This window comes from Aeromonas sp. R4-1, assembly GCF_040908325.1.
GTDB classification, from domain to species: Bacteria; Pseudomonadota; Gammaproteobacteria; order Enterobacterales; family Aeromonadaceae; genus Aeromonas; species Aeromonas veronii.
In genome coordinates this window covers 1-56755 of record NZ_JBFODM010000074.1, presented here as the reverse complement: position 1 = coordinate 56755, position 56755 = coordinate 1, and the positions used below count along the sequence as shown (strand labels likewise).

The window sequence follows — 56755 nt, the reverse complement described above, 5'->3', positions numbered from 1 at the left end:
GAGCTCGTCGCCCGGCATGGTGGTCACCTGATACCAGGGTCGCAGCGCCGCCTGATAACCAGGGGGCGGTAGCCAGTCCGGGTAGCTGTCGATACGATCCGCGTTCAGGTTGTAAAAGTAGATGTAGTGGTTGCCTGGTTTGATCTTGTGCGCAATGGCCCAGATGGGGGAATCGGCCAGCCCGCCGCGAGCGATCTTCTCCTTGTCGAGCGAAGCCTCCAGCACTGCCAGTTGCCGCTCATTGACCTTCACCATCTCGTGGATCAGGGACGCTTCAACGGAGGATGCCATGTGGCCGAAGCCGGATACCGTCATGTCGATATCCCTCAGATAGCTGGCAATAGCCATGATGATCGTCACGATCAGGATCATCAAACCAATCAATGCAGAGAGGGGGACCAGCACATAGTAGCGTTTATTGAGATACGAACGGCTCACATCACATCCGAACCAAGAAAACATACGGGGATTGTGGGAGAGAAAAGAGAGTAAATCATTGATTAATATCACTTTCGCGCCCCTTAAATGACACTTCCAACACTAACGAAACGTCAAGGTTCGCAAACGAATATCAACTGACAGGAAAAACGCTAGTTACCCCGGGTTAACCCCGCTCTGCATCGTGGGTGTTATAGTCTATACCTGATTCGGCAGGCGCTGGACAAACCGTCCATCACCGGCTGCAACGCCAAGCAGAACAAGGAGATGTTATGAGCAGTCCGTTTATCGAACAGATCAAAGCACGTCGTACCATCTATGCCCTGGGCGACCAGGTGTCCCACACACCGGAGCAGCTGACGGCCCTGATCCAGGATGCCATCAGGCACAGCCCCTCCTCCTTCAACTCCCAGAGCTCCCGTGCCGTCATCCTGTTTGGCGCCCAGCACCACAAGCTGTGGGATATCGTCAAAGCCGAGCTGAAAAAGATTGTGCCGCCGGAGGCCTACGCCCAGAGTGAGGCCAAGGTAGATGGCAGCTTCCGCGCAGGCTTCGGTACCGTGCTGTTCTTCGAAGACACCGACGTCATCAAGGATCTGCAGCAAAAATTTGCCCTCTATGCCGACAACTTCCCCATCTGGTCGGAACATGCCACCGGCATCGCCCAGTTTGCGGTCTGGGCAACGCTGGCGCAGGAGAAAGTCGGTGCCTCCCTGCAGCACTACAACCCGCTGATCGACGAGGCGGTACGTAAGGAGTGGAACCTGCCCGCCAGCTGGCTGCTGCGCGCCCAGATGCCCTTTGGCAGCATCAAGCAACCGGCCGGCGACAAGACCTTTATCGACGACGCTACCCGTTTCCGCGTTTTCAAATAACCGTTGAGAAAGCAAAACGCCCCCGCATCTCGGGGGCGTTTTTATTGCGGCATACAGTGTTGATGGCGATGGTTCATACCGCAATCTGCGGTCGTAATACGCTCTATCCACCGCTCAGGCGAGCAGCGTCACCAGCAGAGATGTCTCTCCAGGTTCCACCTTCACCTCGCGCCAGTCGCGGATCACCGCCACCACCGCCGGATTGAGCGGCGCATCGCCCCCTACCTGCACCACGGTGCAACCTGCACGCTGGGCGCTCTCGATACCGGCTGGGGCATCCTCGAACACCAAGCAACGAGCGGGCGAGACGCCAAGCCGTTCAGCCCCCAGCAGATAGGGCTCGGGATCGGGCTTGCCATTGATCACAGCTTCGGCCCCCACCAGCAGGTTGGGCAGCGGCAAACCGGCACAACTCAGGCGATGGCGGGCAACCCGCTCACTGGCGGAGGTCACAATGGCCCAATGCTCTGGCGGCAAGCGGCGCAGCAACTCGCCAGCCCCAAAGATGGCGTCGCCACCGGTATGCAGCATCTCCAGCTCGTCGAGGCGCGCGGCCTCCCGCTCCACATCCAACTGCGGGGCCAACGCCCGGATCACCTCACGTGAGCGCATACCGTGGCACATAGCCAACACCGGCTCTGGGGCAAGCTGATGATGCTGGCACCAGAGCCGCCACACCTTCTCCACATCGCCGGTCGAGCAGACCAGGGTGCCATCCATATCGAGCAGCAGGGCGGATACCGACAGGGTGATCGTGTTCATGCCAGCACTCATACAGGCACCCCGGCCAGCTCGGGCAGAGAGTGCATCGGCAAAGGCCTGCTGCTGGGCGGCACGCTCATAACAGGCCAACGCCTGTTCTGCACTGCCAGCCCACACTTGCAAGGGGCCGACCACAAAACCCTGTTGCAGCAGGCTGGCGAGCAGCTCCCCCGTCTCCGGGGCCGCCAACGGCTGGGCTAGCACCAGCTTGCCCTTGATCAAAAACAGATAACGTTGAGTGGACATGATATGGCTCCTTATTCCGGTTCAGAGGAGGGCGATTCCCCCCTTGCCGAGCCATTAGAACAAGGCGATTAGATAATTTATAATCAATAGATCGCCACTTTGGATAACCAATTGGAATGAAATTTGACTTGAGGCAACTGCAGGCGTTTGTGACGCTGGCCGACACCGCCAACTACCGGGAAGCGGCCAGCCGCCTCTTTATCACCCAACCGGCCCTCACCAAGCAGATCCAGGGGCTGGAGCAGACACTGGGCTGCACCCTGTTCAAGCGGGGTCGCCACGGCGCCGAGCTGACAGCGCTCGGTGCCCAGCTGCTCACTCAGGCGAGTGCGCTGGTCGAGCACGGTCGGGAGTTCGAAAGCCATGCGCTGGCGGTGGCGAGCGGCGTGGCCGGTCGGCTCAAGATTGGCTTCGGCCTGTCGAGTTTCGCACTGGCCCCTGCGCTGGTGGCCCGCTTCAAACAGCAGGTCACGGACGTGATGGTCCATCTGCAGGATATGCCCTCCGCCATCCAGCAGGAGCAGCTGCTCTCCGGCCAGTTACAACTTGGCTTTATGCGCAGACCTCAGGTGCCGCAGTTACAGGAGCACAGATTGCTGATCGACCGACTGGTGCTGGCGGTGCCGACACGAATGACCGAACCAGACCCGGCCGCATTCGACGTCCAGCAGGCACTGACCAGTCAACCCCTGTTGCAGATGGTGGGCCACCGCTGCCCCGGTCTCAGCCAGCAGATCGCCGGTTTTCTCGGCGCCAATCGGCTGACCGGCATGGTTCAGGAGGCCGAAGATATCCAGACGCTGGTGGCGCTGGTCGCGGCGGGCATCGGCAACGCCATCCTGCCACGCAGCGTCAGCTTTATCGCAGGGCCCGATGTCACCCTCTATCCCCTCTCAGGCCCCAGCTCCGAGTGGGAGGTCAGCATGGTATGGAATCCGGACTTTGCCGACCCCATCCGGGATCACTTCGTCAGGCAGGTGATCGCCAGCCATCCCCTGCCGGTGTCGGCCACGCCCGAGCGCTGAAATCAACGCACGCTGTTAGCTAACATCGTGCCACGTCAAAACAGTGCGCCCCCATCAAGGGGGCGCATGCAGAACAAAAGCGGCAATGCGGTTCAACAGCTGGCGCAGTGGCTACGGTTTTTACCCGCCCCCTTGGCGCAATAAAGCGCCGCATCGGCCGCAGCCAGCAACGCCCCTTCCCCCTCCAGCAGTTGCTCTGCCGTGTAGGTAGCAATGCCAATGCTGGCGCTAAGCTGAATATTATTTGCCACCACGATGTCGAGATCGTTGATGGCTTGGCGGATTTCCTCCGCAATCCGCTGGGCCGTATTTTGGTCGGTATTGCCGAGGATCAGGGCAAATTCGTCACCACCAAAACGGCAGGGCAGATCCGCCGGACGCTGGCAGAAGGATTGCAGAAGATGGCCCACCAGCTGGAGCGAGCCATCTCCCATCTGATGACCAAGATGGTCATTGCACGCCTTGAAGTTATCCAGATCCAGCATGATGAGGGAGAGCGGGGTATGTTCCCGCATGCTGCGCCGCCACTCGTTATGCAAAAAACTGTTGAACAGCCGCCGATTAGCCAGTCCGGTCAAAGGATCGTGGAGGGAGAGGCTTTCCACTTCCAGCTCCAGCAGCTTGCGCTCGGTGATATTGATATGGGCGATGGAAAAATATTCGGCATCAAGACCGGGGACCGGCGCGACTCGCATCATAAACCAGCGCTGGGTGTCGGGGCTGTGGCAGGGGTATTCCAGATAGAACTTCTCCTGCTGATGACGGATAACCCGGAGGATCCCCTCCACGGCAGCCAATCCAGAGGGCTCGGCTTCAGCGTCACAAGCCCCCATATAATTGACCCCAATCCAGTTATATCCCTTGGGCATGCCGTTTTGCTCGGCAAACAGATCCCAGGCGAGATTGGTGTAATGGATCACGCCATCCCGATCTATCACCGATATCTGGTCTTCCAGCGAATCCAGCAGCGCAGCCAGATGATGGGCTCGCTCGGCGAAGTGACTCTGCCGCTTCTGTATATCATCCGCCATGGTGGCCATCCTGTGGCAAAAGTGGCATACCGCCATCTATTAACAATTGAGTCAGCAGATAGAGTAAAGCACCCCATTCCCACTTAGCCAACTGAGACCAAATTTCACCATCGAACACCATCCGGCAAGGTTTCAGGCCAGTTTCCCTGTTCCGGATAACAAGAGCACATCATGAGCATATGTATTTGATAAGTCACATTTAATGACCACACCACTGATTTTCGCAAGGGATGCCATCGCCCTCTCCATCCATTTTGGTGTTCGGGCAATGTTGCAAAAACCAGATTGCCTCCTCGCAGGAGGTCATCTGGGAACAATGCTGCCGACCATCACACTGGCGAATAAAGGTCGTTGCCTGTGGCGTGCTGACCTCCTCCTGATTGAAAGAGGAGACCGGCAATGGCGCCATCGACTCGGCCGAGAAACGGGTATAGATGGAAAAAAGGCCGACGAGCACCAGCAGGGGGATCAATTTGCCACTCCAGCTGCTCTTGCGACGTCGATAGGGGTTACTCCGCTCTCTGGTAGAAGTGGGTCGTGGCGGCTGACTTACCGCCCGAAATGATGGCGCCGCCGATGATGCGGCCGAGGGCACGGCATCCGCCAACGTGAGCGGGCGATCGGGGAAAAAGACCTGTAACGCCCTTGGCTTGCCATCCTGGCCACTACCGATCAGATAGGTGACACGCTCCCCCGGCTCTGGCACCCGGCCATCTGATTGCAGCGCCGTAACATGCACAAACAGCCCCGCACTGCGTGATCCATTGGTTGCCTGCTCGGCGCCATTTTGCTCCGGCGTAATAAATCCAAAGCCGCGCGCCTCGTTCCAGCTCGCGATCCGTCCCTGATAACGCATCTGTCCATCCTTGTTGTTATCCATGTGAGCACTATCTTGCCCGACAATCATGTTGCCCAAAAGTGCTGCGGCCCGACAGGGGGCCGCAGAGTCAATCTCAAAACGGTGATCGGGTGCAGCCTGCGTTAAGGATCAAGCCAGCCGGGACACCTTGATGATCTCGGCGATGCGACCCAGCATCCGCAGCGAGGTGTGATGCTCAGTGGCATCTGCGGCGGCGCAGGCATCCTCCAGAATGGTGATGGCGTAGTCGCGATCGTGACCATCCCGCGCTGCCGCCTGAATGGCCCAGCTAGTGCTCACCCCGCACAGATAGAGGTGGTCGATGTGATTGGCCCGCAGCGCAGGCTCCAGCGCCGTGCCATAGAAGGGACTGACCCTGGGCTTGGTCAGCACCAGATCGCCGGGCGGCACATCCAGATCCGGATGAAAGTCGGTGCCGCTGTCAGCCAAAGAGAGCGCCCCCAACTGGTGAGTGCGACCAAACATGGGAGACCCCTTGGGCTGCAGTTGATAGCCGCCGTCAAAGCCCACCTTGATCAGCACAACCAGCCATGAGCGCGGGCATGGGCCAGCGCCTGATTGGCATGCGCAATGGCATCCTGCTCCACCACGTGGGCTGCGGAGGCGGCAATGCGCCCGTCGGGGTGGGCGATGTCGTTGATAAAATCGATCACCAGCAGTGCCTTGTTCATCACCTTTGCTCCTTCGCGCATTCAGCCCGTGCTATCTGGTTTCTACCTGTCAAACCAGCCCCAGTGCATAGCGCAGCGCCATCTCCTTTAAGGGGCCAGCTTTATCCGCCAGATTGAGGGCCAGATTGCGGGCCAGCTTGAGGGGGCCAATCTCGTTGCTGAATACCCCGTAGAAGAGATCCATTCCCGACTGCATCAGCAGGTTGTCGGGGCGACGGCGCCGCTCGTAACGCTCGGCCAACGCCAGTTGATGCCAGTCGGCGCCAGCTCCTTGCAGCAGATCAGCCCAGCAGGCTACATCCTTGAAGCCGAGGTTGACCCCCTGCCCCGCCAACGGGTTGATGGTGTGGGCAGCATCGCCAAGCAACACCACCCGACCGGCGTGATAGTCGTTGGCGTGGCGGCGCACCAGCGGGAAGCTCCCCTTGCCGGTGACGGTAAATCCGCCGAGCCGGCTTGGGAAGTGGCGACGCACCTCGGCGGCAAGCCCTTCGTTGCTCATGGCTGCCAGCGCCCGGATCCGGGCCGGGCTGTCATACCACACCAGAGAGCCGTGCTGGCCTGGTAGTGGCAGGAAGGCGCGCGGGCCGCTTGGGGTGAACTGCTGCCAAGTGATATCTTCCTGCGCAAAGTCGGTGTCGATATTGATCAGCATGCAGTGCTGGCGGTACTCGAAGCGCGATACGCCGATACCCGCCAGCTTGCGGGTGTGGGATTCGGCACCATCGCAAGCCAGCACCCAGCGGGCCGCCAGCTCGGTGTCATCGTCCAGAGTCAGCACAGCTTCATCTGCACTCTGGCGCAGGCTGGTCACCGCCGCCGGGGTGTGGGTCTGGATGGTGGGGAAATCCTCCATCCGTTTGAGCAGGGCGAGCTGCACCAGCCGGTTTTCGATGATGTAGCCGAGCTGGGGCAGACCGAGATCGGCGGAATTGAAGCGGGTGGCAAAACCGTCCAGCTCCCAGGTCTCCAGCCGGCGGTAGGGGCAGAGCCGCATCTGCTGCAGATGGTGCCAGGCACCGGCCTGCTCCAGCAGCGCCACCGAGGCCTGACTGATGGCGGAGACCCGCAGATCCAGCGGCTGCTCCGGCGCGTAATGCTCCGGCAGTTGGGTCTCGATGACCCGCACCGAGAGGCCCTGAGCTGCCAGCAGGCAGGCGGTGGCGGCGCCCACCATACCGGCGCCGACGATGGCGATATCACACTGTTCCATACATTTATTCCTGAAAGGGTGCGTCCGGCGACAGCGCCCGGACGTGAACCGGATGGCTGCATGATAGCGCAAGGGCGACTGATAAACAGTGAGACAAACGGGGAATTGCTGCGTCAAATCAAGGAGAAAGCTTATTGAGCTTGCTGGCAACAGGTATCGGGTGAGCACCATTGCCAGCTGGATATTAGCTAGGCAGTATCCAGATTGCGGAGTAAAATGCGCGGTCCTTTGACCATGCCGATTTCAAAACAAGTCAAGAGAAGCAATGAGCAAGAAACTTCACATTAAAACCTGGGGTTGCCAGATGAACGAGTATGACTCGTCCAAAATGGCCGACCTGTTGGATGCCAGCAATGGCTACACCCTTACCGAAGAGCCCGAAGAGGCAGATGTCTTGCTGCTGAATACCTGCTCCATCCGCGAAAAGGCGCAGGAGAAGGTGTTCCACCAGCTGGGACGCTGGAAAAAGCTCAAGGCCAACAAGCCCGGTCTGGTGATCGGCGTGGGTGGCTGTGTTGCCTCTCAGGAGGGCGATGCCATCCGCCAGCGCGCTCCCTATGTGGATATCGTGTTCGGCCCGCAGACCCTGCATCGCCTGCCCGCCATGATCAAGGAAGTGCAAGAGGGCCGTGGTGCCCAGGTTGATATCGCCTTCCCCGAGATCGAAAAATTCGACAGCCTGCCCGAACCGCGCGCCGAAGGGGCCACCGCGTTCGTCTCCATCATGGAAGGCTGCTCCAAATACTGTACTTACTGCGTGGTGCCCTACACCCGCGGCGAGGAGGTGAGCCGACCGCTGGACGACGTGCTCTACGAAATCGCCCAGCTCGCCCAGCAGGGCGTGCGCGAAGTGAACCTGCTCGGCCAGAACGTCAACGCCTACCGCGGCCCGACCTTTGATGGCGGCATCTGCACCTTCGCCGAGTTGCTGCGTCTGGTGGCCGCCATCGACGGTATCGATCGCATTCGCTACACCACCAGCCACCCGATCGAGTTCACCGACGACATCATCGAAGTCTACAAAGACACCCCGGAAGTAGTCAGCTTCCTGCACCTGCCGGTGCAGAGCGGCTCCGACCGTATTCTGACAATGATGAAGCGCCCGCACACCATCCTGGAGTACAAATCCAAGATCCGTCGCCTGCGTGCCGCCCGTCCCGACATCACCATCAGCTCCGACTTCATCGTTGGCTTCCCGAACGAGACGGACGAAGACTTTGAAGCGACCATGAAGCTGATCGAGGATGTGGGTTTCGACATGAGCTTCAGCTTCATCTTCAGTCCGCGCCCCGGTACGCCGGCCGCCGACATGCCCGACGATGTCGACATGGAAGTGAAGAAAGCCCGTCTGGCCCGCCTGCAGCACGTCATCAACAACCAAGCGATGCAGATTGGCCGCGCCATGCTGGGCACCACCCAGCGCATCCTGGTGGAAGGGCCCTCCAAGCTCGACCCGATGCAGCTGTGTGGCCGCACCGAGAACAACCGGGTAGTCAACTTCGAAGGCCAGCACACCCTGATCGGCGGCTTTGCCGACGTGGAGATCACCGAGGTACGTCCCAACTCCCTGCGCGGCAAGTTCATCCGCGGCGAAAGCGAGATGAACCTGCGGATCGCCACCGCCCCGAGCGAAATCCTGGCCCGTCGCCCGGATAACGTACCGGACGAGCTGGGCGTTGCCGCCTTCACTCCCCATTAATCCCCTCCTCCCCATGCGCCCGGCGGATGGGGAACGCCTTGAGACGAGGATATTTTGAGCCGACACATCTCGACCCTGAATCTGCATCTGGAGCCCGCCGACAACCAGCGCCTTGCCAGCCTGTGCGGCCCCTTCGATGACAATATCAAGCAGCTGGAGCGCCGCCTCGGCGTCGAGATCAGCTACCGTGACAGCCACTTCCAGTTGGTGGGCAAACCGGCCCAGCTGGATGCCGCCGCCGTCATCCTCAAGCACCTCTATGTGGAAACCCAGCCCCTCAAGGGTGGCAAGGTGACCGATATCACCCCCGACATGGTCCATCTGGCCATTCAGGAGTCGCGGGTGCTGGAGCAGGATGACGAACCGGCGCCGAGCATCCCCTATGGCAAGGAGGTGACGGTCAAGACCAAGCGCGGTCTCATCAAGCCACGCAGCCCCAATCAGGCTCAGTACATTGCCAACATCGTGCGCCACGATATCTGCTTCGGCATAGGCCCAGCCGGTACCGGCAAGACCTATCTGGCGGTCGCGGCAGCCGTGGATGCACTGGAGCGTCAGGAAATTCGCCGCATTCTGCTGACCCGCCCAGCGGTGGAAGCAGGCGAGAAGCTGGGCTTCCTGCCCGGCGATCTCTCCCAGAAGGTGGATCCTTACCTGCGCCCCCTCTACGACGCCCTGTTCGAGATGCTGGGCTTTGAGCGGGTCGAGAAGCTGATGGAGCGCAATATCATCGAGGTGGCGCCGCTCGCCTATATGCGCGGAAGAACCCTCAATGACGCCTTTATCATTCTCGATGAGGCCCAGAACACCACCACCGAGCAGATGAAGATGTTCCTCACCCGCATCGGCTTCAACTCTAAGGCCGTGGTCACCGGCGACATCACCCAGGTAGACCTGCCGCGCAACGCCAAATCCGGCCTGCGCCACGCGCTGGAAGTGCTGCCAAAGGTCGATGGTCTGTCGTTCAACTTCTTCGAGTCCAAAGACGTGGTGCGCCACCCGGTGGTGGCCCGTATCGTGCAGGCTTACGAGGCATTCGATGCCAAACAGGCAACCGAGAAGGTGGCCGGCCAAACAAACTCCAGCAAAGAGAGTGAGCAATGAGCGTAACCCTGGATCTGCAACTGGCCAGTGCCAGCACTGACGGCCTGCCCACCGAAGCCCAGCTGCAAGGCTGGCTCGACGGCACCATTCTCGGCTTCCAGCAGGAGGCTGAAGTGACGGTGCGCATCGTCGACGAGGCGGAGAGCAACGAACTCAACCTCACCTATCGCGGCAAGGACAAGCCCACCAACGTGCTCTCCTTCCCGTTCGAGGCGCCACCCGGTCTGGAGCTGCCGCTGCTCGGCGATCTGGTGATCTGCCGTCAGGTGGTAGAGCGCGAGGCCGAGGAGCAGGGCAAGCCCCTCATGGCCCACTGGGCCCACATGGTTGTGCACGGCAGTCTGCATCTGCTAGGTTATGACCATATCGAGGATGAGGAAGCCGAAGAGATGGAAGCGCTTGAGCGCGACATCATGCAGGAGCTCGGTTTTGCCGATCCTTATCTGAACGACGAAGAGTAAAACGCCGGACGGTCATCGACTTGAAACAGCATATGGCCATCCTTATATAACCCGAACTATTTCAAGTGTGTTCATACGAGTAACCAAGAGAGAAAATGACCGACGATCACCCTAGTACCGGCTCGCCGAAGAAAACCTGGCTCGACAAACTCAGCCAACTCTTCCAGGGCGAGCCAAAAGACCGCAATGATTTGGTAGACGTGATAGCCGATGCCGAAGAGCGCGACCTCATCGATCAGGATACCAAGGACATGATCGAGGGGGTGCTGGAGATCGCCGATCTTCGCGTGCGCGATATCATGATCCCCCGCTCCCAGATGGTGACCATCGAGAAGTCCCAACCGGTGGATGCGATCCTGCCAGTGATCATCGAGTCCGGTCACTCCCGCTTCCCGGTGATCAACGAGGACAAGGATCATGTGGAGGGCATACTGCTCGCCAAGGATCTGCTCCCCTTCGGGTTTGGCGGCCATCACGCCAGCGAGCCGCTGCAGCTCGAGAAAATCTTGCGCCCCACGGTGATCGTGCCTGAAAGCAAACGGGTTGACCGTCTCCTCAAGGAGTTCCGTGAAGAGCGCTACCACATGGCCATCGTGGTCGACGAATTTGGTGGCGTCTCCGGTCTGGTGACAATCGAAGACATACTGGAACTGATCGTTGGCGAGATCGACGACGAGTTTGACGACATCGAGGATGAGCCGGACGAAATCCGCCGCCTCAGCAAGCGGGTCTTCTCCATCAGCGCCCTGACCGAGATCGAGGATTTCAACGACTTCTTCGGCACCAAATTCAGCGATGAAGAGGTGGATACTGTGGGTGGTCTGGTAATGCACGCCTTCAGCCACTTGCCAAAGAAGGGCGAGGAGATTGAGCTGGACGGCTACCTGTTCAAGGTGATGCATGCCGACCGGCGCCGTCTGCAGCAACTGCAGGTGAAGATCCCCGAACACCACGCGGCGGCGCAATCCGAGCCGCAATAGGCAGCTCTGCTCGATGTGTGAAACAACGCCCCGACCTCGGGGCGTTGTGCTCTCTGCCACCGGCATCGAGGCTCGCCGTTGCCACGCTTACAGGTTAAGATACCGGCCATTCGACCCCAGTTGCACACCAAGACGAGCACCATCGCCCGTGAGAATATCCCCTGTTACTTCCAAAATTCTGTTAAGCCTTAGCGCGCTGGCCTCTGGCGCCATCGCCGTGCTGGCCTTCTCCCCCTTCGGCTACTGGCCGCTGGTGATCCCCTCCCTGCTTGGCCTCTACGCTCTGCTGGACAAAGCCACGCCGAAACAGGCTGCCTGGCGCGGTTTTGGCTACGCTATGGGACTCTTTTTGCCGGGCCTGTGGTGGATCCACGTCAGCATGACCGAGTTTGGTGGCATCCCGCTGCCGGTCGCCTTTGTGCTGCTGGCCGGGCTCTCCGCCTATCTGGCCCTCTACCCGACGCTCGCCTGCTGGGTCTTTGCCCGCTTTTTTGGCGGCCGTCACTGGAGCCGCTGGCTGCTCGCCTTCCCGGCCCTCTGGTTGGTGGCTGACTGGCTGCGCGGCTGGGTGATGACCGGCTTCCCCTGGCTCTGGTTTGGCTACAGCCAGATCGACGGCCCCCTCAAGGGCTTTGCCCCCATTCTCGGGGTACAGGGCATCACCCTTGCTCTGCTGTTCTCCGCTTCCGCTATCTGGCTGGTGTGGAAGTCCCGCTCCCCTCTCTGGCTGGCGGTGCCTGCCATGCTGGTGGCCGGTGCTCACGGTCTGATGCAGCTCAACTGGGTGACCCGTGGCGAGCCGGTCAAGGTGGCACTGGTGCAGGGCAATATCGCCCAGTCCCTCAAGTGGGATCCGGAGGCGCTGGCCCCCACGGTGCGCACCTATCAGGACTTGAGCCGCGAGAATCAGGATGCCGACATCATCGTCTGGCCGGAATCGGCGATCCCGGCCATCGAGAAGGCGATGGGCCCCTATCTGGAGAATCTGGACAAGGCGATGAAGGTGAACGATACCGGCCTGCTGGCTGGGATCATTCACTACGACGAGCAGCAACAGCGCTTCTACAATACCGTGCTCGGCATGGGGGTGCAGGATGCGGATGGCAAGGAGTCCTACTTCTACAACCACCCCAACCGCTACAACAAGTACCACCTGCTGCCCATCGGCGAGTTCGTGCCATTTGAAGATCTGTTGCGCCCCATCGCCCCCTTCTTCAACCTGCCGATGTCCTCCTTCAGCCGGGGTGACGAAGTGCAGCCCAACCTGATCGCCAAGGGGCTCAAGTTTGCCGCCGCCATCTGCTACGAGATCATCTTCCCGGAGGAGGTACGCCGCAACGTCAATGCCGATACCGACTTCCTGCTGACCGTCTCCAACGATGCCTGGTTCGGCACCAGCATCGGTCCCTGGCAGCATATGGAGATCGCCCGGATGCGCGCGCTGGAGCTGGCTCGTCCGCTGCTGCGGGACACCAACACCGGCATCACTATCGTCACCGAGATCGACGGCAGCATCATCGGCCAGATCCCGCAGTTTGAAGCGGGCGTGCTGCGCAGCGAGGTACGTCCCGCCCACGGCGAGACCCCCTACATGCGCTTTGGCAGCTGGCCCCTCTATGGCCTGACCGTACTGCTGCTGGGTCTGGCGCTGGCGCTGCGCCCCAAGGCCCACCCCTGGGCCCGCGAGCTGTAATGGCCATCCACCATCCCTGATAAACAACGAGGCGCCCGCAGGCGCCTCGTTTTTTTACGACAGCTAATCACGCATCTTTTTGCAGGCAGCAGATCACATAGCCGTAACTGCCCAGATATTGGCGGTGGATGGCCACTTCCCGACTCAAGTCCTGCCAGGCGGGGCTCTCCCCCAGCTCGTCTCGATAGCGCACCAGATTGACCTCGATAGGGTCCAGATAGTTGTTCCAGGCGCTCATCGGCAAGGGAGTGTGTGACAGGCAGCGGTAGCCTGCCGCTTGTACCGTCTCAAGCAGGCCCGCCAGCGTCTGCAAGGCGGGATAATCCTGCTGCCAGAATGCCAATGCCTCCTCGGGCGGGTTATCGGTCAGCCAGACCGCATCACTCAGCACGATGCAAGCCTGTGGGCTCGCAAGCAGCGGACGCCACGCCTTCAGTGCATTGGCAACCCCCATCACGTAAGCGCTCCCCTCTGCCCAGATGAGGTCGGCCGGGGCCAGATCGTCCGGCAGTGCCGCCATGTTGGCGCAGAGGGTGGAGACATGCTCAAAGCCTGCTGCACGGGCGGAGTGCGCCACGGCGGCCAGCGCCTCCTCTTCCAGATCGATGGCCACAATGGCGGCATCGGTCACCTGAGCCAGCGCCATGGTCGAGGCACCGCGCCCGCAGCCCATGTCGAGGATCCGGCGCGGCCGAATGGGCAAGGCGGCAAACTGCTGCTGGGTGAAGGCGCGATCCCCCGGCCCCCAGTAACTCATGCCATCCAGCAGCTGGATAAAGTCTTTGATGTAACGCTCATGTTCATTCATATCTTTGCTCAACCATTGCAAGTGGTAGCGATCTTTCTCGCTAAAACCCTGTTTCATCACCCACGCGAAGTAGGCCTCCGGTGCCTCGCGCTGCAGTTGCAGCTGCCAGGCCTTGAATTCCTCACCGGAGCGCGGGCGCAGCCCTGCCAGATCCGCCAACAGATCCCGGGCGCGCTGCATCCGCGCCAGCTCCTCATCCAGCTCCCTGACCCGGGCCTGCAATGCCGCCTGATCTATCTCGCCAGCCAGACAGGCGAGGCACTGCTTGAGGCTGAGACCACCTGCCTGCAGGGCCTGCACCATCTGCAGTCGCTGCAGATCCCCCTCGTCATAGTGGCGATAGCCGTTGGCGGCCCGGGTGCCGGCAATCACCCCCAGCTTCTCGTAATAGAGCAGGGTGGAGCGGGCGAGGCCGCAGCGGCGGGCCAGTTCGGATATTTTCATGGCAATCACTCACGGTGCGGGCCCTCAGGTGACCCGATAGAGACGAGCTTAAACTGTAAAGCTATAGACAGGTCAACGCCCTTTTCCAGAGATCCGCCAACAAAAACGGCCACCCGAGGGTGGCCGTTGTCAGCGATAGGGCTGCGATGCTCTTGACTCAGAGACCGGCTGCCTCCAGATGCTCCACCAGCAGCTGCACGCTGCGGTTGCCGCGCCACTCGTTGACGTCAAGCCGGTAGACAAGCCGCACCCGTTTGACCGTGGCATCGGGCCAGCGCTTGAGATCGACGCCAAAGGCGATGGCATCCACCGCGTGACCGGAATCGGTGGTCAGCATCATTTTGAGGTGTTTCTCCCCCACCAGCCGCTGCTGCACCAGCACGAACTCGCCGTCAAACAGCGGCTCGGGGAAGGCCTGACCCCAGGGGCCGGAGGCGCGAATCAGCTCCGCCAGCTCGATATTGAGCTCATCCGGCAACAACTCGCCATCGGTGAGCAGCACCCCGGTCAAGAGCTCCGGCGTCACCAGCTCGCTGATGACCGCCTCAAAGGCCCGACCAAACGCCTCAATGTTGGCCTTGGGCAGGGTCAACCCCGCCGCCATGGCATGGCCACCAAACTTGCCCATCAGGCCCGGGTGGCGGGTATCGAGCAGTTCCAGCGCATCGCGCAAGTGCACGCCGGGGATGGAGCGGCCGGAGCCCTTGAGCTCGCTCTCGCTGCTCTCGGCAAAGGCAATGACCGGGCGGTAGTACTTCTCCTTCACCTTGGAAGCCACCAGCCCCACCACCCCCTGATGCCACTCGTTGCGGTGCAGCACTATGCCCGACGGCACCTCGCCATCGCGAAACCGGATCTGCTCCAGAGTGGCGAGGGCCTCCTGCTGCATCCCCTGCTCGATCTCCTTGCGCTCCTGATTGAGGCTGTCCATCTCGGCCGCAAGCTGGCGCGCCAGATTGAGATCATCGCAGAGCAGACAGGCGACCCCGAGGGACATGTCATCGAGACGGCCCACCGCATTGAGGCGTGGCCCCAGTGCAAAACCGAGGTCGGCGGCGGTGAGGCGACGACCATCGCGGCCCGACACATCCACCAGCGCCTGAATGCCGGGGCGACAGCGCCCGGCCCGGATCCGCTGCAAGCCCTGATGGACCAAAATGCGGTTGTTGCCATCGAGCGCCACCACGTCGGCGACCGTGCCGAGGGCCACCAGATCGAGGTAATCCGCCACATTGGGGGCTCGCAACCCTTGCCGTTCGTACCAGCCGAGCTGACGCAGATGGGTGTTGAGGGCCGCCATCAGGTAGAAGGCTACCCCCACCCCGGCCAGCGACTTGGAGGGGAAATCGCAACCATGCTGGTTCGGGTTGACGATGGCATCGGCGTCAGGCAGCTCCTGACCCGGTAAATGGTGATCGGTAACCAGTACCTGCATGCCCGCCGCCTTGGCTGCCGCCACCCCGGCGATGCTGGAGATGCCGTTATCCACCGTGATCAGAAACTCGGCGCCGCGGGCCACCGCCAGCTCAACAATTTCGGGGGTGAGGCCGTAGCCAAACTCGAAGCGGTTGGGCACCAGAAAATCGATGTGGCGACCCCCCATGGCGCGCAGGGCCAGCACACACAGCGCCGAACTGGTGGCACCATCGCAGTCGAAGTCGCCGACAATCAGGATCCGTTTCTGGGCAATCAGGGCATCCGCCAGCAGCGGCACCGCCTGCTCCATCCCATAGAGGCGCTGGGGCGGCAACAGCTGGCTGGCGCTGCGCTCCAGCAGGGCGGGATCCTCTACGCCACGGCTGGCGAAGATTTGGCGAAGCAGAGGATGCAAAGTGGCAGGCAGATGGGAATCATCAACTCGCGGACGACGACGGATTTGCAGGGACATCAATATGATCCAGTATCTTGAGCAGCTGTTCGGGGCTCTGATACCCGCGCACCAGATCCCCGTCGGAGGAGACCCAGGCCGGCAGTACCTTGACCCCCAACCATTGGCTCAGGCCAATATTTTGGATAAGGGTCTCACTACATGCCGTTTGAGGCAAATAGGCTTTTAACGGATCATTTTGCAGCAGGGGATCGCTGCACCAGTCGGCGGCCCGCTCGGCGTGATCAATCACCGGATAGAGTGCCACGCTCACCCCGGATGCCTGCAGGTGTTGCAAGGTGCCGGAGAGCTGACGACGTTTGGCATCCTGCTCGCCGAGAAACAGTGCAACCCGGTGACGCTCATCACGGGCCTTGAGCACGATGGGGGCATGAGCCACCTGCGCCAGCCCAAGTCGGCGCTGCTCGCGCATACCCGAGATGGTCAGGTTCTTCATGTCGCGAGTCATATCCAGCATGACCCCCTGCACCACATAATCCCCTTTGGCATCGCTGTAGAGCACCCCCTGTGAGGTGCCCAGCATATACAACCCCGCAATCGGGGTCGGTTCAACCAGATAGACGGGAACCCCCAGCCGGGCCGTGATGGTCTGTTTCAAGGCTTGGGTATCCATCCCCGCTCTGGCAGCAAATGTGCACAAAAGCATCATTCCCAGTAGTAAATACTTCACTTGTTTACTCACGTGGTATGAATGAATCGACCCAGCAAACTACAGCAGCACAGCTCATCATTCAACCAGCTACTTACCAAAAAATTAATATCACTTTGTACCAAAAAAATGGCTCCCCCCGATTGCCAAGGACTCATAACGCCCGCAAGCTAGTCAGGACGACAGGAATAACGCGGCTTAGCCTCTGTTTTTCCTGACAAGAGTTCGCCCTTTGGTAAGGGTAATCAACGCGCTATCTTGTTTAATTTCGGAGGAAATAATGAGTCTGATTCAAGAGTTCAAAGCCTTTGCCGCCCGCGGCAACGTCATCGATATGGCGGTCGGTATCATCATTGGTGCCGCCTTCGGCAAAATTGTCTCCTCTTTTGTCGGTGACGTAATCATGCCGCCCATCGGCCTGATCCTGGGCGGCGTGGACTTCAGCGACCTGGCGGTCACTCTGAAGGCCGCAGAAGGTGCAACACCCGCCGTAGTTATCGCCTATGGTAAGTTCATCCAGACCATCATCGACTTTCTGATCATCTCTTTTGCCATCTTCATGGGACTGAAAGCCATCAACACCCTCAAGAAAAAGCAGGAAGAGGAAGCCGCCGCCCCGGCAGGCCCAACCAAGGATCAGGAGCTGCTGACCGAGATCCGTGATCTGCTGAAATCCCAGCAAGGGAAATAAGCGCCATCTCCTGTCGTGTAGAGATAAAAAACCGCCTGCTGGCGGTTTTTTGTTTTTGGGAGGCCAGCCACTCAAGCTCTGGGGTGATGCTCCCCGTGCAGCGCCTTGAGTCGCTCGTTGGCCACATGGGTGTAGATTTGGGTAGTGGAGAGATCCGCGTGACCCAGCAGCATCTGCACAACCCGCAGGTCTGCGCCGTGGTTGAGCAGATGGGTTGCAAAGGCGTGGCGCAAGGTATGGGGGGATAGCTCGCCGTTAATCCCGGCCCGCAGGGCATAGAGCTTGATGCGATGCCAGAAGGTCTGGCGAGTCATCATACGGGCCTGCTTGGAGGGAAATACCACATCCGAGCTGGTGCCCCCCAGCAGCAGGGTGCGGGCCTCCCGGTAGTAACGCTCCAGCCAGTGCATCGCCTCCTCGCCCATCGGCACCAGCCGCTCCTTGTTGCCCTTGCCCACTACGCGCACCAAGCCCTGACGCAAACTAACATGCTCGGCAGTGAGCCCCACCAGCTCGGAAACCCGCAGCCCGGTGGCGTAGAGCAGCTCCAGCATCGCCTTGTCCCGCAACTCCAGCGGGTCATCCACCAGCGGCGCACTCAGCAACGCATCCACCTCCGTTTCGCTTAAATCGGAGGGGAGTTTTTTCGGCAGCTTGGGCCCCCCCAGCAGCACGGTCGGATCATCGCTGCGCAGCTTCTCACGGTTGAGATACTGATAGAAACGGCGCAGGGCCGACAGGAAGCGGGCCGTACTGCTGGCCGCAAACTGGTGATCGACCCGCCAGGCGAGGTAGTGCTGGATCTCGTCCATCCCCGCCAGCAGCAGCGAGCTCCCCTGCTCGTCGAGCCAAAGGGAGAACTTCTCCAGATCGCTGCGATAGGAGCTGACCGTGTTGTCAGACAATCCCCGCTCCAGCCAGAGGGCATCGAGGAAGGGTTCAATCAGGGGATGGGGGTCAGGCTTGCTCATGGTGCGCTGCAATCAGGGGAAAGATGGCCCATTGTAACGCGCCAACTCCTTGGAAAGACAAGGCACTTTCATTGGAAAGGTAAGGCTCGTATGCCACGCCCCTTGCCGGGCGGTGAAGGTCGAATGGCAATCTGCTAGACTGGCGCCCTCCCCTTACGTTACCCATCGTGTTGCCAACATGGCGCTGCCCACACGAGCATGCGAGAACGCGCCAAAAGCAAGCGAGAAAGCGCCAACAGAGAGAAGAGCGATGAAGATTGGTCTGTTTTACGGTTCCACCACCTGCTACACCGAGATGGCTGCCGAGAAGATCCGCGCCCTCATCGGCCCCGAGCTGGTGGATATTCACAATATCAAGGATGTCTCCCTGCGCCGGATGGAGGATTACGAGATCCTGATCCTCGGCATCTCCACCTGGGATTTTGGCGAACTGCAGGAGGATTGGGAGTCCCGGTGGGAAGATATCGCCGATCTCCATCTGGAGGGACGCATCGTGGCCCTGTTTGGCCTCGGCGATCAGCTCGGTTATGGCGAATGGTTCCAGGACGCCCTCGGCATGCTGCACGCTCAGCTGGTGCCAAAAGGGGTCAAGCTGGTGGGCTACTGGCCCAACGAAGGGTACGAATTCGATGCCTCCAAGGCACTGATCGACGATGGCCGTCACTTCGTCGGGCTGGCCCTCGATGATGCCAACCAATATGACCAGACCGATCCGCGCATCGAGCAGTGGGTCGAGCAGATCCTGAGCGAAATTCACGCCCTGCTCTGATCTTTCCCACGTTTTGGCAAAACGACCCTGAGCGCCTGGCCCTGGCCGCCGGGCGCAGTTATCGCACCGATTTTCTCAATCGGTATCATCGCATGACGCTATAGCGACTTTTTTGTGCTGGTCTGCAACAATGGACTCGACATCCCATAACAATCAGAGCCGGATGTCGGAAGCAAACGGACAGACCAGAAAAGGATATTCTATGACTCCATTCTCCCTGTTGGCCCCCGCTATCGCCCGCGACGTGCTCGATCACGCACTGGCACTCGGGGCCGATTTCGCCGAGCTGTTTGTCGAGCGCAAGCGCCGCAGCCAGCTCAGCCTGCTCTCCAGCCAGATAGAGAACATCAGCGGTGGCCTCGATTTCGGCATCGGCGTGCGCCTCTGCTATGGCCACAAGGTGCTCTACGGCTACACCAATCTGGCCAGCCGCGACGAGCTGCTGCGTATCGTCACCCTGCTGGCGGCCAAAGACCGCCGCGACCCTGTGGTGACCGCCACCGCCTTCGATTTCACCCGCCTGACCGACCGCAACCCGGTCGCGCTGCCGCTGTCGGCAGACAAGCTGCTGGAGCAGAAGATCGCTTATCTGCACGCCATGGATGCGGTGGCCCGCGCCGAGAGCGACAAGGTGAGCCAGTTCTCCGGCAACGTGCTGGGCTGGGAGCAGGAGGTGGAGATCTTCAACAGCGAAGGGCTGCAAGTGGCAGATCGCCGCCACTACAACCGCATCATGGCCCAGACCATCGCCCGCGAAGGGAGCGAGCAGAGCGTCGGCTATGAGGCGCCGGGCGCCCTGATGGGCTGGGAACATGCCGAGCGCATCGATCCGCGCGAGCTGGCGCTCACCGCCACCCGTCAGGCACTGGTGAAACTGGGGGCTGCCCCCTGCCCGAGCGGCACCCTGCCGGTCATCATGGAGAACGGCTTTGGCGGCGTCATCTTCCACGAGGCGTGCGGCCACCTGCTGGAGACCACCTCGGTGGCCAAGAAGGCCTCGGTATTCCACGACAAGATGGGCCAGCTTATCGCCAATCCGGTGGTCAATGCGGTGGACGAAGGCTTGCAGAGCAACGTCTGGGGCTCCATCAACGTCGATGACGAGGGGATGGCGACCCAGCATACCCAGCTCATCAAGGACGGTGTGCTGACCGGTTTTCTGGTGGACAGAATGGGCGCCCTCAAGACCGGTTATGCCCGCACCGGCTCGGGTCGGCGCGAATCGTACAAGTACGCCCCCACCTCGCGCATGCGCAACACCTATATCGAGCCGGGCAACCACAGCCTCGACGACATGCTGGCCACGGTGGAGCACGGCATCTACGCCAAAAAGATGGGGGGCGGCTCGGTACAGCCCGGCACCGGCGAGTTCAACTTCAACGTGCAGGAGGCCTACCTCATCGAGCACGGCAAAATCACCAGACCGCTCAAGTCGGCCACCCTGATCGGCACCGGCCCGCAGGTGCTGAAAGAGATCTCCATGGTGGGCAGCAATCTGGCGCTGGCCGCCGGCATGTGCGGCTCGGTCTCGGGCTCGGTCCCCACCTCGGTGGGCCAGCCGGCGCTGAAAGTGGACAATATTCTGGTGGGAGGGAACGCCTGATGAGCCAACTCGACATGAACCAACTGCTCACCCGCCTGCTGGACAAGGTGGCCGAACTCAACGCCGAAGCGGACATCATCGCCAATCAGGAGAGAGCCTTCTCCCTCAAGGCCGACAAGGGCGAACTCGGCGAATACAAGGTGACCAGCAGTCAGCAGCTCGGCATTCGTCTGATCAGGGAGGGCCGGGTCGGCATCGCCTACTCGGAATCCCTCGATGAGGCGGCGCTCGATGCCATGCTGCAGGATGCGCTAGATGCCAGCCGCTTTGCCAAGGTAGACCCGGATCAGCGCATCTCGGTGGCCAGTAGCCGGCTCACCACAGATTGCGCCGAGATCAATCAACCCGATACTACGCCGATTGAGGAGAAGATCGCTCTGGCCCTGCGCCTGGAGTCAGACATGCTGGCCATGCCCGATGTGAGCGGCGCCCCCTACAACAGCTTCTTCGAAGGGGAGAGCCAGCTCTGGCTCGCCAACAGTCAGGGCACCCTCTGCCAGCACGGTGAGTTCAGCGTCGGCTGCTACACCTCGGCACTGGTCGAACTGGATGGCCGCCAGTCGATGCACTCGCAAGGGCTGTATGGCCGTTGCTTTGACGAGCTGGATAGCCAGCGGCTCATCGCGCAGATCTACGCCGTCGCCAGCGACCTGCTGCCGGGCGAGGCAGTACCAAGCGGTCGTTACAGCGTCATCTTTAGCACCAACTGCTTCGCCAGCCTGTTTGGCTGCTTTCAGGGTGTGCTGTCGGGCAAGTGGGCCCAACAAGGGATCAACCCCTGGCGCAGCAAGATCGGCCAAAGCGTGGCGTCACGCTGGCTTACTCTGGAAAGCCGGGTCTATATGCCTGGCGGCATGAACATCAAGGCGTTTGATGGCGAGGGAGCTGCCAGCTCGGATCTGCTGCTGATTGGCGAAGGGGAGCTGAAAACCCTGCTCCACAACAGCGCCACCGCCCGCCACTTTGGCGTCGCCAGCAACGGCTCGGCTGCTCGCGGTGCCCGCAGTGCCCTCGATGTGACCGCTCGCCATCTGGTGTTTGGCGCGGGCCCCCACTGCGAAGCGGAAGTGCAGAGCGGCGACTATCTGGAGCTGGTCAAGCTGGATGGCCTGCATTCGGGTGCCGATGCGGTGAGCGGTGACTTCTCCTTTGGCGCATCGGGTTTCCTCTGCCGCGATGGGGTGCGACTGCAGCCGGTGCGCGGCATCACGGTAGCGGGCAACTTCTACCGCCTGCTGGGCGAGCTGGAAGCGGTCGGCGATACCCTGCACCACAACGACGGCAAGGGCTTCTACGCCCCGCAGATCCGTTTTGGCGGCCTCTCCGTCGCGGGCAAGTAAACGCCCCGACGAAACCTGCAAGTAAGAAAAAGGCGCCTGATGGCGCCTTTTTGCTATTTATCTCATTCTACAAACGCTGCAGATTTTTTAGCTGATTGCTTTTGTGCCCTTTCTATTGCGCCCAGAAACTCAGGGATTGCATCGGCATAAGACATTCCACCACTAGGATGTTTAACGCATGCCCATTCAACAGGCAATTCAGGCAACTGCTCCCACATTTGATGCCCCAAAACAAGGATCACATCTGGCTGTAGTTCCTGCACAACCACTTTCAAAGCACAAACAGCCCGCTCCCACATTGCAGTAGTTGGTCGGATACGGCCTACATCCCCAACAAACTCTTGAATGTAGTTATAAAAAGCAACATGCCTCCATGTTTCATGCCGCTCTTCAATACTTACCGCTCCTGCTTCACAGCGTAATAGCTTCGTAAGCTTGGTGAAAAAAGGTGACCCAGCACAAAAAGCATGTTCGTTAACAACGAATTGTGTGTAATCGGGAGAAAGATCTTCCGCATCACCATAATGAGATTCACCAAGAACCATTACTCGCACACCGTAATGGCTTTCGTAATACTTGTCGCCAATATACGGCTTGAAAAAAATCTGCGTCACTGCACTGCATCCTCACATTGTGTTTTCTCAATTCACACCAACGCTGCGGTATCGAACTACGTCGTTCAATAAGCTTTTCAAACTCAGGGTGAAAGCGGCTCGCGGTGATACTCGGCGCAGCCACACTCGGGGCAGGTATCGAGCTGTTGTGGGTGTAGCACGGTATGGCGCCAGCCGCACTGGTCGCACACCATGACCCCGAGCCCTACCCAGTCACCCGCTTCGTAAACCCCCTTGTGCTCGAGCTCGTCGGCCAGCTCGCGCCACTCCACCTGGGCGCGGTCGGTCACATCCGCCAGCCAGGACCAGGCGGTGTCTTTCAGGGCCAGCATAAAGGCGGACTCTTCCACCTGCGCACTATCGTCATGGCGCCCCTCGTCATAGTTGCCCAGATCCCGCTTCACGTACTCGGCGATGAGCGCCAGTTCGTCCTGAGTGAGGTCACTTGCTGCCTCCAGATAGGCCTGCACCTTGGCAATCATCCGGTTGAGGCGCTCCCCCTGGAACTCTTCAGTCTCTTGCCACTGTTTTTGCAGCTCGGCAATGAAGGCTTCGTACCCTTTTTGACGTTTGTCCATGGCTCTAACTCCTCTACTAAACCCTGATCTGGCCCGGCTTAAGGCCCAAGGGACGCTGGCGGTTGTTGCCGCCGCAGGATATGGGTATTCTATTGCGATTTCCCAGCTGATTTATCTATTCATTTCACAGATCCGGATGTCACCAATGCAAGAGCAATACGTTCCCCAATCAATCGAACCAGCAGTGCAAAAGCACTGGGATGCCAAGAAAACCTTCAAGGCCGTGGAGAAGGTAGACAAGGAGAAGTTCTACTGCCTGTCCATGTTCCCCTATCCGTCTGGTCGACTACACATGGGGCACGTTCGTAACTACACCATAGGTGATGTGATCTCCCGTTATCAACGCCTCAATGGCAAGAACGTGCTGCAACCCATCGGTTGGGATGCCTTCGGCCTGCCGGCGGAAAACGCCGCCATCAAGAACAACACGGCGCCGGCCCCCTGGACCTACGAAAACATCGAATACATGAAGAACCAGCTGAAGATGCTGGGTCTGGGTTATGACTGGGATCGTGAAGTCGCCACCTGCAAACCGGATTACTACCGCTGGGAGCAGTGGTTCTTCACCAAGCTCTACGAGAAGGGTTTGGTCTACAAGAAGACCTCCTCCGTCAACTGGTGCCCGAACGACATGACAGTGCTGGCCAACGAGCAGGTGGTCGACAACTGCTGCTGGCGCTGTGATACCCCGGTGGAGCAGAAAGAGATCCCCCAGTGGTTCATCAAGATCACCGACTACGCCGAAGAGCTGCTCAACGACATCGACAATCTGGAAGGCTGGCCGGAGATGGTCAAGACCATGCAGCGCAACTGGATTGGCCGCTCCGAAGGGGTCAACATCAGCTTCGCTATCGAGGGTCAGGCTGAGCAGCTGGAGGTCTATACCACCCGTCCGGACACCTTCATGGGCGTCACCTATGTCGGTATCGCCGCCGGTCACCCGCTGGCGCTGCAAGCAGCCCAGAACAATCCTGAGCTGGCCGCCTTTATCGAAGAGTGCAAGAACACCAAGGTAGCCGAAGCCGAGCTGGCCACCATGGAGAAGAAGGGCATGGCCACCGGCCTCTATGCCATTCACCCGCTGGATGGCCGCAAGGTACCGGTCTGGGTCGCCAACTTCGTGCTGATGAACTACGGCACCGGCGCCGTAATGGCGGTTCCGGCCCACGATCAGCGTGACTTCGAATTCGCCACCAAATATGGCCTCGACATCAAGGCGGTGATCAAGCCGGTTGATGGCGACGTCGACGTGAGCGAAGCCGCTTACACCGAGAAGGGCGTGCTGTTCAACTCCGGCGAGTTCGACGGTCTCGACTTCCAGGGCGCCTTCGATGCCATCGCCAGCAAGCTGGAAGGGCTCGGCAAGGGCAAGCGTACCGTCAACTACCGTCTGCGTGACTGGGGTGTCTCCCGTCAGCGTTACTGGGGCGCCCCCATCCCGATGCTGACCCTGGCTGACGGCACCGTAGTGCCGACGCCGGAAGACCAGCTGCCGGTGCTGCTGCCGGAAGATGTGGTGATGGATGGTATCCAGAGCCCAATCAAAGCCGACGCCGAGTGGGCCAAGACCACTTACAACGGTCAGGAAGCGTTCCGCGAGACCGATACCTTCGACACCTTTATGGAGTCCTCCTGGTACTACGCGCGCTACTGCTCCCCGGACTACGACAAGGGCATGCTGGATCCGGCGGCTGCCAACCACTGGCTGCCGGTGGATCAGTACATCGGCGGTATCGAGCACGCCTGTATGCACCTGCTCTACGCCCGCTTCTTCCACAAGCTGCTGCGTGACGCAGGGCTCGTGAACAGCGACGAACCGTTCAAGCGCCTGCTCTGTCAGGGCATGGTGCTGGCCGACGCCTTCTACTACAAGGACGAGAAGGGCGGCAACGTCTGGGTCAGCCCGACCGACGTCAAGGTAGAGCGTGACGAGAAGGGTCGCATCACCAAGGCCATCGACAACGAAGGTCGTGAGGTAATGCACTCCGGCATGACCAAGATGTCCAAGTCCAAGAACAACGGCATCGACCCGCAGCTGATGGTCGAGCGTTACGGCGCCGATACCGTCCGTCTGTTCATGATGTTCGCCTCTCCGGCAGAGATGACCCTGGAGTGGTCCGACTCAGGCGTAGAGGGTGCCCAGCGCTTCCTGCGTCGCCTGTGGCGCGTCACCTTCGAACACGTTTCCGGTGGCGCCGTTGCCGCACTGGATGTAGCAGCTCTCACCAACGAGCAGAAAGCGGTACGCCGTGAACTCCACAAGACCATCGCCAAGGTGAGTGATGACGTGGGTCGCCGTCAGACCTTCAACACCGCCATCGCCGCCATCATGGAGCTGATGAACAATCTCTCCAAGCTGGGCAACGACGAGCAGGACCGCGCCCTGATGCAGGAAGCGCTGGAAGCCGTGGTGGTCATGCTCTACCCCATCACCCCGCACATCGGCTTCGAGCTGTGGAAGATGCTGGGCAAGGGCGACGACATCGATCACGCAGCCTGGCCGGTGGCCGATGAAGCGGCCATGGTCGAGACCGAGAAGCTGGTGGTGGTACAGATCAACGGTAAGATGCGCGGCAAACTGACCGTGCCGGCCGAGATCAGCCAGGCCGACATCGAGAAGCTGGCGATGGCTGATGCCTCCGTGCAGAAGTTCACCGACGGGCTGACCGTGCGCAAGGTGATCTATGTACCTGGCAAGCTGCTCAATATTGTCGCTAACTAATTGGCTGCCAACTGATCATTGCCAATCTGTGACAGCAAACGGATGATAACGGCGGGCCCTGCACCCGCCGCTTTCCCTTAATGCAAAGAGGATTTTCTATGGGCACCATCTTCACCCGCTGGATGGCCATCGTGCTGGCTGGTCTGCTGCTGCAAGGCTGCGGCTTTCACATGCGCGGTAACGGCATTCCGAGCGAGCTGATGACCATGAAGGTCGTGGGCGACAACAAGAGCGACTTCTACCGGATGGTTACCACCCGCCTGAAGGCCTCTGGCGTGACCCTGGCCGACAAGGAGGGCATTCCGGTGCTCACTCTGGGCGGCGTAGGCAGCACCAGCCAGGTTGCCTCGGTCAACGCGCTGGGGACGGACACCGAATATGTGCTGGGCTTTGGTACCCAGTTCACCATCTCGGTACCGGGCAAGCCGACTCAGGTCTTCCCCATCAACTTCAACCGCAGCTTCCTCAACAAGCCGGATGCAGCGCTCGCCTCCTCCCGTGAGCAGGAGCAGCTTAACCGCGAAATGCAGGAGCAGGCGGCCAATCAGGTGATCCGGCAGTTGAGTCAGGTCAGCTTCTGATGCGGATCTACCCGGAACAATTTGGTGACCACCTCAAAGCAGGGCTTCGGCCCTGCTATCTCGTTTTTGGCGACGAGCCCCTGTTGCGACTGGAGGCCATCGATGCCATCCGTCAGGTCGCCCGCAAGCAGGGTTTCGATGAGCGCCACACCTTCGTGGTGGAACAGGGGCTGGACTGGAATCAGGTCTACGATGCCTGTCAGGCCATGAGCCTCTTCTCCGCCCGCCAGATCATCGAGCTGGAGCTGCCCGCCAAGGTGGACAAGGATCTTGCCGCCCGCATCAGCGAAATCGGCAAGCAGCTTCATCCAGATTTGCTGCTGGTGCTGAGTGGCGGTCGCCTCAACCAGACCCAGATGAAGGCAGCCTGGTTCGACAAGCTCTACCAGATTGGCACCTATGTGCCGGTCAACCATCCGGAGCCCAAGTTCTTCCCCCGCTGGATGAGTGCCCGCTTTGCGCGTTTCGGCCTCAAGGCGCTGCCGGATGCCATCAACTTCATGTGCCACTCCTACGAGGGCAACCTGCTGGCCGCCAGCCAGGAGATCGATAAGCTGACCCTGCTCTCGCCGCCCCAACCCATCAGCGTCACCTATCTGCAAGAGACCATTATCCGCCACGCCCACTTCACCCCGTTCCAGCTGGTCGATACCCTGCTGGAGGGCAAGGTGAACCGGGCCCAGCGCATTCTGGCCGCCCTGCGGGCCGAAGGCACCGAGCCGGGCATGCTGGCCTGGACCCTCTGCCGCGAGCTGGAGCAGCTGACCGAGCTGTCGCTGGCGATGCGCAACGGCCAGCCGCTGGGTGAGCACTTCAGCCGCCTGCGCATCTGGCAGAGCCGCCAGCAGCTCATTCAGCAAGCACTGACCCGCCTGCCATTTGCCAAGTTGCAGCAACTGTGGCAACTGATGGCCCAATTGGACGATGCCCAGCGCCGCTTCGATACCGAACAGGCGTGGCTGATGCTGCAGACCATTGCCCTCGGCTTTCGTGATGGCACCCCGCTGCCGCTGGTGATGGAGAGCAGCCCGTGCTGAAGGCGCCCATTGGCCTGCTGGGGGGCACGTTCGATCCTATCCATATCGGCCATCTGCGCCCGGCCATCGAGGCGCGCGATGCCCTCGGGCTGGCCGAGATGCGGCTGATCCCGAACCATATCCCGCCCCACCGTGCCAATCCGTTCTGCTCCAGCGAACAGCGTCTTGCCATGGTCAAACTGGCGGCGGCAGAGAACCACCACTTTGTGGTGGATGAGCGGGAGCTGAGACGGGACAAGCCCTCTTACACCATCGATACCCTCATCGAGCTGCGTCATGAACTGCCCGATACGCCGCTCTGTTTTCTGATGGGGATGGATTCCCTGCTGAGCCTGCCAAGCTGGCACCGCTGGCAGGAGCTGCTCGACTATGCCCATCTGGTGGTGAGCGTGCGGCCGGGCTGGCAGCCGGATTATCCGGCCGAGGTGGCGCAGCTGCTGGCGCGCCATCACACCACAGATGCCAACGCGCTGCATCTGCGTCTGGCCGGTCATATCTGGCTGGCGGACAACCAGCCCATCGAACTGTCAGCCACCCGACTGCGAGCCTTGCTGGATGAGGGGCAAGACACCCGCTACCTCTTGCCCGAGTCGGTTGCGCACTATATTGATCAACAGGGGCTCTACCGCGCCAACCGCCGCTAGCCCCTGTCGTAATCCTGCCCCACCCGATGGGAAACGGGAGTGACCATGATATAATCCGCCGCCCTGACGCAAACGCTGCGCGCCGGAATACAGGAGAGACTCATTGCAAGGCCAAGAATTGCATGCCTTTATCATCGACAAGATCGATGACATGAAAGGCCGCGACATTATCACCCTCGATGTACGCGGCAAATCCAGCATTACTGACACCATGATCATCTGTTCCGGCAACTCAAGTCGTCACGTCAGCGCCATTGCCCACCATCTGGCCAGCGAGGCCCGCCACGCGGGTCTGGATCTGCTGAGCGTGGAAGGGCAACTGAGCGGTGAATGGGTGCTGGTAGATATGGGCTCGGTGATCGTGCATGTGATGCAGGATGAACATCGTGACTTCTACCAACTGGAAAAGCTGTGGAGCGGTGCCGCTCAAATGAATACGCAATAAGAGCACAAGTGTAACGACCATGAAGATCCAGTTGATTGCGGTGGGCACCAAGATGCCCGCCTGGGTAGAGCATGGCTTCGAAGAGTATCGTCGCCGCTTCCCCAAAGACATGCCGTTTGAACTCGTCGAGATCGGCGCAGGCAAACGGGGCAAAAATGCCGACATTCCCCGCATCCTGCAGAAGGAAGGGGAAGCCATGCTGGCGGCTGCGGGGCGCTCGCGCATCGTCACCCTCGACATTCCGGGCAAGCCCTGGACCACGGAGCAGCTGGCGACCCAGCTGGAGGCGTGGAAACTCGATGGCCGCGATGTAGCCCTGCTGGTAGGCGGGCCGGAAGGCTTGTCCCCCGAGTGCAAAGCTGCCGCCGAACAGAGCTGGTCACTGTCACCGCTCACCCTGCCCCATCCGCTGGTGCGGGTGCTGGTGGCTGAGAGCCTCTATCGGGCCTGGAGCATCACCACCAATCATCCGTATCACAGAGAGTGAGCCATGCGTCTCTGGAGTCTCACCTCTCATATTCACCCCTATCACAGAGAGTGAACAATGCAGTTCCTGCTCTTATTGCCCCCAAGGGTCTTGAGGTAAAGGCATGCTGAAACAACGCATCGAAATGCGCGATCACAGTGCCGAGGGCAATCTGTTCTTCCGGCGCACCCTGGTAGCCTACATCGGCATCGTCGTGCTGATGCTGGTGCTGCTGGGCAATCTCTATTATCTGCAGGTCGAGTCCTACGACACCTACCAGACTCGCTCCAACTCCAACCGCATCCGCGTGGTGCCGGTGGCGCCGCCACGGGGCCTCATCTATGACGCCAACGGCGTGCTGCTGGCGGAAAACCGCCCGGTCTACAGTCTGGAAATCGTGCCGGAAGAGACCAAGGATCTCGAAAAAACCGCCGACCAGCTGATCACCCTGCTGGGTCTGCCAGAGGGCACCAAGGAGAAGTTCCTCGCCGAAGTGAAGCGCCAGCGCCGCTTCAAGCCGGTCCCCCTCTACGAGAAACTGACCGAATATCAGGTAGCCCTCTTCTCAGTCAATCAGCATAACTACCCGGGCGCCAGCATCGAGGCCTACCTCAAGCGCTACTACCCGTTTGGTGACACCCTCACCCACGCTTTGGGCTATGTGGCCAAGATCAATACCCGTGACGTGGAGCGCCTCGAGAAGGAAGAAAAACTCGCCAACTATGCAGCCACCAAGGATATCGGCAAGCAGGGGGTGGAGAAGTATTACGAGGATGAGCTGCACGGTGTGGCGGGCTATCAGGAGGTCGAGGTGAACAACCGCGGCCGGATTGTCCGTACCCTCAAGTTCCAGCCGCCTATTCCCGGCAAGGATATCTACCTCAATATCGACGTCCGGATGCAGCTCAAGGCCCAGCAACTGCTGGCCGGCCAGCGCGGCGCCATCGTGATGATGGACCCGAGAACCGGCGCCATCATCGCCATGGAGTCGAGCCCGAGCTATGACCCCAACCTGTTCGTGACCGGCATCTCCAGCGCCAACTACTCGGCGCTGCTCAACGATCCGGCGCGGCCGCTGGTGAACCGCACCACTCAGGGCATCTATGCCCCCGCCTCCACCGTCAAACCCATGATGTCGGTAATGGGGCTCAACGAGGGGGCCATTACCCCGGGCTACCGCTATTTCGGCGGCCCGAGCTTCTCTATTCCCGGTACCACCAAGAAGTTTCGCGACTGGCGCCGCTGGGGACACGGCTGGCTCGATGTCTATCGCGCCATCGAGGTCTCGGCAGATACCTATTTCTACGATCTCGCCTATCGGGTCGGCATCGACAAGATCCACAGCTACATGACCAAGTTCGGCTTCGGTCAGTACAGTGGCGTCGACCTCTATGAAGAGACCAAGGGAGTCATGCCATCCCGTGACTGGAAAATGGCCCGCTGGCGTCAGCCCTGGTATCAGGGGGACACCATCTCCATCGGTATCGGTCAGGGTTACTGGAGCGCCACGCCAATCCAGCTGGCCAAGGCGATCAGCATCCTGACCCAGAATGGCCACGATGTGACCCCGCACCTGCTCAAGAGCACCGCCTCCCAAGCGGGAGTGGTCGATGCTCCGATCAACCCGAACATGGCGCTCAAAACCAAGAGCGACAGCTACTGGCAGGTGGCGCGGGAGGGGATGTGGCGAGTGATCAACGGCCACGAAGGTACCGGCCGTCGCGCTTTTGCCAACACCCCCTATGTGGCGGCAGGCAAGTCCGGCACCGCCCAGGTGGTCAACATGAAAGAGAATCAGGTCTACAACGCCAAAACCATGAAAGTGGAGCATCGCGACAATGCCCTGTTTGTCGCCTTTGCCCCCTATGAAACACCCAAGGCAGTCGTGGCGCTGGTGCTGGAGAACGCCGGTGGTGGCAGTACCAATGCGGCCCCCGTTGCTCGCCAGATGCTGGATGCCTATCTGCTGCCCCCTGATCCGCAACTGCCACCGGCACCGGAAAAGCCGTCCCAACCGAGTGAGGTCGCTCCCAATGAGTAATTCTGCCCGCCAGCAGAGCATCTGGTACAAGCTGCATATCGACTTGCCCCTGCTGCTCGGTCTGCTGGCCGTGATGACCCTCTCCATGGTGGTGCTCTACTCCGCCTCCGGTCAGGATATGGACTCTATCGTGCGCCAGCTGGTGCGCGGCGGCCTCGCCTTTGCCCTGATGATCGGCCTGGCCCAGCTGCCCCCCTCCCTCTACGCCCGCTGGTCGGTGCCGCTGTTCGCCGTAGTGGTGCTGATGCTGATTGCGGTGGACGTGTTCGGCCACATCGGCAAGGGGGCCCAGCGCTGGCTCGATCTGGGCTTTATGAAGTTCCAGCCCTCCGAGGTAATGAAGCTCTCCATGCCGATCATGGTGGCCGCCTGGCTCAGTCGCCACTCGCTGCCCCCCAAGTTCAGCCATGTGGTGATCGCCCTCATCATGGTGCTGCTGCCCACCCTGCTGATCGCCGCCCAGCCTGACCTTGGCACCTCCATTCTGGTTGCAGCCTCCGGCTTCTTCGTCATCTTCCTGGCGGGGCTCAGCTGGTGGCTGATCGGTTTGGCGGTCCTGCTGATGCTGGCCTTTATGCCGGTGCTCTGGTTCTTCCTGATGCACGACTACCAGCGCCAGCGGGTGCTGATGCTGCTCGACCCGGAGAAAGACCCGCTCGGCCGCGGCTATCACATCATCCAGTCCAAAATTGCCATCGGCTCCGGCGGCGTCTTTGGCAAGGGGTGGCTGCAAGGGACCCAGTCCCAGCTGGAGTTTTTACCAGAACGGCATACCGACTTTATCTTCGCGGTATTCAGCGAGGAGTTCGGTCTGGTGGGGGTTGCCCTGCTGCTGGTGCTCTACCTCTACGTCATCAGCCGCTGCCTGTTTATCTCGATGCAGGCCCAGAACAGCTTCGAGCGACTGCTGGGTGGTGCCATCACCCTCACCTTCTTCGTCTATGTGTTCGTCAACATGGGCATGGTGAGCGGCATCTTGCCGGTGGTAGGGGTGCCCCTGCCGCTGGTGAGCTATGGCGGCACCTCCATGGTGACCCTGATGGCCGGATTCGGTATCCTGATGTCCATTCAGACTCATAGAAGACTGCTCGCCTGATGAGACGGGTTGGATTGCTGCTCTCCCTCGCCACCACGATGGCGACCGCCGCCGTGGCGCCGGATCGGTTGGCCCTGCTCGCCGAACAGCAACAGGTGCCGCTGGCGGAGTTGCAGGCCGCGGTCGCCCGCGCCCAGTTGCGCCAAGAGGTGCTCGACACCATCAGCAAGCCGTGGGAAGCCAAACCCTGGCATCGCTACCGGCCGCTGTTCGTTACCCCGGATCGCATCCGTGACGGCCAGCTGTTCTGGCAACAGCATGCCGCCACGCTGACGCGAGCCGAGCAGACCTATCGGGTGCCCGCCTCGCTCATCGTGGCCATCATAGGGGTAGAAACCTTCTATGGTCGTCAGATGGGCCGTCATCCGGTGCTCGATAGCCTCTACACCCTGGGGTTTCACTACCCCGAGCGGGCCGACTTCTTTGCCAAGGAGTTTGCCCAGCTGGTGGTGCTGGCCAAAGAGGAAGGGTGGCAACTCGATACCCTCAAGGGCTCCTATGCCGGCGCTATGGGGATGGGGCAGTTCATGCCCTCCAGCTATCGCCACTACGCCGTCGATTTTGACGGGGATGGCAAGCGGGATCTGTTTGCCAACCCGGTCGATGCCATCGGCAGCGTGGCCAACTATTTTGCCAGCCACCAGTGGCGCTGGGGCGAATCCGTGGTGGAACCGGCCCAGATCGGGTTGATGGCAGTCGAACCTCTACTCAGGCCTGAGCCCGAGCTAACACAACAGTGGTCAGAACTGGCGGCGGCAGGGATTGAGCTCGCCACGCCGCTGGCCCCACAGACGCCGGTCAAGTTGCTGGCGTTTGCCCAAGCCGATGGACCGGAATACTGGGTCGCACGGCATAACTTTTATGTGATCACCCGTTACAATCGCAGCCCACTCTATGCGATGGCGGTGTATCAACTTAGCCAAGCCATTCAGGAAGCGTATGCATCTTCGTCACAAACTCCTCCCGCTCAGCCTGAGCTTGTTGCTGGCCGCCTGTAGCAGCCAGCCGGAACAGAGCGCCCCCGTCGAGCCGCAAGCACCGGTCAGCAAGCCACCCGTTATCGAGATCCCGCAAGCCACCGGCGCAATTCCGCGCCCCGAGCCCCTGAGTGCCAGCGGCAACCGGGACTACTGGATCGGCAAGCAGAAGCACGAGGTGTGGCGCGACATCAAACACTACAGCGAAGAGGGCACCGCCAGCTGGTTGTCGCCGGATCTGGACGGCCAGAAGACCGCGAACGGCGATGTGCTGGACAGCAAGCTGTTCAGTGCCGCCCACCGCAACCTGCCCATCCCAAGCTATGTGCGGGTCACCAATCTGGACAACGGGCTGGAGACCATAGTGCGGGTCAACGATCGCGGCCCGTTCAACAGCCCGCGCCTGATCGACCTCTCCTACGCAGCGGCCAAGCAGCTGGAGATGGTCGATAGCGGTGAGGCCCGAGTACGGCTGGAGCTGATCAGCGACACTCCGGACCAGATGGTGATCATGGAGCCGATGAAGCCCATCGAAATGACTCCGACCACTCCGGCTGCGGCCTCCAACACGCTGTCGCAAGATGGCTTCCTGGGTGAACCAACCGCACTGGCGATGGCCACTCCCGCCGCCGAACCCGCTCCCGTCAAAGCGCCCGCGGCCACGCCCGCCAAAGCGGCACCTGTCAAGCCAGCGCCTGCCAAGGCTGCAGCGCCTGCCAGCAGTGGTGATGGCAAGATGATCCAGGTACTGGCCAGCGGCTCCCGGGATCGGGCCGAGGCAATGGGCAAGGTGATGACCCAGCGTTACGGCGTGCCCTACCGAATCGATGCTCATGGCGCCATTTTCCGGGTGCTGATTGGCCCGGTCGCCGCCGACCAGCAGGCAAGTGTGCTGGAAAAAGTACGTCAGGGCGGACTGGAACAGGCCTTTATCGTGCCCTGATCGCCCCCCTTTGCTGCGGATGTGACTAACCGCTTACTTACTGTCATCACGTCGTTTTATGGCGTGATGACAGGGAGTGATGGATAAAAAACCAGTTCTGATCGCCATCTCGGGCTATAACCTGCGGGCGCATCTGGTATAGTTAGGCCCGCATTTTATCCCCATCTGGCTCGCAGGAATTTCAAGATGTCCAAATTTGCCCGTTCAGTTCTTCTGGCCTCACTGATCAGCGTAACCGCCCAGGCCAATACGCCGGTGCCGACACCGACCCCGAATGCCATGCCCATGGTGGTTCCCGCCGCGCCGGAGATCTCCGCCAAGGCCCATATTCTGATCGACTACTACTCCGGTCAGGTACTGGCCGAGCAGAACGCCGAAGAGCGTCTGCCGCCCGCCAGTCTGACCAAGATGATGACCTCCTACATCATCGGCCAGGAGCTGCTGAAGGGGAACATCAAGCGCACCGACATGGTGACCATTAGCCAGAACGCCTGGTCCAAGAACTACTCCGACTCCTCCAAGATGTTTATCGAGGTGGGCAAGCAGGTCTCCGTCGATGACCTGAACAAGGGCATCATCATCCAGTCCGGCAACGACGCCTGTGTCGCCATGGCTGAGTTCCTGGCAGGCAGCACCGACTCCTTCGCCAGCCTGATGAACAGCTGGGCCGCCAAGCTCGGCATGAATGACAGCCACTTCATGAACCCGCACGGTCTGGATGCGGAAGGTCACTACAGTACCGCTCACGACATGGCCCGTCTGGGTCAGGCGCTGATCCGCGACCTGCCGGAGGAGTACAAGATCTACTCCCAGAAATCCTTCGTCTTCAACGGCATCACCCAGCACAACCGCAACCGTCTGCTGTGGGATCAATCCCTGCAGGTGGATGGCATCAAGACTGGCCACGTCAGCCAGGTCGGCTATAACCTGGTCTCCTCTGCCACCAACAACGAAGGCATGCGCCTGATCGCCGTGGTACTGGGCGCCAGCAGCGAAGCCTCCCGCGCCGCCGAGAGCAAAAAACTGCTCACCTATGGCTTCCGCTTCTTCCAGAGCCTGACCCCGTACAAGGCAGGCACCGAGCTGGTCACCCAGAAGATCTGGATGGGCGACAAACCGGAAGTGAAACTGGGCGTCGACAAAGATGTCTCCGTGCTGGTCACCCGCGGTCAGGGCAACAACCTGAAGGCTGACTTCCAGCTCGACAGCGAACTCAAAGCGCCGCTGGCCAAGGGTCAGCGCGTCGGGACCGTGTTCCTGAAGCAGGGCGACAAAGAGATCAAGCAAGTGCCGCTGGTCGCCCTGGAAGAGGTGCAGGAAGGTGGCTTGATGAGCCGTCTGTGGGACTACCTGGTACTGCTGGTCACCAGCTGGTTCAAGTAATCCAACGTACAATCCTCACCAAACAGCGGCGCCAACAGGCGCCGCTGCTGTCTGTGACGGACAAAGGCAGTGAATAACCCTGTAAACTGCAGGTTCCGCCTTACCCTGATTTGTGGTAAAAAGCAGCACTTCCATCCTTGTCTGACCGATCCTGGCCTTGATCCCGGTCCGGGCAGCGCCCATATAGTTATGAGCCGTGCCCATATAGACTTGAAATGGCGGCCTCCACGGGCCATCGGCCACTAGCCATCCAAGATGAAGTCATCCCGGTGATGACGCAAAAGGTGAGTAAATGAATACCAAGTTTGATGAACTGCTGGAGTTTCCCTGCAAATTCCCGTTCAAGGTACTCGGCGTTGCCGACCCGGCACTGCCGGAAATGGTGGTTGAAGTGCTGCAGCAGCACGCCCCCGGCACCTACAGCCCGACAGTCCAGCCCAGCTCCAAGGGCAACTACCACTCGGTCCGCGTGACCGTGACTGCCCAGAGCAAAGAGCACATCGAAGCGATGTACCACGCCCTTGGCAAGATCGAGCTGGTGAAATACGTACTGTAATTTCTCTCTCGCCCCGTTCTGCGGGGCGACTGTTTTTGGCCGCAGCACGCCGCGAGGACGCCATGTCATCCCAGATCCCCGCCCAGTCCAGCCTGATTGTCAGGCAGCTGGGTCGCCGCCCCTACCAGCCGGTATGGGACGCCATGAAAGCCTTCACCGACAACCGCACCAGCGACACCCCGGACGAGTTCTGGGTGGTCGAGCACGATCCCGTCTACACCCAGGGCCAGGCCGGCAAGGCCGAACACCTGCTCAATCCGGGCAATATCCCGGTGGTGCAGAGCGATCGCGGCGGTCAGGTGACCTATCACGGCCCGGGCCAGCTGGTGCTCTACGTACTGGTTGATGTCCGCCGCTGCAAATTCTCGGTTCGCGAGCTGGTGACCGCGCTGGAGACAGCCATCATCAATACCCTCGCCAAAAGCGATATCCAGGCTTATGCCAAGGCCGATGCCCCCGGGGTCTATGTGAAAAATGACCTTGGCATGGAGGCAAAACTGGCCTCGCTGGGGCTGCGCATCCGCAAGGGGTGCTCGTTCCACGGGCTGGCCCTCAACATCAACATGGACATGACCCCCTTCCTGCACATCAATCCGTGCGGCTATGCGGGCATGGCCATGACCCAGACCAGCGCCCTGGGCGGCCCGCAAAGCGTGGCCGAGGCGCAATCCATTCTGGTGGCCGAGCTGGCCCGCCTGATTGGCTATCAAACAATAACAAACACCGAGAGTGAATCATGAGCAAACCCGTTCGTATGGAGCCGGGCGTCAAGCTGCGCGATGGCGACAAGATGGCCCTGATCCCGGTGAAATTCATGCCGGATCCCAACGAAGAACTCCTTCGCAAGCCGGACTGGATGCGGATCAAGCTGCCCCCCTCCAGCCAGAAGATCGAACACATCAAGAGCACCTTGCGCAAGAACAAGCTGCACTCGGTGTGTGAAGAGGCCTCCTGCCCCAATCTGGCGGAGTGCTTCAACCACGGCACCGCCACCTTCATGATCATGGGCGCCATCTGCACTCGTCGCTGCCCCTTCTGCGACGTGGCCCACGGCCGCCCGCTGGCACTCGATCCGGAAGAGCCGAAGAAGCTGGCGCTGACCATCAAGGAGATGAACCTCAAGTATGTGGTGATCACCTCGGTGGACCGCGACGATCTGCGCGACGGCGGTGCCCAGCACTTCGCCGACTGCATTCGCGAGATCCGCGAGCACAGCCCGCAGACCCGCATCGAGATCCTGAGCCCGGACTTCCGTGGCCGGATGGAGCAGGCGCTGGAGGTGTTCCGCGAGACCCCGCCGGACGTCTTCAACCACAACCTGGAAACCGCGCCGCGCATGTATCGCGTCGCCCGCCCGGGCGCCGACTACAAGTGGTCGCTGGAGCTGCTGCGCCGCATCAAGGAGATGCACCCTCACGTGCCGACCAAGTCCGGTCTGATGATGGGCCTTGGCGAGACCAACGAAGAGATCGTCGAGGTGCTCAAGGATCTGCGCGCCCACGGCGTCAACATGCTGACCTTGGGTCAGTATCTGCAGCCGAGCCGCCACCACCTGCCGGTCAAGCGCTACGTGCCGCCAGCAGAGTTTGACGAGCTGAAAGATGTCGCCATGGAGCTGGGCTTTACCCACGCCGCCTGTGGTCCTTTCGTTCGCTCTTCCTACCATGCTGATCTGCAAGCCAAGGGCGAAGAGGTCAAATGATCTCGCACGACAGAGAGGCCAAATAACCGCCTCCATCTCAATTAAAAAGAGCGCCTATTGGCGCTCTTTTTGTTGGTATCACTGACCGTCGCGGCTTGATCTACTTCAGTAGCCGTGGTCGAAGATCCCCTGTTGATGCCAGCGTTGCAGCTGGGCCAGCACCCGGGTCTCTCGCGCCGTCCACTGGGGACAGGGTCCCGCCAGCTGGGTCTTGTTGGTTTGCAGCGCTTCGTCGAGGGCAAACCAGCCGGGCACGAAGCCAAGGCGGATCTCGTAGGGCTGCGGCTGCGGGGCCACCAGCTGATCGCCAATCCGGCACAAGTAGTAGAGCGAGCGGATGCAGTAGACATCGAACCCCGGCTCGCGGGCGGCGCGATATTCACGGGTCTCGCCAAGCAGGCCCCCCACTTCCCGCAGCTCGGCACCGCACTCCTCCAGCAGCTCGCGAGCGAGCGCCACATGGTGGCTCTCCCCCGCTTCAATGCCGCCCCCGGGGAACATCAGATCGCCGTTGACCCGGGAATGCACCAGCAGCAGCTCGCCGCCACGGGGCACCACGGCACGTACCGTGAGGCGCTCAAGAGTACGGCCATCGGTACGCACCTCGCCATGAACGAAAGAGAGATCGAACGGATTGGGCCAGCAGCTGGCCGGAGAGAACGTCATCATCACTGCCTCAGGGCCGGTAGTTGCCATGCTTGAGCTGCTCGACAATCTCGGCAGCCTGAACATCGTAGCCATCCTGCTCTGTCTTGCTCAGGGTGTGGTAGATGCCAAAACGCTTGGCTGAGACCTCGGGGCTATCCTGAAACGACTCGCTCACCTTGCCCCACAGATAGGCCAGCCCGTACTGTTTCTGGCCCATATAGAGGGTGCTGAGGGAGGTGAACATGCGGCTATTCACCTTATCCCCCTCCTGATAGAGGGAGAGCCCGTGCTGCAGGGTGGCAATGGCCTTTTCGGGGTCGCTCTTGGCGTAGATACCGCCGAGCGCCAGTTGCAACTCGGGTTCATCCAGCGCCTTGGTACCTTCCAGCGCCATAAACTGCTGACGAGCCAGCTCGTTGGTGTTGTTGGTCCAGTGCCAGAGCAGCAGGTAGGGATCTTGTGAATTGCGAGTCGTCGCATCGAGCTGAGCCAACTGATCCCCTGCCGCCAGCATGCCCTCGACCCGTGGACTCTTCTGCTCGCGGGCATTCTTGTATTCAATGCTGGTGGAACGCTCGGCACATTTGAGATAGCGCTCAAGGTTACGCATCAGCTCATACTTGCGCCGATCCGTCCCCTCCTCCTTGAGATAGAAGCGACTGCGGATCACATCGGTACGCTCGTAGCGACACCAGCCATCGTCAACCAGATCCTGGCAGAGCTCGGGATGATTGCCACAGATGTTGTGGATCCGATCGTCATTACAGCCAGCCACGGCAAGGCCGACTGAAAGCATGATGAAGGTCTGTCGCAGGGGGAAATTGGCCATGGTTCACATCTTGTTGGTAACGCGGGTTGGTAACAACTGGCGCCTTTACGGGCCACCTCCGGCTAGCAAACCGGTTACATATCCATTACAATGCGCGCGCCATATAAGGCCGCGATTGCAGAATAATATAACGAAATATACACCCCTACACTGATCTGCATTCGACGAATTTTCTATTTACACCAACAACGTGAAATAAAGGATCTGGTCAATGACCCACGAGCACTACTTGCAAGCGTGGCAGGAGAGCCAGGAGCTCGCCGAAGCCATGCAGCCCTTGATTGGTCGCCTCTACCGACAACAAGGGGTCGAGATCACCCTCTACGGCCGCCCGCTGCAAAACGCCTCCACCATCGATATCCTCAAGGCCCACCGGGTCGTCCGCCGCCACCAGGGCGCTCCCCTCCCCATCCAGCAAAGCTTCCCCCTGCTTCAGGCCATCGTTGCCCTCAAACCCACCGCCGCCGAGGTTGACCTTGGCAAGCTGGCGGTGGGTTACTGGCAGGATCATCAGGATGAAGCGGGGATCGAGGACTATCTGCAAGCGCGACTGGCACCGGCCCTTGGCCGCAGCCAGATGCCGCAGCCGACCGACGTGGTACTCTACGGCTTTGGCCGCATCGGCCGCCTGCTGGCCCGCCTGCTGATCGAGCGTACCGGCGCCGCCAATTCGCTGCGCCTGCGCGCCATCGTGGTACGCGGTGGTCGCGACGGGGATCTGGAAAAACGCGCCAGCCTGCTGCGCCGCGACTCGGTGCACGGCCCCTTCAACGGCTCCATCGAGGTGGATGTGGAACGCAGCGCCATCATCGCCAACGGCACCTTCATTCAGGTGATCTACGCCAATAGCCCGGCCGACATCGACTACACAGCCTACGGCATTCACGATGCGCTGATCGTCGACAACACCGGCGTCTGGCGTGACGAGGCAGGCCTCTCCGAGCACCTGAAAGCGCGCGGTGCTGGCAAGGTGCTACTGACCGCCCCCGGCAAAGGGGAGATGAAGAACGTGGTGTTCGGGGTCAACCATGAGGTGATAGGCCCGGATGACAGGATCATCTCCGCCGCCTCCTGTACCACCAACGCCATCACCCCGGTGCTCAAGGTAATGCAGGAGCGGTTCGGCATCCGCCACGGCCACGTGGAGACGGTCCACTCCTACACCAACGATCAGAACCTCATCGACAACTATCACAAAGGCGAGCGCCGCGGTCGCAGCGCCGCTCTCAATATGGTGATGACCAGCACCGGCGCCGCCAAGGCGGTGGCCAAGGCGCTGCCCGAGCTCAAGGGCAAGCTGACCGGCAACGCCATCCGGGTGCCGACCCCCAACGTCTCGCTGGCGATTATCAATCTGTCGCTGGAGCAGGCCACCGATCGGGAGAGCCTCAACGCCTATCTGCAGCAGATGGCGCTAAGCTCGGCCCTCCATCGCCAGATCGACTTCAGCGCTAGTACCGAGCTGGTCTCCTCCGACATGGTAGGTTCCCGTTATGCGGGCATCGTCGACTCCCAGGCGACCATCGCCGAAGGGGATCACTGTGTGCTCTACGTATGGTATGACAACGAGTTCGGGTACAGTTGTCAGGTAGTGCGGGTGATGGAACAGATGGCTGGCGTAGTCCGCCAGGATCTGCCGGCATAGGCCGATAGGGTCTACCTGCATGGCCCATCAGATCCCGCTGTTTATGGCTCAATAGTTCAAGGAGAGGCCGGATGTCGTTTCAACAGGGTGAGTTTTTACAAGCTATCAGGCAGATGCCACAAGAGGTGTACGAGCGGCTCAAGACCGCAGTCGAGCTGGGCAAGTGGCCCGATGGCAAGCCCCTCACCGACGAGCAGAAGGCCACCTCGCTGCAGGCGGTGATGGCTTGGCAGGCGATGCACATCGACAATCCCGAGCACATGAACATCGGCCGCGACGGCGAGATCGTGATGAAGAGCAAGAGCGAGCTCAAGCGTCAGTATCGCGACGAGGAAGAGATAGTACGGGTCGACCTCAACCACTGAACCTGACCCGGCAGGCCGCTCGTGGCGGCCACAGCAAAGAGGGGAGCCATAATGGCTCCCCTCTTTTTTCCTAACTTATCACCCCTCGTCACCGGTGCAATGCGCTGCGCTTATTGCACCCTACCGCGAGGGTTATCAGGGCGTCAGCTCCCCGCGCAGCGACTGCTGCATCAGCTCGCGAATGCGGTGGGAGGGTAAGTCCTGGCTCAACAGGAAGTGGAGCTTGGTGAGTGCCGCTTCGGCGGTCATGTCAAAGCCCGAGATCACCCCGGCCCGCGACAGGGCGTTGCCGGTAGCATAACCCCCCATATTGACCTTGCCGTGCAGGCACTGGCTCAGGTTGACGATGATGACGCCGCGGGCTGAGGCCTCGGAGAGCAGCGCCAGCATGGCCGGGTTCTGCGGCGCATTGCCGACCCCGAACGACAGCAGGATCAGCGCCTTCACCGGCTGTTGCAGGATGTTGGCGATCACCTCGCTGGAGATCCCCGGATAGAGGGTCACCACGCCGATGGGCTGGGGGGTGATGTCATGCAGCACCAGCGGCCGCTCGGACGGCACGCCCAGCTCACCCGCTTCCAGCGAGATTGCGATCCCGGCATTGAGCAGCGGCGGATAGTTGGGGGAGTCGAAGGCGTGGAAGCCGTCGGCGTGCACCTTCTTGCTGCGGTTGCCGCGATAGAGCTGGTTGTTGAAGAACAGCGTCACCTCGTGGATCGGGTAGTTGGCCGCGATGTAGAGGGCGTTGAGCAGATTCTGCTGGCCGTCGGAGCGCAGCTCGGCCAGCGGGATCTGGGAACCGGTGATGATGACCGGCTTGTGCAGATCTTCCAGCATGAAAGAGAGCGCCGAGGCGGTGAACGACATGGTGTCGGTGCCATGCAGGATCACGAAGCCATCGTATTTCTCGTAGTTGTCGCGAATATCCTCGGCGATGCGCTGCCAATCCGCCGGGGTCATGTCGGAGGAGTCGATGAGGGGCGCATATTCGTGGATATGGTAATCCGGCATCTCGGGGCGGTGGAACTCGGGCATCCGCGCCAGACAGTCTTCCATAAAGCCCGCCATCGGCACGTAGCCGTGATCGGAACGCTGCATCCCAATGGTGCCGCCTGTGTAGGCAATGTAGATAGACTTCTTCACACCCTCTCCTCTTGATGAAGTGAACACCGCCAAAACATGAACCATGTCGGGGTGAACCACAATGTCAACGCCCGCCAGCGCCTCTGCGTGCAGCGGAAACCGGCGAATTATAGAGACTGGCGCCCCAAATGACAGCCGTTCCATGCACCCTTTTCGGCTTTTCTGCCCTCTACCTACATAGTGTTAAATGTCACAATAAACCACTAAAACGAGCATTAATACGACAAAGATGGAATTAAACGATGCTTTTTGCTACAATCCGCCGGATTTTACTAAAATCTCATCTGGATGCCTGAGCATTTCAGGCCCGCACAAGCCCCATCTTTCCTGGGGCGGGGAGATGTTTCCCCTTCTTTGCTGGCACATAAGCCACACTGTTTTCATCCCGGCTGAATCTGTAAGTCTTTTGCTATGAAAGACACAGCCAATCAACATGGGAGTACTGAATGTTACAACTTGATTCCTACGCAACGCTGGTCGCTGCCACTCTGGTATTGCTGCTTGGCCGGGTGTTGGTTACCCGAGTCGGGCTGCTGCGTACCTTCAACATCCCCAAACCGGTAGCCGGCGGCCTGGTGGTCGCGCTGGTACTGCTGCTGCTGCGCTCCACCCTGCAGATGGAGCTGCAATTTGATACCAGCCTGCAAACCCCGCTGATGCTGGCCTTCTTCGCCTCCATCGGTCTCTCCGCCGATCTCGCCAGCCTGAAGCGCGGCGGCAAGGCGGTGGTTACCTTCCTGATGGTGGTCACCGGCCTGCTGCTGGTACAAAATAGTCTGGGCGTCGGTCTGGCGACCCTGCTCGGTCTGGATCCCCACATGGGGCTGCTGGCTGGCTCCATCACTCTCTCCGGCGGCCACGGCACCGGGGCTGCCTGGAGTGCCACCTTCTCCGAGAAGTACGGCGTGCAATCCGCCGCCGAACTCGCCATCGCCTGTGCCACCTTCGGTCTGGTGCTGGGCGGCCTGATCGGCGGCCCGGTGGCTCGCTACCTGGTGAAGAAAGTGCAGGTGCCCGGTGAGGAGCACAATCAGGATGAGGCCCCCCAGGGCTTCGAAATGCCCGACATGGAGCGCCCCCTCACCACTTTCAGCGTCATCGAGACGCTGGCACTGATCGCCATCAGCCTCAAGGGCGGCGAGCTGCTCTCCGCCTCGCTCAAAGGGGGCGCCTTCGAGCTGCCGATCTTTGTCTGCGTGCTGTTTGTCGGCGTGCTGCTGCGCAACGTCCTGACCCTGCTGAACTGGCATGAGGTGAGCGATCGCGAGGTCTCCCTGCTGGGCAACGTCAGCCTGTCGCTGTTCCTTGCCATGGCACTGATGAGCCTGAAACTGTGGGATCTGGCCAGCCTGGCGCTGCCCATCTTCATCCTGCTGGCCGCCCAGACCGTGGCGATGGCGCTCTACGCCATCTTCGTCACCTTCCGGGTCATGGGCAAAAATTACGATGCGGCCGTGCTGGCGGCAGGTCACTGCGGCTTTGGCCTGGGGGCCACCCCGACAGCCATCGCCAACATGCAGGCCATTACCCAGCGCTTCGGTCCCTCCCACCTGGCGTTTCTGGTGGTGCCCATGGTGGGCGCCTTCTTTATCGACATCATCAACGCCATGGTGATCAAGCTGTTTATGGCGATGCCATTCCTGTAATTCCCTTTCCGTCAGACGTATATGATCAGAGCCCACCTTTCGGTGGGCTCTTTGTTTGTTCTCTACTCGCCAGCTGACGCAGGCAGAGCCGGGGCTCGTATCCGCCACCTGGGTGACCCGCAAGCAACCCGGAACCCCCACATCCCGCACACCCCCGAACAACAAAAAGCCCCGCACTCGACAGAGTGCGGGGCTTGTTTATCTCAGCCGGAACGGGCCGGGACGTGCACTTTACAGGATAAAGGTCGACACCTGCTGGTTAAGGTCAGCGGCACGCCCTTTAAGGCTGTGGGCCTGATCCAGATCGCGCATGGCAGATGCGGTGATCTCGTCACTCACATCCTTGATGGCGGTGGTGTTCTGGGTGATCTCGCCGGTCACCTGGGTCTGCTCCTCGGCGGCGGTGGCGATCTGACCCGCCATGTCGGAGATGAGGGAGATGGCGCTGGTGATCTCTTCCAGTGCGCGCACCGCCTGATCGGCATCCTGGACGCTGTTGTCTGCCAGCCCCTGACTGGTCTGCATCAGGCTCACCGCACGGGCAGTGGTCTGTTGCAGGGTCTCGATGGTGGACTGGATCTGCTGGGTGGAGTCCTGAGTACGGCGCGACAGCACCCGCACCTCGTCAGCGACCACCGCAAAACCACGACCCTGCTCACCGGCACGGGCAGCTTCGATGGCTGCGTTCAACGCCAGCAGGTTGGTCTGCTCAGCAATCCCCTGAATGGTGGAGAGGATGCTGGTGATGGCCTGCGCGTGACGGCTCAGCTCGCCGATCACCTCGGTCGCCTGCCCCACCTCTTCAGCCAGACCATTGATAGACTGGCGGGTCTTGTTGACCAGCATCTTGCCCTGCTCACTGCTCTGGGCAGATTGCTGGGCAGCGGCGGCGGTGTTCTCGGCGTTGCCGGCGATCTCCATGGTGGCGCTCGCCATCTCGGTAACCGCCGTGGCGACCATGGTCACCTCCTGCTGCTGACGCTGCAGCTCGTCCACCGCGGCCTGGTTAGTCACCAGACTGCGCTCGGCATCGGCGTTCAACTCGTTGGCCAGCTGGCGGATATTGCCGATCAGCTGATGCTGGCTGCCGACGAAACGGTTGAAGCTGTTGGCCAGTTGGCCCACTTCGTCGTTGGCGTCGATCTTGATGCGCTGGGTCAGATCGCCGTTACCATCGGCAATGCGAGCCAGTGCCTGGGATACCTTGGTGAGCGGGCCAAGCAGCATGCTGACCAGCCAGGAGATAGCGAGGATGCTACCCACCAGCACCAGTAGCGCCATCCCCAGCTGGGTCATCAGCAGGGAGGAGAGCGGCGCTTCCAGCGCGGCCTTGTCCAGCACCAGTACCAGTTCCCAGTCTGTGTCGGGGATATCAACCGCCCACAGCAGCTTGTCGCGACCTTCGTTGTCGAAATAGGCCGGCACCAGATCCTTGCTCGACTTGCTCTGCTCGATCAGCGCATTGGTCAGATCGTTGTCGATCTCGCTGGCCGGTTTCATCGCCTTGGCGGCATCCTTGTAGGCGATGATGGTGCCATCCTTGTGCATCATGATGGCGAAACCGTCGGCAGGCAGCTGCATCTTGGTCACGTCTTCCACCAGCGAGGCGATGGAGAGGTCACCACCGACTACCCCGCCAGAAACCGGCTGGGCCAGGGTCACCACCATGATGTTGTAAGCCACATCGAGATAGGGTTTGGTGACAATCAGGCCACCTTTGCTCATCGCCTCCTGATACCAGCCGCGGGAGCGCGGGTCGTAGCCATCGCGGTTGATGGAAGGATCGGAGTCATTCATCTTGCCACTGCTCTCACCGAAATAGGTGAGCTGGAAACGGCCGGAAACTTGTGCCTGTTGCAAGGCATTGAGGGGTTCGGCACCGGCTTTGTTGCCGAGCGCCTGGATCACGTCGCGACGGGCGGCGAGCCAGTCGCTGACACGCTCGGCCTGCTGGGTACCCAGCCGTTGCAACTGCTCCTGGCTGCCTTGCAGCAACAGGGACTTCTGGCTGCTATAGCTCTGCCAGGAGAGCAACAAAATCACCAACGAAAGGGCGATCACCACTGACAACAGTATCTTCTGCTTGAGTGACAGGTTTTTCATCATGTGTTCTTCTTATTGAGGTGAGGAGCGGGTTTTTCCCTAAATTGCACAACACTACACGTAGTCATTAGCGACCCGAATGGCCAAAACTGAACCTGAAAATGGGTCTGCGGGCGATATTTTCTACCGAGGTGGAGAAAAGTGCACCAGAAATTGACGGCATGAGCCGCACAAGCCAAGGCAACCCTGTTTATTCCTTCCACAATTGGCTAGAATATCCCGTTTTTAAATCACATCGACCCTGAGAGTTTTCACGATGTTCGAAGTTAATCCCGTATTAAATAAACTTAAGGAGCTGTCTGAGCGGACCGAGCTTCTTAGGGGGTACCTTTGACTATGACGCCAAGAAAGAGCGTCTAGAAGAGGTCAACGCCGAGCTGGAACAGCCGGACGTATGGAATGAACCCGAGCGCGCACAGGCGCTGGGCAAAGAGCGCGTCGCGCTGGAAAACGTGGTCGGCACCATCGACACCCTGACCCAGGGCGTGGATGACGTCGAGATGCTGGTGAGCCTGGCCGTGGAAGGGGAAGACGAAGAGACCTTCAACGAAGCTATAGCCGAATCCGAGCAACTGGAAGCCAAGCTGGTGGACCTCGAGTTCCGCCGCATGTTCTCCGGCCAGCACGACGGCTCCGACTGCTATATCGATATTCAATCCGGCTCCGGTGGTACCGAAGCGCAGGATTGGGCCAACATGGTGCTGCGCATGTACCTGCGCTGGGGCGATGCCCACGGCTACAAGCCCGAGCTGATTGAATGCTCCGAAGGCGACGTGGCTGGTATCAAATCCGCCACCATCAAGTTCACCGGCGAATATGCATTCGGCTGGCTGCGTACCGAAACCGGCGTACACCGTCTGGTTCGCAAGTCTCCGTTCGATTCCGGTGGCCGCCGTCACACCTCCTTCTGTTCTGTGTTCGTCTACCCCGAGATCGACGACGATATCGATATCGAGATCAACCCGGCGGATCTGCGGATCGACGTCTACCGTGCCTCCGGTGCCGGTGGTCAGCACGTTAACCGAACCGAATCCGCGGTACGTATTACCCACGTTCCGACCGGTGTCGTGGTACAGTGCCAGAACGACCGTTCCCAGCACAAAAACAAAGACCAGTGTATGAAGCAGCTGAAAGCCAAGCTCTACGAGCTGGAAATTCAGAAGCAGAACGCTGAGAAACAAGCCCTGGAAGAGACCAAGTCTGATATCGGTTGGGGCAGCCAGATCCGTTCCTATGTGCTGGATGACTCCCGTATCAAGGATCTGCGCACCGGCGTCGAAACCCGTAATACCCAATCGGTGCTCGACGGTGACTTGGACAAGTTTATCGAAGCCAGCCTGAAATCAGGTCTGTAAACAAGCAGGAATCACCATGTCTGAACAAACCATCACTCCGGAAGTCGACCAAACTCTCGAACTTAACAACGAGATGACCGAGCGTCGTTCCAAGCTGGCCGCCCTGCGCGCCCAGGGTAATCCTTTCCCCAACGACTTCCGTCGCGACAGCCTCTCTGGCGATCTGCACGCAGAGTTCGACGACAAAAGCGCCGAGGAGCTGACGAGCCTGGGTAAACGGGTGAAGATTGCCGGTCGCATCATGACCCGCCGGATCATGGGCAAGGCTTCTTTCGCCACCCTGCAGGACATGGCCGGCAAGATCCAGGTCTACGTCACCCGTGACGACCTGCCGGAAGGTTTCTACAACGAGCAGTTCAAGAAGTGGGATCTGGGCGACATCGTGGGTGTCGAAGGTACCCTGTTCAAGACCCAGACCGGTGAGCTCTCCGTTCACGTTTCCGATATCCGCCTGCTGACCAAGGCACTGCGTCCGCTGCCCGAGAAGCACAAAGGCCTGACCGACCAGGAAGCTCGCTGCCGCCAGCGCTACCTGGATCTGATCGCCAACGAAGAGTCTCGCAAGACCTTCATGATCCGCACCCAGGTGGTTGCCGGTATCCGCAAGTTCTTCAACGAAAAGCGCTTCATGGAAGTGGAAACCCCGATGATGCAAGTCATCCCGGGTGGTGCCTCTGCACGTCCGTTCGTCACTCACCACAATGCGCTGGACATCGACATGTACCTGCGTATCGCTCCGGAGCTCTATCTGAAGCGTCTGGTGGTCGGTGGTTTCGAGCGTGTCTACGAGATCAACCGCAACTTCCGTAACGAAGGTATCTCGGTTCGTCACAACCCCGAGTTCACCATGATCGAGTTCTACATGGCCTACGCCGACTACATCGATCTGATGGACCTGACCGAAGAGCTGCTGCGCACCCTGGCGCAGGACATCCTGGGCGACACCAAGATCCGTTACGCCAAAGAGGGCGAAGAGGGCCTGACCATCGATTTCGGTCAGCCGTTCCAGCGCCTCACCATGGTCGAGTCCATCCTGAAGTTCAACCCGGATGTGACCCTGGACGATCTGGCTACCCTCGAGAGCGCCAAGGCCGTTGCCAAGCGTCTGCACATCGAGCTGATGAAGGGCTGGGAGCTGGGCCACGTGATCACCGCGATCTTCGAAGAGACCGTGGAGCACATGCTGCTGCAACCGACCTTCATCACCGAGTACCCGGCTGCCGTATCTCCGCTGGCCCGTCGCAACGACGTGAACCCGGATGTAACCGACCGCTTCGAATTTTTCATCGGTGGCCGCGAGCTGGCCAACGGCTTCTCCGAGCTGAACGATGCAGAAGATCAGGCCAAGCGCTTCCAGGATCAGGTTGATCAGAAAGAAGCAGGCGACGACGAAGCCATGTTCTACGACGCCGACTTCGTTACCGCGCTGGAGCACGGTCTGCCGCCGACTGCCGGTCAGGGTATCGGTATCGACCGTCTGGTGATGCTGTTCACCAACAGCCACACCATCCGCGACGTAATCCTGTTCCCGGCCCTGCGTCCACAAAAGTAAGATCCGCAGAAATAAGGCCACAGCAGCACAGCTGCCGTCCATGACAATCAAAACGCCCCGCAACCGCGGGGCGTTTTTTTAAAATGCTCACAACAATTGACGAATGCCTACCCCTCATGAGGCTGGCGGTAGCAGCCAATCCCCTTGCCACAAGGTGACGGCCTGACCGGCCATCAGTACCCTCTCCTCCTGCAGTTCAAGCCGCAACTCACCACCACGGGCCGAAATCTGACGGGCCCGCAGTTGCCGTTTACCAAGCCGTTCGGCCCAGAAGGGCACCAGAGCGCAGTGGTTGGAACCAGTAACCGGATCCTCATCGACGCCCACCCAAGGGGCAAAATAGCGGGAGACGAAATCATCATCTGCCCGGCTCGACGGAGCAGTGACTATCAGCCCCCGTCCCGGCAGGGCGCGCAGGGCATGGAAATCAGGCGAAATAGCGCGGATCTCCTCTTCACTTGCCAGTTCCAGCAAGAACTTTGCCCCGACCGCCAAGGTCTGTCGTGGCTGGCAACCAAGCGCGGCAGCATAGGCGGGATCCAGCGTCAGTGGCGTCAACGCGATACGCGGAAAATCGAGCCAAATCCACTCCCCTTCGCGCCAGGCCAGCAGCTCACCACTACGAGTCTCGAAGCGGATAGTCTCGTGTGCAGCTACCGCCCCTGTCTGCCACAACACATGAGCAGCAGCCAAGGTGCCATGACCGCAGAGATCAACCTCGACTTTCGGCGTGAACCAGCGTAACTGGTAATGGGCCCTGCCAAGTTGCACCAGAAAGGCCGTCTCGGAGAGATTGAACTCGGCCGCCATCGCCAACTGGCTGGCATCAGGCAGGGCTGCTCCCAATACGACCACCGCGGGATTGCCCCCAAGGGGCTGCTGACTGAACGCATTGACATGAAACAATCTGATATTGGACATGGCACTTCCTGTGTTATCAAGTGGCTCTCATTTAACGCTCTTTATACCACGCCCCTCTTTTGCTGCGGGAACAGGCGTACCTCTGCCCCTTTAATGCATTAATAGAATAAAGAAGACATTTTTATTCTTTGTTGTTATCCAACACGCCCTTTAATCTGGCCAAAAATCAGACCATGGAAGACGCGTGTGATGCAATTGAAGGATTCCCCATTCAACCTCTCCCCCCTCTCTGACGAGCAGCAACGTCAGCTGGGCCAGGTACTCTCGACCCTCAATACCCAGCAACTGGCCTGGGTGAGCGGATATCTCTACGGACTCTCCCAGACCGGTCAGCAGAGCGTTGCAGCCAGCGCCGCCGTGGCTGCGCCCAGCTGCAGCCTGACCATTCTCTACGGCTCCCAGACTGGCAACGCCAAAGGTGTCGCCACTGCCATCAAGGCGCAGGCCGAAGCCCGTGGCCTACCAGTCACCCTAGCGTCGATGGCCGACTACAAACCCAAGCAGCTCAAGAAAGAGAGCCATCTGCTGGTGGTAGTGAGCACTTACGGGGAGGGTGAACCGCCGGAGAGCGCCGTCGATCTGTTCGAGCAGCTTAAAAAAGGCAAGATTGGCAAGCTGGACGGCCTCAAGTTCGCGGTGCTGGGGCTGGGTGACAGCTCCTACGAATTTTTCTGCCAGACCGGCAAAGATTTCGACGACTTCCTCGCCAAAGCCGGGGCCGAGCGCATTTATGAGCTCGCGAGCCTCGATGTGGATTATCAGGATGCGGCCAAGAGTTGGGGCGAGCAGGCACTCAACGCCATTGCCACGACCCTCTCTACCGGTGTGGCCAGCAGCAGCGTAGCCAGCGCGGTGCAGCAGGCGGTTGGCCACAGCCAATACAGCAAGGAGAATCCCTTCCCTGCCCGCCTGTCGGTCAATCAGAAGATCACCGGCCGGGATTCCACCAAGGATATCCGCCATATCGAGATCAATCTGACCGACTCCGGCCTCACCTATCAGCCGGGAGATGCCCTCGGTGTCTGGTTCGACAATGACGCCGAACTGGTGGGCGAAGTGCTGGCCCTGACCGGCCTCTCCGGTGATGAAGCCACGGCCCACGGCACCTTGCGCGCCGCCCTGACCACTCACTTCGAACTGACCCGGCTGCACGGCGACTTTATCACAGGACTCGCTGACATATCGGAGAACGCGGCGCTGAAAGACTTGGCCGGTGACAAGGCCCAGGTCAATGCACTGGTGGCCTCCGCTCAGGTGGTGGATGTGCTGAAACGCTTCCCGACCGCGCTCACTGCCGAGCAGCTGGTTGGCCTGCTGCGCCCCCTCACCCCGCGCCTCTACTCCATCGCCTCCGCCCAGAGCGAAGTGGAAGAGGAGGTGCACCTGACCGTCGGTGTGGTGCGTTACCCGCAGGAAGATGGCACTGTGCGCTCTGGCGCCGCCTCCTCCTATCTGGCGGATCGGCTGATTGAGGATGGCGAGGTGCGGGTATTCGTGGAGCACAACGACAACTTCCGCCTGCCCGCCAATCCCGACACACCCGTCATCATGGTGGGCCCAGGCACCGGCATCGCCCCGTTCCGCGCCTTTATGCAGGAGCGGGAAGCTCAGGGCGCGGAAGGCAAGAACTGGCTCTTCTTCGGCAACCCCCACTTTACCCAGGATTTCCTCTATCAGGTGGAGTGGCAGCGTTATGTGAAATCGGGGCTGCTGTCGAAGATCTCCCTGGCCTTCAGCCGGGATCAGGCCAACAAGATTTATGTGCAGGACCGCCTGCGCGAGGCCGGGCTTGAGCTCTACCAGTGGCTGGAAGCAGGCGCTCACTTCTATGTGTGTGGCGACGCCAACAAGATGGCCAAGGATGTGCAGGAAGCCCTGCTGGATGTAATTGCCGAACACGGTCACAAGAGCCGTGAGGAAGCAGAAGAGTATTTGAGCGAATTGCGTCGTGCCAAACGTTATCAAAGGGATGTCTATTGATGAGCAAACAACCTCTTTCTCACCCAAAAGCGGGACCGGTCGAAGGGCCGCTGGCCGACAACGAGCGCCTCAAGCGCGAGAGCAACTTCCTGCGCGGCACCATTGAGCAAGATCTGCAGGATCCACTCACCGGCGGCTTCAACGGCGACAACTTCCAGCTGATCCGCTTTCACGGCATGTACCAGCAGGATGACCGCGACATCCGCCCGGAGCGCGCCGCCCAGAAGCTGGAGCCGCTGCACAACGTCATGCTGCGTGCCCGCCTGCCGGGTGGGATCATCACCCCGGCCCAGTGGCAGATCATCGACAAGTTCGCCGAAGAGCACAGCCTCTACGGCAGCATCCGCCTGACCACCCGTCAGACCTTCCAGTTCCACGGGGTATTGAAGCGCGACATCAAGCTGATGCACCAGACCCTCAACAGCACCGGCATCGATTCCATCGCCACCGCCGGCGATGTGAACCGCAACGTGCTCTGCACCAGCAACCCGGTGGAGTCCGAACTGCATCAGGAGGCCTACGAGTGGGCCAAGAAGATATCCGAACACCTGCTGCCCAAGACCCGCGCCTACGTGGAGATCTGGCTGGACGGTGAAAAACTGGGGCAGGATGAGGAGCCGATCCTGGGCTCCAACTACCTGCCACGCAAATTCAAGACCACTGTGGTGATCCCGCCTCACAACGACGTGGATATCCACGCCAACGATCTTAACTTCGTGGCCATTGCCGAGCACGGCAAGCTGGTAGGCTTCAACGTGCTGGTGGGCGGTGGTCTCGCCATGACCCACGGCGACACCAGCACCTACCCGCGCAAGGCGAGCGACTTTGGCTTTATTCCGCTCTCCCACGTGCTGGAGGTGGCGGCCGCCGTGGTCAGCACCCAGCGCGACTGGGGCAACCGGGTCAACCGCAAGAACGCCAAGACCAAGTACACCCTTGAACGGGTTGGCGTCGAAGCCTTCAAGGCCGAGGTGGAGAGCCGCGCTGGCATCCAGTTCGGGCCGGTTCGCCCCTATGAGTTCACCAGCCGTGGCGATCGCTTCGGTTGGGTCGAGGGGATCGACGGCAAGCACCACCTCACCCTGTTTATCGAGAATGGCCGCCTGCTGGACTTCCCGGGCAAGCCGCTCAAAACCGGCATGCTGGAGATCGCCAGGGTGCATCAGGGGGATTTTCGCCTGACCGCCAACCAAAACCTGATCATCGCCGGGGTGCCTGCCAGCGAGAAGGCCCGCATCGAAGGGCTGGCACGCCAATACGGCCTGCTGGATGACGGCGTAAGCGAGCAACGCAAGCAGTCCATGGCTTGTGTGGCCCTGCCCACCTGCCCGCTGGCAATGGCCGAGGCGGAGCGCATGCTGCCAGCGTTTGTCACCGACATCGAGGGCTTGCTCACCAAACATGGGCTGGCGGATGACGCCATCATCTTCCGTGTCACCGGTTGCCCCAACGGCTGCGGCCGCGCCATGCTGGCGGAAGTGGGTCTGGTGGGCAAGGCGCCCGGCCGCTACAACCTCCATCTGGGGGGCAATCTGGAGGGCACCCGCATTCCGCGCCTCTATAAGGAGAACATCACCGAGCCGCAGATCCTGGCCGAACTGGACGCGTTGATCGGCCGCTGGGCCACCGAGCGAAATCAGGGTGAGTGCTTCGGCGACTTCGTGATCCGGGTTGGGGTGATTGCCCCCGTTATCGACTCTGCGAGGGACTTCTATGCCGCTTAATCTGCCGCTTAATGTCACTGAAGATGGCCGCCTTGACCTGCAGGCGCTGCTAGCCCTCGGCCGTGAGGAGCAAGTCGAGGCACTGGCGCCCCTCAACCGGGAGCTGGATACCATGAGCGCCCCCGAGCGGGTGCGCTGGGCCCTGGCCAATCTGCCGGGGGAGCATGTGCTCTCCTCCAGTTTCGGTATTCAGGCGGCGCTGATGCTCCATCTGGTAAGTCGCGAACGGGCCGACGTGCCCGTGGTGCTGACCGATACCGGTTATCTGTTCCCGGAGACCTACCGTTTCATCGACGAGCTGACCGAACGCCTCGCGCTCAACCTGAAGATCTATCGGGCCGAGCTCAGCCCTGCCTGGCAGGAGGCGCGCTTCGGTCTCTTGTGGGAGCAGGGGGTGGAGGGGATCACCCGCTACAACCAGCTCAACAAGGTGGAGCCGATGGACCGCGCCCTGCGTGAGCTGGGGGCCCAGACCTGGTTCTCCGGCCTGCGCCGGGAGCAGTCCGGCAGCCGTGGCAAGCTGCCGGTGCTGGGCATCCAGCGCGGCCGTTTCAAGTTCCTGCCGGTGATCGACTGGAGCAACAAGGATGTCTTCTACTACTTCAAGGAGTTCGACCTCCCCTACCACCCGCTGTGGGAGCAGGGTTATCTCTCGGTGGGCGATGTCCACACCACCGCCAAGTGGGAGCCGGGCATGAGCGAGGAGCAGACCCGCTTCTTCGGCCTCAAGCGCGAGTGCGGTTTGCACGAGGAAAATGGCGAGAACGACGGCTCAGGCATCTAATCCCGTCTTGAAAACCCAACAGAACAACAAGGGCATCCGAAGATGCCCTTGTTGTTATTTGCCCATTGGCATTCGTCCGTCAGCGGCGCTGCCAGGTCTCGAAGCTATAGGGGTGCGGGTTCTTCTCATCGGCAGGGTGGCTCTCGCAATCAACGCGTTGCCACTGGCCATCGTCAAAAGCAGGGAAACGGGTATCTCCCTCCACCGCCAGATCGATTTGCGTCAGATAGAGGCAATCCGCACTCGGCAACATCTCGGCATAGAGATGACCGCCACCGATCACCATCAACTCCTCCACCAAGCTGCCTGCCAACAGAGCCAGCGCCGCCTCGACGGAGCCCACCACCTCAATGCCCTCGACCTGATAGTCGGGATTGCGGCTGATCACCAGATTGCGCCGTCCGGGCAGCGGTCGACCAATAGATTCGAAGGTCTTGCGCCCCATCAATACCGGTTTACCGAGGGTGACACGCTTGAAGTGAGCCAGATCGGCAGGCAGATGCCAGGGCATCTGGTTGTCCTTGCCGATCACCCTGTCGTGGGCCATGGCGGCAATCATGGAAATCTTCATGGGGCCTCTCACCGTCTGTCAGATTATGGGGCGGTTACGGTACACGACCAGAGAGGGGATCGCCAAACCGAAACTGAGGGCACCGACGATAAAGAGCGCCTTGAGGCCGTTCTCCACCGCACTCTGGATCAACTCCATGGTCACGCCGTTGATGTTGAGCTCCACCACCGCAATCATGGTCTTGAAGGCATAACTGCCCGGGATCATCGGAATGATGGAGGCAACGCTGAACACCGGACGCGGCGCCAGCAGACGGCGCGACCAGTAGACGCAGACAAAGCCGACCGTGGTCGCCGCAGCCAGCGTCGCCCACTCGATAGGCATGCCGTAGTGGATAAGCAGGGTACGCAGGCTGTGGGCCAGCGCGCCGCCCATGGCGCAATACTTCAGCATCCGTGGCGGCACGTTGAACAGCATGGCAAACCCCACCGCCGGAATGGAGGACCAGAAGGCATCCTTGGCCAGTAGCCAGAGCAAATCCATCATACTTTCCACCCCCAGATCCCGGTCACCGACATGGCGAGAATGATGCCTATGGCGGCGCTGATGGTCAGCAGGGTCGCGGTCCCCCAGCGGGCCAGCCCCATATTGAAGTAGCCCTTCACCATGTCGGAGACCGCATTGATCAGCGGAAAGCCCGGCACCAGCAGCAGCACGCTGGCCGCCATGGCGAGATAGGGCTGGTCACCCCAGTTAAAGAAGGTGGCGCTGGAGGAGAGCAGGGTGGCAATAAAGCCGGTGGCGGCAAAGTTGATGAGCGGGCTATGGTGATGGCGGGCCATCAGCTGGCGCACCCGCATTGCCACGGCAGACGAGAAACAGGTCACCAGGAAGATGGGCCAGTCACCACCAAACAACAGGCTGAAGGCGCCGCAAGAGAGCCCCACCATGGGGACCACCAGCCAGGGGTGATAGTGAAAGGGGACGATGGCCTCGAGCCGCTGGCGCACTTCACGGGCACCGATCAGCTCTTTCTCCGCCATGATGCAGATCCGCTGGATCTCGCACACCACCTGCATGTTGATGCCATGTTCACGCACCCGCCGGGTAGTAGTAACACAGCCCCCCTGATAGAGGCTGGTGAGCACGATGGCACTGGAAGAGATGGCCATCTCGACACTCTCCAGCCCCAGCGCCATCCCCAGCCGCACCGTGGTCTGCTCGATGATCCGGCTCTCCGCCCCGAACTGGGCCAACATCTGACCCACCTTGACGATAATGCGGGTGATCTCTGTCTGTTGCTCCCGCGACAACACCCGTCTTGGTGTGATACTTCTCATAATCCCTTCGAGTCGTAGCAATAAAAATTTCGGCCATATTAGCCTAACTTTTACTGTTATTCATCCACCCCTATCACAACCTGACTAATTAGGGAAGGTGCGAATAAGCGGGGAAATTCTTCTCGGCTGACGCAGTCATTTCATTTCTTCATGTTTGAGCCGATTTTTTCTCCCGTAAATGCC

The 56755-nt window shown here is 60.3% G+C and carries 52 protein-coding genes and 2 pseudogenes (1 of these 54 cut by a window edge); 33 read left to right on the top strand and 21 right to left on the bottom strand.

The window, feature by feature from the left end:
- Nucleotides 1-462, bottom strand: the start of a protein-coding gene (locus AB5Y90_RS13050; RefSeq protein ID WP_307896343.1) for a sensor domain-containing diguanylate cyclase. 1089 nt of this gene lie to the left of the window's left edge; 462 of the gene's 1551 nt are visible here — the first part of the coding sequence; its start codon is at nucleotides 460-462; its stop codon lies beyond the left edge, outside the window.
- Nucleotides 463-710: 248 nt separating this feature from the next.
- Here AB5Y90_RS13050 and AB5Y90_RS13045 point away from each other — a divergent pair, with 248 nt between their 5' ends.
- A complete protein-coding gene (locus AB5Y90_RS13045; protein ID WP_307896342.1) occupies nucleotides 711-1313 on the top strand; it encodes a nitroreductase family protein in 603 nt (200 codons plus the stop codon).
- Between the two features lie 114 nt (nucleotides 1314-1427).
- On the opposite strand, the gene AB5Y90_RS13040 is transcribed toward AB5Y90_RS13045, so the two are convergent.
- Both AB5Y90_RS13040 and AB5Y90_RS13035 read right to left on the bottom strand, forming a co-directional pair.
- A complete protein-coding gene (locus AB5Y90_RS13040; RefSeq protein WP_307896822.1) occupies nucleotides 1428-2075 on the bottom strand; it encodes an HAD-IA family hydrolase in 648 nt (215 codons plus the stop codon).
- A 39-nt stretch (nucleotides 2076-2114) separates the two neighbouring features.
- Nucleotides 2115-2321: pseudogene (locus tag AB5Y90_RS13035) on the bottom strand (hypothetical protein); the annotation flags it as partial.
- A 116-nt stretch (nucleotides 2322-2437) separates the two neighbouring features.
- Here AB5Y90_RS13035 and AB5Y90_RS13030 point away from each other — a divergent pair.
- Nucleotides 2438-3346: a LysR family transcriptional regulator gene (locus tag AB5Y90_RS13030; protein ID WP_042054720.1), complete on the top strand. Its 909-nt coding sequence runs from the start codon at nucleotides 2438-2440 to the stop codon at nucleotides 3344-3346.
- A 92-nt stretch (nucleotides 3347-3438) separates the two neighbouring features.
- On the opposite strand, the gene AB5Y90_RS13025 is transcribed toward AB5Y90_RS13030, so the two are convergent.
- From AB5Y90_RS13025 to AB5Y90_RS13010, 4 genes and pseudogenes are all read right to left on the bottom strand, one after another.
- Nucleotides 3439-4377, bottom strand: a complete 939-nt coding sequence (locus AB5Y90_RS13025) for a sensor domain-containing diguanylate cyclase (protein ID WP_307896341.1) — start codon at nucleotides 4375-4377, stop codon at nucleotides 3439-3441.
- A gap of 199 nt (nucleotides 4378-4576) precedes the next feature.
- Entirely contained in the window at nucleotides 4577-5233 is a 657-nt protein-coding gene (locus tag AB5Y90_RS13020; RefSeq protein ID WP_307896821.1) for a cold shock domain-containing protein, read from the bottom strand.
- Between the two features lie 132 nt (nucleotides 5234-5365).
- A pseudogene (locus AB5Y90_RS13015) lies at nucleotides 5366-5928 on the bottom strand (cysteine hydrolase family protein).
- A 49-nt stretch (nucleotides 5929-5977) separates the two neighbouring features.
- Nucleotides 5978-7141 (bottom strand): FAD-dependent oxidoreductase, encoded by a 1164-nt coding sequence (locus tag AB5Y90_RS13010; RefSeq protein WP_307896340.1) that lies wholly within the window; start codon nucleotides 7139-7141, stop codon nucleotides 5978-5980.
- A 265-nt stretch (nucleotides 7142-7406) separates the two neighbouring features.
- On the opposite strand from AB5Y90_RS13010, the gene miaB reads away from it, so the two are divergent.
- The 5 genes from miaB (at nucleotide 7407) to lnt (ending at nucleotide 13078) form a co-directional block, all read left to right on the top strand.
- A complete protein-coding gene (gene miaB, locus AB5Y90_RS13005; RefSeq protein ID WP_005335132.1) occupies nucleotides 7407-8840 on the top strand; it encodes a tRNA (N6-isopentenyl adenosine(37)-C2)-methylthiotransferase MiaB in 1434 nt (477 codons plus the stop codon).
- 54 nt (nucleotides 8841-8894) lie between these two features.
- Nucleotides 8895-9944, top strand: coding sequence for a PhoH family protein (locus AB5Y90_RS13000; RefSeq protein WP_157162094.1), 1050 nt, complete (start codon nucleotides 8895-8897; stop codon nucleotides 9942-9944).
- Nucleotides 9941-10405, top strand: coding sequence for an rRNA maturation RNase YbeY (gene ybeY / locus AB5Y90_RS12995; protein ID WP_005354089.1), 465 nt, complete (start codon nucleotides 9941-9943; stop codon nucleotides 10403-10405). Before AB5Y90_RS13000 ends, ybeY begins: the two co-directional genes overlap by 4 nt.
- Before the next feature lie 95 nt (nucleotides 10406-10500).
- Nucleotides 10501-11385: a CNNM family magnesium/cobalt transport protein CorC gene (corC, locus tag AB5Y90_RS12990; protein WP_005354092.1), complete on the top strand. Its 885-nt coding sequence runs from the start codon at nucleotides 10501-10503 to the stop codon at nucleotides 11383-11385.
- Between the two features lie 148 nt (nucleotides 11386-11533).
- Nucleotides 11534-13078, top strand: a complete 1545-nt coding sequence (gene lnt / locus AB5Y90_RS12985) for an apolipoprotein N-acyltransferase (protein WP_307896339.1) — start codon at nucleotides 11534-11536, stop codon at nucleotides 13076-13078.
- Nucleotides 13079-13145: 67 nt separating this feature from the next.
- On the opposite strand, the gene AB5Y90_RS12980 is transcribed toward lnt, so the two are convergent.
- From AB5Y90_RS12980 to AB5Y90_RS12970, 3 genes are all read right to left on the bottom strand, one after another.
- Complete coding sequence (locus tag AB5Y90_RS12980; protein WP_307896338.1) at nucleotides 13146-14330, bottom strand: MerR family transcriptional regulator; 1185 nt, start codon at nucleotides 14328-14330, stop codon at nucleotides 13146-13148.
- Nucleotides 14331-14487: 157 nt separating this feature from the next.
- Nucleotides 14488-16218 (bottom strand): single-stranded-DNA-specific exonuclease RecJ, encoded by a 1731-nt coding sequence (gene recJ / locus AB5Y90_RS12975; RefSeq protein WP_307896337.1) that lies wholly within the window; start codon nucleotides 16216-16218, stop codon nucleotides 14488-14490.
- Nucleotides 16184-16831, bottom strand: a complete 648-nt coding sequence (locus AB5Y90_RS12970; protein WP_005335146.1) for a disulfide isomerase DsbC N-terminal domain-containing protein — start codon at nucleotides 16829-16831, stop codon at nucleotides 16184-16186. The genes recJ and AB5Y90_RS12970 overlap by 35 nt, the downstream gene beginning before the upstream one ends.
- Nucleotides 16832-17147: 316 nt before the next feature.
- On the opposite strand from AB5Y90_RS12970, the gene mscL reads away from it, so the two are divergent.
- Nucleotides 17148-17558 (top strand): large-conductance mechanosensitive channel protein MscL, encoded by a 411-nt coding sequence (gene mscL, locus AB5Y90_RS12965; RefSeq protein WP_047438040.1) that lies wholly within the window; start codon nucleotides 17148-17150, stop codon nucleotides 17556-17558.
- A 71-nt stretch (nucleotides 17559-17629) separates the two neighbouring features.
- On the opposite strand, the gene xerD is transcribed toward mscL, so the two are convergent.
- Nucleotides 17630-18529: a site-specific tyrosine recombinase XerD gene (gene xerD, locus AB5Y90_RS12960; protein WP_307896336.1), complete on the bottom strand. Its 900-nt coding sequence runs from the start codon at nucleotides 18527-18529 to the stop codon at nucleotides 17630-17632.
- A 250-nt stretch (nucleotides 18530-18779) separates the two neighbouring features.
- Here xerD and fldB point away from each other — a divergent pair, with 250 nt between their 5' ends.
- The 3 genes from fldB (at nucleotide 18780) to AB5Y90_RS12945 (ending at nucleotide 22241) form a co-directional block, all read left to right on the top strand.
- Nucleotides 18780-19298, top strand: a complete 519-nt coding sequence (gene fldB, locus AB5Y90_RS12955; protein WP_307896335.1) for a flavodoxin FldB — start codon at nucleotides 18780-18782, stop codon at nucleotides 19296-19298.
- A gap of 202 nt (nucleotides 19299-19500) precedes the next feature.
- Entirely contained in the window at nucleotides 19501-20901 is a 1401-nt protein-coding gene (locus AB5Y90_RS12950) for a TldD/PmbA family protein (RefSeq protein ID WP_307896334.1), read from the top strand.
- Nucleotides 20901-22241: a TldD/PmbA family protein gene (locus AB5Y90_RS12945; protein WP_368166937.1), complete on the top strand. Its 1341-nt coding sequence runs from the start codon at nucleotides 20901-20903 to the stop codon at nucleotides 22239-22241. The genes AB5Y90_RS12950 and AB5Y90_RS12945 overlap by 1 nt, the downstream gene beginning before the upstream one ends.
- A 62-nt stretch (nucleotides 22242-22303) precedes the next feature.
- Here the strand turns inward: AB5Y90_RS12945 and AB5Y90_RS12940 are convergent, their stop codons facing one another.
- A complete protein-coding gene (locus tag AB5Y90_RS12940) occupies nucleotides 22304-22855 on the bottom strand; it encodes a hypothetical protein (RefSeq protein WP_101529549.1) in 552 nt (183 codons plus the stop codon).
- Between the two features lie 83 nt (nucleotides 22856-22938).
- Entirely contained in the window at nucleotides 22939-23433 is a 495-nt protein-coding gene (locus tag AB5Y90_RS12935; RefSeq protein WP_005335155.1) for a zinc ribbon-containing protein, read from the bottom strand.
- Nucleotides 23434-23578: 145 nt separating this feature from the next.
- Here AB5Y90_RS12935 and leuS point away from each other — a divergent pair, with 145 nt between their 5' ends.
- The 14 genes from leuS to lipA all read left to right on the top strand — a co-directional run bounded on the left by leuS (nucleotide 23579) and on the right by lipA (nucleotide 38026).
- The gene (gene leuS, locus AB5Y90_RS12930) at nucleotides 23579-26155 is read left to right on the top strand and encodes a leucine--tRNA ligase (protein ID WP_307896332.1); all 2577 of its coding nucleotides are present in this window, start codon (nucleotides 23579-23581) and stop codon (nucleotides 26153-26155) included.
- Between the two features lie 98 nt (nucleotides 26156-26253).
- Nucleotides 26254-26736 (top strand): LPS assembly lipoprotein LptE, encoded by a 483-nt coding sequence (lptE, locus tag AB5Y90_RS12925; protein WP_005335160.1) that lies wholly within the window; start codon nucleotides 26254-26256, stop codon nucleotides 26734-26736.
- Nucleotides 26736-27773, top strand: a complete 1038-nt coding sequence (gene holA / locus AB5Y90_RS12920; RefSeq protein WP_257124462.1) for a DNA polymerase III subunit delta — start codon at nucleotides 26736-26738, stop codon at nucleotides 27771-27773. The genes lptE and holA overlap by 1 nt, the downstream gene beginning before the upstream one ends.
- Nucleotides 27767-28417 (top strand): nicotinate-nucleotide adenylyltransferase, encoded by a 651-nt coding sequence (gene nadD, locus AB5Y90_RS12915; RefSeq protein WP_257124461.1) that lies wholly within the window; start codon nucleotides 27767-27769, stop codon nucleotides 28415-28417. Before holA ends, nadD begins: the two co-directional genes overlap by 7 nt.
- Before the next feature lie 103 nt (nucleotides 28418-28520).
- Nucleotides 28521-28862, top strand: coding sequence for a ribosome silencing factor (gene rsfS / locus AB5Y90_RS12910; RefSeq protein ID WP_005335165.1), 342 nt, complete (start codon nucleotides 28521-28523; stop codon nucleotides 28860-28862).
- Between the two features lie 19 nt (nucleotides 28863-28881).
- Nucleotides 28882-29349, top strand: coding sequence for a 23S rRNA (pseudouridine(1915)-N(3))-methyltransferase RlmH (gene rlmH / locus AB5Y90_RS12905; RefSeq protein ID WP_005335166.1), 468 nt, complete (start codon nucleotides 28882-28884; stop codon nucleotides 29347-29349).
- A 103-nt stretch (nucleotides 29350-29452) separates the two neighbouring features.
- Nucleotides 29453-31369, top strand: a complete 1917-nt coding sequence (gene mrdA, locus AB5Y90_RS12900) for a penicillin-binding protein 2 (protein ID WP_040066816.1) — start codon at nucleotides 29453-29455, stop codon at nucleotides 31367-31369.
- The gene (gene rodA, locus AB5Y90_RS12895) at nucleotides 31362-32465 is read left to right on the top strand and encodes a rod shape-determining protein RodA (RefSeq protein WP_005335170.1); all 1104 of its coding nucleotides are present in this window, start codon (nucleotides 31362-31364) and stop codon (nucleotides 32463-32465) included. Before mrdA ends, rodA begins: the two co-directional genes overlap by 8 nt.
- Nucleotides 32465-33463, top strand: a complete 999-nt coding sequence (mltB, locus tag AB5Y90_RS12890) for a lytic murein transglycosylase B (RefSeq protein WP_307896331.1) — start codon at nucleotides 32465-32467, stop codon at nucleotides 33461-33463. The genes rodA and mltB overlap by 1 nt, the downstream gene beginning before the upstream one ends.
- Nucleotides 33405-34385 (top strand): septal ring lytic transglycosylase RlpA family protein, encoded by a 981-nt coding sequence (locus AB5Y90_RS12885; protein ID WP_139436793.1) that lies wholly within the window; start codon nucleotides 33405-33407, stop codon nucleotides 34383-34385. Before mltB ends, AB5Y90_RS12885 begins: the two co-directional genes overlap by 59 nt.
- 186 nt (nucleotides 34386-34571) lie before the next feature.
- On the top strand, nucleotides 34572-35768 hold the full coding sequence (locus AB5Y90_RS12880; RefSeq protein WP_005335176.1) for a D-alanyl-D-alanine carboxypeptidase family protein: 1197 nt from the start codon (nucleotides 34572-34574) through the stop codon (nucleotides 35766-35768).
- A 292-nt stretch (nucleotides 35769-36060) separates the two neighbouring features.
- Nucleotides 36061-36324, top strand: a complete 264-nt coding sequence (ybeD, locus tag AB5Y90_RS12875; RefSeq protein WP_005335178.1) for a DUF493 family protein YbeD — start codon at nucleotides 36061-36063, stop codon at nucleotides 36322-36324.
- A gap of 62 nt (nucleotides 36325-36386) precedes the next feature.
- Nucleotides 36387-37064, top strand: coding sequence for a lipoyl(octanoyl) transferase LipB (lipB, locus tag AB5Y90_RS12870; protein WP_040066806.1), 678 nt, complete (start codon nucleotides 36387-36389; stop codon nucleotides 37062-37064).
- Nucleotides 37061-38026, top strand: a complete 966-nt coding sequence (gene lipA / locus AB5Y90_RS12865) for a lipoyl synthase (RefSeq protein ID WP_307896330.1) — start codon at nucleotides 37061-37063, stop codon at nucleotides 38024-38026. The genes lipB and lipA overlap by 4 nt, the downstream gene beginning before the upstream one ends.
- A 105-nt stretch (nucleotides 38027-38131) precedes the next feature.
- On the opposite strand, the gene AB5Y90_RS12860 is transcribed toward lipA, so the two are convergent.
- Both AB5Y90_RS12860 and AB5Y90_RS12855 read right to left on the bottom strand, forming a co-directional pair.
- Nucleotides 38132-38695, bottom strand: a complete 564-nt coding sequence (locus tag AB5Y90_RS12860; RefSeq protein WP_307896329.1) for an NUDIX domain-containing protein — start codon at nucleotides 38693-38695, stop codon at nucleotides 38132-38134.
- 7 nt (nucleotides 38696-38702) lie between these two features.
- Nucleotides 38703-39503, bottom strand: coding sequence for a DUF2989 domain-containing protein (locus AB5Y90_RS12855; protein WP_307896328.1), 801 nt, complete (start codon nucleotides 39501-39503; stop codon nucleotides 38703-38705).
- 211 nt (nucleotides 39504-39714) lie between these two features.
- Between AB5Y90_RS12855 and AB5Y90_RS12850 the strand changes: the two genes are divergently transcribed.
- Both AB5Y90_RS12850 and AB5Y90_RS12845 read left to right on the top strand, forming a co-directional pair.
- Nucleotides 39715-41148 (top strand): glyceraldehyde-3-phosphate dehydrogenase, encoded by a 1434-nt coding sequence (locus AB5Y90_RS12850; RefSeq protein ID WP_307896327.1) that lies wholly within the window; start codon nucleotides 39715-39717, stop codon nucleotides 41146-41148.
- 71 nt (nucleotides 41149-41219) lie between these two features.
- Nucleotides 41220-41513 (top strand): YeaC family protein, encoded by a 294-nt coding sequence (locus AB5Y90_RS12845; protein WP_151286082.1) that lies wholly within the window; start codon nucleotides 41220-41222, stop codon nucleotides 41511-41513.
- Nucleotides 41514-41648: 135 nt separating this feature from the next.
- On the opposite strand, the gene ansA is transcribed toward AB5Y90_RS12845, so the two are convergent.
- Nucleotides 41649-42656, bottom strand: a complete 1008-nt coding sequence (gene ansA, locus AB5Y90_RS12840) for an asparaginase (RefSeq protein WP_005335195.1) — start codon at nucleotides 42654-42656, stop codon at nucleotides 41649-41651.
- A gap of 446 nt (nucleotides 42657-43102) precedes the next feature.
- Here ansA and gltS point away from each other — a divergent pair, with 446 nt between their 5' ends.
- A complete protein-coding gene (gltS, locus tag AB5Y90_RS12835; RefSeq protein WP_005348115.1) occupies nucleotides 43103-44302 on the top strand; it encodes a sodium/glutamate symporter in 1200 nt (399 codons plus the stop codon).
- Between the two features lie 231 nt (nucleotides 44303-44533).
- Here gltS and AB5Y90_RS12830 read toward each other — a convergent pair whose 3' ends face one another.
- Entirely contained in the window at nucleotides 44534-46405 is a 1872-nt protein-coding gene (locus AB5Y90_RS12830; protein WP_219595462.1) for a methyl-accepting chemotaxis protein, read from the bottom strand.
- A 256-nt stretch (nucleotides 46406-46661) separates the two neighbouring features.
- Between AB5Y90_RS12830 and prfB the strand changes: the two genes are divergently transcribed.
- Nucleotides 46662-47760, top strand: a protein-coding gene (gene prfB / locus AB5Y90_RS12825; protein WP_100645262.1) for a peptide chain release factor 2 whose coding sequence is annotated in 2 segments (ribosomal slippage) — nucleotides 46662-46736 and nucleotides 46738-47760 — 1098 coding nt in all. Because the reading frame shifts where the segments join, the coding sequence is not laid out codon by codon here.
- A 16-nt stretch (nucleotides 47761-47776) separates the two neighbouring features.
- Nucleotides 47777-49312 (top strand): lysine--tRNA ligase, encoded by a 1536-nt coding sequence (gene lysS, locus AB5Y90_RS12820; RefSeq protein WP_005335201.1) that lies wholly within the window; start codon nucleotides 47777-47779, stop codon nucleotides 49310-49312.
- Between the two features lie 114 nt (nucleotides 49313-49426).
- Here the strand turns inward: lysS and AB5Y90_RS12815 are convergent, their stop codons facing one another.
- Entirely contained in the window at nucleotides 49427-50233 is an 807-nt protein-coding gene (locus AB5Y90_RS12815) for a PhzF family phenazine biosynthesis protein (protein WP_307896326.1), read from the bottom strand.
- A gap of 189 nt (nucleotides 50234-50422) precedes the next feature.
- Between AB5Y90_RS12815 and AB5Y90_RS12810 the strand changes: the two genes are divergently transcribed.
- From AB5Y90_RS12810 to AB5Y90_RS12800, 3 genes are read left to right on the top strand one after another with little or no spacing between them, the layout of a single operon-like run.
- A complete protein-coding gene (locus tag AB5Y90_RS12810; protein ID WP_368166933.1) occupies nucleotides 50423-52213 on the top strand; it encodes an assimilatory sulfite reductase (NADPH) flavoprotein subunit in 1791 nt (596 codons plus the stop codon).
- Nucleotides 52213-53937, top strand: coding sequence for an assimilatory sulfite reductase (NADPH) hemoprotein subunit (cysI, locus tag AB5Y90_RS12805; protein WP_307896325.1), 1725 nt, complete (start codon nucleotides 52213-52215; stop codon nucleotides 53935-53937). The genes AB5Y90_RS12810 and cysI overlap by 1 nt, the downstream gene beginning before the upstream one ends.
- Nucleotides 53927-54721, top strand: coding sequence for a phosphoadenylyl-sulfate reductase (locus AB5Y90_RS12800; protein WP_005335204.1), 795 nt, complete (start codon nucleotides 53927-53929; stop codon nucleotides 54719-54721). Before cysI ends, AB5Y90_RS12800 begins: the two co-directional genes overlap by 11 nt.
- A 79-nt stretch (nucleotides 54722-54800) precedes the next feature.
- On the opposite strand, the gene folA is transcribed toward AB5Y90_RS12800, so the two are convergent.
- Genes folA through AB5Y90_RS12785 form a run of 3 tightly spaced genes read right to left on the bottom strand, consistent with a single transcriptional unit; the run spans nucleotide 54801 to nucleotide 56572 of the window.
- A complete protein-coding gene (gene folA / locus AB5Y90_RS12795; protein ID WP_307896324.1) occupies nucleotides 54801-55292 on the bottom strand; it encodes a type 3 dihydrofolate reductase in 492 nt (163 codons plus the stop codon).
- Nucleotides 55293-55310: 18 nt separating this feature from the next.
- Nucleotides 55311-55778, bottom strand: coding sequence for a threonine/serine exporter family protein (locus AB5Y90_RS12790; protein ID WP_026035076.1), 468 nt, complete (start codon nucleotides 55776-55778; stop codon nucleotides 55311-55313).
- Nucleotides 55775-56572: a threonine/serine exporter family protein gene (locus AB5Y90_RS12785; protein ID WP_005348133.1), complete on the bottom strand. Its 798-nt coding sequence runs from the start codon at nucleotides 56570-56572 to the stop codon at nucleotides 55775-55777. The genes AB5Y90_RS12790 and AB5Y90_RS12785 overlap by 4 nt, the downstream gene beginning before the upstream one ends.
- Between the last annotated feature and the right edge of the window lie 183 nt (nucleotides 56573-56755).

What these genes read in the sequence shown, in the direction of transcription:
- ybeD (WP_005335178.1), top strand. Translation starts at nt 36,061, where the DNA reads ATGAATACCAAGTTTGATGAACTGCTGGAGTTTCCCTGCAAATTCCCG.
- AB5Y90_RS12810 (WP_368166933.1), top strand. Translation starts at nt 50,423, where the DNA reads ATGCAATTGAAGGATTCCCCATTCAACCTCTCCCCCCTCTCTGACGAG.
- xerD (WP_307896336.1), bottom strand. Translation starts at nt 18,529, where the DNA reads ATGAGCAAGCCTGACCCCCATCCCCTGATTGAACCCTTCCTCGATGCC.
- cysI (WP_307896325.1), top strand. Translation starts at nt 52,213, where the DNA reads ATGAGCAAACAACCTCTTTCTCACCCAAAAGCGGGACCGGTCGAAGGG.
- AB5Y90_RS12855 (WP_307896328.1), bottom strand. Translation starts at nt 39,503, where the DNA reads ATGGCCAATTTCCCCCTGCGACAGACCTTCATCATGCTTTCAGTCGGC.
- AB5Y90_RS12935 (WP_005335155.1), bottom strand. Translation starts at nt 23,433, where the DNA reads ATGGACAAACGTCAAAAAGGGTACGAAGCCTTCATTGCCGAGCTGCAA.
- AB5Y90_RS13020 (WP_307896821.1), bottom strand. Translation starts at nt 5,233, where the DNA reads ATGCGTTATCAGGGACGGATCGCGAGCTGGAACGAGGCGCGCGGCTTT.
- AB5Y90_RS12945 (WP_368166937.1), top strand. Translation starts at nt 20,901, where the DNA reads ATGAGCCAACTCGACATGAACCAACTGCTCACCCGCCTGCTGGACAAG.
- gltS (WP_005348115.1), top strand. Translation starts at nt 43,103, where the DNA reads ATGTTACAACTTGATTCCTACGCAACGCTGGTCGCTGCCACTCTGGTA.
- AB5Y90_RS13045 (WP_307896342.1), top strand. Translation starts at nt 711, where the DNA reads ATGAGCAGTCCGTTTATCGAACAGATCAAAGCACGTCGTACCATCTAT.
- holA (WP_257124462.1), top strand. Translation starts at nt 26,736, where the DNA reads ATGCGGATCTACCCGGAACAATTTGGTGACCACCTCAAAGCAGGGCTT.
- lipA (WP_307896330.1), top strand. Translation starts at nt 37,061, where the DNA reads ATGAGCAAACCCGTTCGTATGGAGCCGGGCGTCAAGCTGCGCGATGGC.
- AB5Y90_RS12885 (WP_139436793.1), top strand. Translation starts at nt 33,405, where the DNA reads ATGCATCTTCGTCACAAACTCCTCCCGCTCAGCCTGAGCTTGTTGCTG.
- mscL (WP_047438040.1), top strand. Translation starts at nt 17,148, where the DNA reads ATGAGTCTGATTCAAGAGTTCAAAGCCTTTGCCGCCCGCGGCAACGTC.
- AB5Y90_RS12800 (WP_005335204.1), top strand. Translation starts at nt 53,927, where the DNA reads ATGCCGCTTAATCTGCCGCTTAATGTCACTGAAGATGGCCGCCTTGAC.
- lysS (WP_005335201.1), top strand. Translation starts at nt 47,777, where the DNA reads ATGTCTGAACAAACCATCACTCCGGAAGTCGACCAAACTCTCGAACTT.
- leuS (WP_307896332.1), top strand. Translation starts at nt 23,579, where the DNA reads ATGCAAGAGCAATACGTTCCCCAATCAATCGAACCAGCAGTGCAAAAG.
- miaB (WP_005335132.1), top strand. Translation starts at nt 7,407, where the DNA reads ATGAGCAAGAAACTTCACATTAAAACCTGGGGTTGCCAGATGAACGAG.
- AB5Y90_RS12970 (WP_005335146.1), bottom strand. Translation starts at nt 16,831, where the DNA reads ATGGATACCCAAGCCTTGAAACAGACCATCACGGCCCGGCTGGGGGTT.
- AB5Y90_RS12815 (WP_307896326.1), bottom strand. Translation starts at nt 50,233, where the DNA reads ATGTCCAATATCAGATTGTTTCATGTCAATGCGTTCAGTCAGCAGCCC.
- lipB (WP_040066806.1), top strand. Translation starts at nt 36,387, where the DNA reads ATGTCATCCCAGATCCCCGCCCAGTCCAGCCTGATTGTCAGGCAGCTG.
- AB5Y90_RS12790 (WP_026035076.1), bottom strand. Translation starts at nt 55,778, where the DNA reads ATGATGGATTTGCTCTGGCTACTGGCCAAGGATGCCTTCTGGTCCTCC.
- AB5Y90_RS12850 (WP_307896327.1), top strand. Translation starts at nt 39,715, where the DNA reads ATGACCCACGAGCACTACTTGCAAGCGTGGCAGGAGAGCCAGGAGCTC.
- AB5Y90_RS12845 (WP_151286082.1), top strand. Translation starts at nt 41,220, where the DNA reads ATGTCGTTTCAACAGGGTGAGTTTTTACAAGCTATCAGGCAGATGCCA.
- AB5Y90_RS12830 (WP_219595462.1), bottom strand. Translation starts at nt 46,405, where the DNA reads ATGAAAAACCTGTCACTCAAGCAGAAGATACTGTTGTCAGTGGTGATC.
- AB5Y90_RS13030 (WP_042054720.1), top strand. Translation starts at nt 2,438, where the DNA reads ATGAAATTTGACTTGAGGCAACTGCAGGCGTTTGTGACGCTGGCCGAC.
- recJ (WP_307896337.1), bottom strand. Translation starts at nt 16,218, where the DNA reads ATGTCCCTGCAAATCCGTCGTCGTCCGCGAGTTGATGATTCCCATCTG.
- rodA (WP_005335170.1), top strand. Translation starts at nt 31,362, where the DNA reads ATGAGTAATTCTGCCCGCCAGCAGAGCATCTGGTACAAGCTGCATATC.
- AB5Y90_RS12785 (WP_005348133.1), bottom strand. Translation starts at nt 56,572, where the DNA reads ATGAGAAGTATCACACCAAGACGGGTGTTGTCGCGGGAGCAACAGACA.
- AB5Y90_RS12980 (WP_307896338.1), bottom strand. Translation starts at nt 14,330, where the DNA reads ATGAAAATATCCGAACTGGCCCGCCGCTGCGGCCTCGCCCGCTCCACC.
- AB5Y90_RS13025 (WP_307896341.1), bottom strand. Translation starts at nt 4,377, where the DNA reads ATGGCGGATGATATACAGAAGCGGCAGAGTCACTTCGCCGAGCGAGCC.
- mrdA (WP_040066816.1), top strand. Translation starts at nt 29,453, where the DNA reads ATGCTGAAACAACGCATCGAAATGCGCGATCACAGTGCCGAGGGCAAT.
- AB5Y90_RS12860 (WP_307896329.1), bottom strand. Translation starts at nt 38,695, where the DNA reads ATGATGACGTTCTCTCCGGCCAGCTGCTGGCCCAATCCGTTCGATCTC.
- AB5Y90_RS13010 (WP_307896340.1), bottom strand. Translation starts at nt 7,141, where the DNA reads ATGGAACAGTGTGATATCGCCATCGTCGGCGCCGGTATGGTGGGCGCC.
- lptE (WP_005335160.1), top strand. Translation starts at nt 26,254, where the DNA reads ATGGGCACCATCTTCACCCGCTGGATGGCCATCGTGCTGGCTGGTCTG.
- folA (WP_307896324.1), bottom strand. Translation starts at nt 55,292, where the DNA reads ATGAAGATTTCCATGATTGCCGCCATGGCCCACGACAGGGTGATCGGC.
- ybeY (WP_005354089.1), top strand. Translation starts at nt 9,941, where the DNA reads ATGAGCGTAACCCTGGATCTGCAACTGGCCAGTGCCAGCACTGACGGC.
- AB5Y90_RS12950 (WP_307896334.1), top strand. Translation starts at nt 19,501, where the DNA reads ATGACTCCATTCTCCCTGTTGGCCCCCGCTATCGCCCGCGACGTGCTC.
- corC (WP_005354092.1), top strand. Translation starts at nt 10,501, where the DNA reads ATGACCGACGATCACCCTAGTACCGGCTCGCCGAAGAAAACCTGGCTC.
- AB5Y90_RS12880 (WP_005335176.1), top strand. Translation starts at nt 34,572, where the DNA reads ATGTCCAAATTTGCCCGTTCAGTTCTTCTGGCCTCACTGATCAGCGTA.
- rlmH (WP_005335166.1), top strand. Translation starts at nt 28,882, where the DNA reads ATGAAGATCCAGTTGATTGCGGTGGGCACCAAGATGCCCGCCTGGGTA.
- mltB (WP_307896331.1), top strand. Translation starts at nt 32,465, where the DNA reads ATGAGACGGGTTGGATTGCTGCTCTCCCTCGCCACCACGATGGCGACC.
- fldB (WP_307896335.1), top strand. Translation starts at nt 18,780, where the DNA reads ATGAAGATTGGTCTGTTTTACGGTTCCACCACCTGCTACACCGAGATG.
- AB5Y90_RS13040 (WP_307896822.1), bottom strand. Translation starts at nt 2,075, where the DNA reads ATGAACACGATCACCCTGTCGGTATCCGCCCTGCTGCTCGATATGGAT.